This window comes from Methyloceanibacter stevinii (assembly GCF_001723355.1).
GTDB classification, from domain to species: domain Bacteria; phylum Pseudomonadota; class Alphaproteobacteria; order Rhizobiales; family Methyloligellaceae; genus Methyloceanibacter; species Methyloceanibacter stevinii.
Genome location: NZ_LPWE01000004.1, coordinates 1 through 57,671, shown reverse-complemented (window position 1 = coordinate 57,671; position 57,671 = coordinate 1). Strand labels below are relative to the sequence as shown.

General features: G+C 62.9%; 50 protein-coding genes and 4 pseudogenes (1 of these 54 running past the window's edge). 27 read left to right on the top strand and 27 right to left on the bottom strand.

Annotated features, from left to right (window positions below; all coding sequences use genetic code 11):
* Together gltB and AUC70_RS02670 are read left to right on the top strand one after the other, a co-directional pair.
* Positions 1 to 2,704, top strand: the 3' portion of a protein-coding gene (gene gltB / locus AUC70_RS02675) for a glutamate synthase large subunit (protein ID WP_069443482.1). Its footprint begins 2,015 nt before the window's first position; the window shows 2,704 of its 4,719 coding nt (coding positions 2,016-4,719); its start codon lies off the left edge, out of view; the stop codon is at positions 2,702 to 2,704.
* An 86-nt stretch (positions 2,705 to 2,790) separates the two neighbouring features.
* Positions 2,791 to 4,206, top strand: a complete 1,416-nt coding sequence (locus AUC70_RS02670; protein ID WP_069443481.1) for a glutamate synthase subunit beta — start codon at positions 2,791 to 2,793, stop codon at positions 4,204 to 4,206.
* Positions 4,207 to 4,233: 27 nt separating this feature from the next.
* Here the strand turns inward: AUC70_RS02670 and AUC70_RS02665 are convergent, their stop codons facing one another.
* The 4 genes from AUC70_RS02665 to galE all read right to left on the bottom strand — a co-directional run bounded on the left by AUC70_RS02665 (position 4,234) and on the right by galE (position 9,657).
* Positions 4,234 to 5,418 carry an SGNH/GDSL hydrolase family protein gene (locus tag AUC70_RS02665; RefSeq protein ID WP_069443480.1) on the bottom strand — a complete coding sequence of 395 codons (1,185 nt, stop codon included), beginning with the start codon at positions 5,416 to 5,418 and terminating at the stop codon, positions 4,234 to 4,236.
* 29 nt (positions 5,419 to 5,447) lie between these two features.
* Positions 5,448 to 7,172, bottom strand: coding sequence for a lytic murein transglycosylase (locus AUC70_RS02660; protein WP_083241189.1), 1,725 nt, complete (start codon positions 7,170 to 7,172; stop codon positions 5,448 to 5,450).
* Between the two features lie 84 nt (positions 7,173 to 7,256).
* Complete coding sequence (locus AUC70_RS02655; RefSeq protein ID WP_069443478.1) at positions 7,257 to 8,564, bottom strand: lytic murein transglycosylase; 1,308 nt, start codon at positions 8,562 to 8,564, stop codon at positions 7,257 to 7,259.
* A gap of 100 nt (positions 8,565 to 8,664) precedes the next feature.
* A complete protein-coding gene (galE, locus tag AUC70_RS02650; RefSeq protein WP_069443477.1) occupies positions 8,665 to 9,657 on the bottom strand; it encodes a UDP-glucose 4-epimerase GalE in 993 nt (330 codons plus the stop codon).
* A gap of 158 nt (positions 9,658 to 9,815) precedes the next feature.
* On the opposite strand from galE, the gene galU reads away from it, so the two are divergent.
* Positions 9,816 to 10,688, top strand: a complete 873-nt coding sequence (gene galU / locus AUC70_RS02645; RefSeq protein WP_069443565.1) for a UTP--glucose-1-phosphate uridylyltransferase GalU — start codon at positions 9,816 to 9,818, stop codon at positions 10,686 to 10,688.
* 39 nt (positions 10,689 to 10,727) lie between these two features.
* On the opposite strand, the gene AUC70_RS02640 is transcribed toward galU, so the two are convergent.
* A complete protein-coding gene (locus AUC70_RS02640; RefSeq protein ID WP_069443476.1) occupies positions 10,728 to 12,209 on the bottom strand; it encodes an outer membrane beta-barrel protein in 1,482 nt (493 codons plus the stop codon).
* 458 nt (positions 12,210 to 12,667) lie between these two features.
* Between AUC70_RS02640 and AUC70_RS02635 the strand changes: the two are divergent.
* Positions 12,668 to 13,674: pseudogene (locus AUC70_RS02635) on the top strand (KpsF/GutQ family sugar-phosphate isomerase).
* A 44-nt stretch (positions 13,675 to 13,718) separates the two neighbouring features.
* On the opposite strand, the gene AUC70_RS02630 reads toward AUC70_RS02635, so the two are convergent.
* Complete coding sequence (locus AUC70_RS02630; protein WP_069443475.1) at positions 13,719 to 15,368, bottom strand: B12-binding domain-containing radical SAM protein; 1,650 nt, start codon at positions 15,366 to 15,368, stop codon at positions 13,719 to 13,721.
* 145 nt (positions 15,369 to 15,513) lie between these two features.
* On the opposite strand from AUC70_RS02630, the gene AUC70_RS02625 reads away from it, so the two are divergent.
* From AUC70_RS02625 to AUC70_RS16615, 3 genes are all read left to right on the top strand, one after another.
* The gene (locus AUC70_RS02625; protein ID WP_069443474.1) at positions 15,514 to 17,007 is read left to right on the top strand and encodes a glycerol-3-phosphate dehydrogenase/oxidase; all 1,494 of its coding nucleotides are present in this window, start codon (positions 15,514 to 15,516) and stop codon (positions 17,005 to 17,007) included.
* 38 nt (positions 17,008 to 17,045) lie between these two features.
* Positions 17,046 to 17,276, top strand: a complete 231-nt coding sequence (locus AUC70_RS02620; RefSeq protein WP_069443473.1) for a hypothetical protein — start codon at positions 17,046 to 17,048, stop codon at positions 17,274 to 17,276.
* 106 nt (positions 17,277 to 17,382) lie between these two features.
* Entirely contained in the window at positions 17,383 to 17,616 is a 234-nt protein-coding gene (locus AUC70_RS16615) for a hypothetical protein (RefSeq protein WP_141701914.1), read from the top strand.
* Between the two features lie 11 nt (positions 17,617 to 17,627).
* On the opposite strand, the gene AUC70_RS02615 is transcribed toward AUC70_RS16615, so the two are convergent.
* The 10 genes from AUC70_RS02615 to AUC70_RS02575 all read right to left on the bottom strand — a co-directional run bounded on the left by AUC70_RS02615 (position 17,628) and on the right by AUC70_RS02575 (position 25,251).
* On the bottom strand, positions 17,628 to 18,083 hold the full coding sequence (locus AUC70_RS02615) for an NfeD family protein (protein ID WP_069443472.1): 456 nt from the start codon (positions 18,081 to 18,083) through the stop codon (positions 17,628 to 17,630).
* 26 nt (positions 18,084 to 18,109) lie between these two features.
* Positions 18,110 to 19,093, bottom strand: coding sequence for an SPFH domain-containing protein (locus tag AUC70_RS02610; protein WP_069443471.1), 984 nt, complete (start codon positions 19,091 to 19,093; stop codon positions 18,110 to 18,112).
* Between the two features lie 167 nt (positions 19,094 to 19,260).
* Positions 19,261 to 19,689, bottom strand: coding sequence for a hypothetical protein (locus AUC70_RS02605; protein WP_069443470.1), 429 nt, complete (start codon positions 19,687 to 19,689; stop codon positions 19,261 to 19,263).
* A gap of 17 nt (positions 19,690 to 19,706) precedes the next feature.
* On the bottom strand, positions 19,707 to 20,756 hold the full coding sequence (gene hemH, locus AUC70_RS02600) for a ferrochelatase (RefSeq protein ID WP_069443469.1): 1,050 nt from the start codon (positions 20,754 to 20,756) through the stop codon (positions 19,707 to 19,709).
* A gap of 73 nt (positions 20,757 to 20,829) precedes the next feature.
* Positions 20,830 to 21,246, bottom strand: a complete 417-nt coding sequence (locus AUC70_RS02595; RefSeq protein WP_069443468.1) for an NUDIX domain-containing protein — start codon at positions 21,244 to 21,246, stop codon at positions 20,830 to 20,832.
* Positions 21,247 to 21,308: 62 nt separating this feature from the next.
* Entirely contained in the window at positions 21,309 to 22,433 is a 1,125-nt protein-coding gene (locus tag AUC70_RS02590; RefSeq protein ID WP_069443467.1) for a HoxN/HupN/NixA family nickel/cobalt transporter, read from the bottom strand.
* A gap of 20 nt (positions 22,434 to 22,453) precedes the next feature.
* Positions 22,454 to 23,113 carry a DUF1007 family protein gene (locus AUC70_RS02585; RefSeq protein WP_069443466.1) on the bottom strand — a complete coding sequence of 220 codons (660 nt, stop codon included), beginning with the start codon at positions 23,111 to 23,113 and terminating at the stop codon, positions 22,454 to 22,456.
* A gap of 187 nt (positions 23,114 to 23,300) precedes the next feature.
* Positions 23,301 to 23,474 (bottom strand): Flp family type IVb pilin, encoded by a 174-nt coding sequence (locus tag AUC70_RS16005; RefSeq protein ID WP_083241187.1) that lies wholly within the window; start codon positions 23,472 to 23,474, stop codon positions 23,301 to 23,303.
* Between the two features lie 236 nt (positions 23,475 to 23,710).
* On the bottom strand, positions 23,711 to 24,034 hold the full coding sequence (locus AUC70_RS17730) for a L,D-transpeptidase (protein ID WP_244505474.1): 324 nt from the start codon (positions 24,032 to 24,034) through the stop codon (positions 23,711 to 23,713).
* A 338-nt stretch (positions 24,035 to 24,372) separates the two neighbouring features.
* Positions 24,373 to 25,251 (bottom strand): class I SAM-dependent methyltransferase, encoded by an 879-nt coding sequence (locus AUC70_RS02575; RefSeq protein ID WP_069443464.1) that lies wholly within the window; start codon positions 25,249 to 25,251, stop codon positions 24,373 to 24,375.
* Between the two features lie 415 nt (positions 25,252 to 25,666).
* On the opposite strand from AUC70_RS02575, the gene AUC70_RS16985 reads away from it, so the two are divergent.
* The 11 genes and pseudogenes from AUC70_RS16985 (at position 25,667) to AUC70_RS02525 (ending at position 37,337) form a co-directional block, all read left to right on the top strand.
* A complete protein-coding gene (locus AUC70_RS16985) occupies positions 25,667 to 26,479 on the top strand; it encodes a hypothetical protein (RefSeq protein WP_206599297.1) in 813 nt (270 codons plus the stop codon).
* Positions 26,373 to 27,962 carry a Y-family DNA polymerase gene (locus tag AUC70_RS02565; RefSeq protein WP_069443462.1) on the top strand — a complete coding sequence of 530 codons (1,590 nt, stop codon included), beginning with the start codon at positions 26,373 to 26,375 and terminating at the stop codon, positions 27,960 to 27,962. The genes AUC70_RS16985 and AUC70_RS02565 overlap by 107 nt, the downstream gene beginning before the upstream one ends.
* Positions 27,962 to 31,324 (top strand): error-prone DNA polymerase, encoded by a 3,363-nt coding sequence (locus AUC70_RS02560; RefSeq protein ID WP_069443461.1) that lies wholly within the window; start codon positions 27,962 to 27,964, stop codon positions 31,322 to 31,324. The genes AUC70_RS02565 and AUC70_RS02560 overlap by 1 nt, the downstream gene beginning before the upstream one ends.
* 105 nt (positions 31,325 to 31,429) lie before the next feature.
* Positions 31,430 to 33,190: a gamma-glutamyltransferase gene (gene ggt, locus AUC70_RS02555; RefSeq protein ID WP_069443460.1), complete on the top strand. Its 1,761-nt coding sequence runs from the start codon at positions 31,430 to 31,432 to the stop codon at positions 33,188 to 33,190.
* 68 nt (positions 33,191 to 33,258) lie between these two features.
* A pseudogene (locus AUC70_RS18505) lies at positions 33,259 to 33,750 on the top strand (FAD-dependent oxidoreductase); the annotation flags it as partial.
* A gap of 83 nt (positions 33,751 to 33,833) precedes the next feature.
* A complete protein-coding gene (locus tag AUC70_RS18500; RefSeq protein ID WP_342021945.1) occupies positions 33,834 to 34,280 on the top strand; it encodes an FAD-dependent oxidoreductase in 447 nt (148 codons plus the stop codon).
* The gene (thiS, locus tag AUC70_RS02545; RefSeq protein WP_069443459.1) at positions 34,258 to 34,455 is read left to right on the top strand and encodes a sulfur carrier protein ThiS; all 198 of its coding nucleotides are present in this window, start codon (positions 34,258 to 34,260) and stop codon (positions 34,453 to 34,455) included. The genes AUC70_RS18500 and thiS overlap by 23 nt, the downstream gene beginning before the upstream one ends.
* A gap of 41 nt (positions 34,456 to 34,496) precedes the next feature.
* Positions 34,497 to 35,285, top strand: coding sequence for a thiazole synthase (locus tag AUC70_RS02540; protein WP_069443458.1), 789 nt, complete (start codon positions 34,497 to 34,499; stop codon positions 35,283 to 35,285).
* Between the two features lie 10 nt (positions 35,286 to 35,295).
* Positions 35,296 to 35,934, top strand: coding sequence for a thiamine phosphate synthase (locus tag AUC70_RS02535; RefSeq protein ID WP_069443564.1), 639 nt, complete (start codon positions 35,296 to 35,298; stop codon positions 35,932 to 35,934).
* 65 nt (positions 35,935 to 35,999) lie between these two features.
* Positions 36,000 to 36,998, top strand: a complete 999-nt coding sequence (locus AUC70_RS02530; protein WP_069443457.1) for a CHAD domain-containing protein — start codon at positions 36,000 to 36,002, stop codon at positions 36,996 to 36,998.
* 72 nt (positions 36,999 to 37,070) lie between these two features.
* Entirely contained in the window at positions 37,071 to 37,337 is a 267-nt protein-coding gene (locus AUC70_RS02525) for a hypothetical protein (protein ID WP_141701912.1), read from the top strand.
* Positions 37,338 to 37,374: 37 nt separating this feature from the next.
* Here AUC70_RS02525 and pqqB read toward each other — a convergent pair whose 3' ends face one another.
* The 7 genes from pqqB to AUC70_RS02490 form a co-directional block, all read right to left on the bottom strand.
* On the bottom strand, positions 37,375 to 38,313 hold the full coding sequence (pqqB, locus tag AUC70_RS02520) for a pyrroloquinoline quinone biosynthesis protein PqqB (RefSeq protein ID WP_069443455.1): 939 nt from the start codon (positions 38,311 to 38,313) through the stop codon (positions 37,375 to 37,377).
* A gap of 225 nt (positions 38,314 to 38,538) precedes the next feature.
* Positions 38,539 to 38,781: a hypothetical protein gene (locus AUC70_RS02515; RefSeq protein ID WP_244505468.1), complete on the bottom strand. Its 243-nt coding sequence runs from the start codon at positions 38,779 to 38,781 to the stop codon at positions 38,539 to 38,541.
* Positions 38,782 to 39,033: 252 nt separating this feature from the next.
* Positions 39,034 to 39,522 (bottom strand): SH3 domain-containing protein, encoded by a 489-nt coding sequence (locus AUC70_RS02510; RefSeq protein WP_069443453.1) that lies wholly within the window; start codon positions 39,520 to 39,522, stop codon positions 39,034 to 39,036.
* 251 nt (positions 39,523 to 39,773) lie between these two features.
* Positions 39,774 to 41,321: a TonB-dependent receptor domain-containing protein gene (locus tag AUC70_RS16980; RefSeq protein WP_244505473.1), complete on the bottom strand. Its 1,548-nt coding sequence runs from the start codon at positions 41,319 to 41,321 to the stop codon at positions 39,774 to 39,776.
* A gap of 137 nt (positions 41,322 to 41,458) precedes the next feature.
* Positions 41,459 to 42,490 (bottom strand): TonB-dependent receptor plug domain-containing protein, encoded by a 1,032-nt coding sequence (locus tag AUC70_RS17725; protein WP_158007333.1) that lies wholly within the window; start codon positions 42,488 to 42,490, stop codon positions 41,459 to 41,461.
* Positions 42,491 to 43,041: 551 nt separating this feature from the next.
* Positions 43,042 to 44,742, bottom strand: a complete 1,701-nt coding sequence (locus tag AUC70_RS18495) for a TonB-dependent receptor domain-containing protein (RefSeq protein WP_069443450.1) — start codon at positions 44,740 to 44,742, stop codon at positions 43,042 to 43,044.
* Positions 44,726 to 45,844: a TonB-dependent receptor plug domain-containing protein gene (locus AUC70_RS02490; RefSeq protein WP_083241184.1), complete on the bottom strand. Its 1,119-nt coding sequence runs from the start codon at positions 45,842 to 45,844 to the stop codon at positions 44,726 to 44,728. Before AUC70_RS02490 ends, AUC70_RS18495 begins: the two co-directional genes overlap by 17 nt.
* 402 nt (positions 45,845 to 46,246) lie before the next feature.
* On the opposite strand from AUC70_RS02490, the gene AUC70_RS02485 reads away from it, so the two are divergent.
* From AUC70_RS02485 to AUC70_RS02470, 4 genes and pseudogenes are all read left to right on the top strand, one after another.
* Positions 46,247 to 46,747, top strand: coding sequence for a hypothetical protein (locus AUC70_RS02485; RefSeq protein WP_244505467.1), 501 nt, complete (start codon positions 46,247 to 46,249; stop codon positions 46,745 to 46,747).
* 77 nt (positions 46,748 to 46,824) lie between these two features.
* A pseudogene (locus AUC70_RS15995) lies at positions 46,825 to 47,274 on the top strand (MotA/TolQ/ExbB proton channel family protein); the annotation flags it as partial.
* A gap of 199 nt (positions 47,275 to 47,473) precedes the next feature.
* Positions 47,474 to 47,920, top strand: a complete 447-nt coding sequence (locus tag AUC70_RS02475) for an ExbD/TolR family protein (RefSeq protein ID WP_069443447.1) — start codon at positions 47,474 to 47,476, stop codon at positions 47,918 to 47,920.
* Positions 47,921 to 47,939: 19 nt separating this feature from the next.
* On the top strand, positions 47,940 to 48,713 hold the full coding sequence (locus tag AUC70_RS02470; protein ID WP_069443446.1) for an energy transducer TonB family protein: 774 nt from the start codon (positions 47,940 to 47,942) through the stop codon (positions 48,711 to 48,713).
* Between the two features lie 18 nt (positions 48,714 to 48,731).
* Here AUC70_RS02470 and AUC70_RS02465 read toward each other — a convergent pair whose 3' ends face one another.
* A complete protein-coding gene (locus AUC70_RS02465) occupies positions 48,732 to 49,580 on the bottom strand; it encodes a hypothetical protein (RefSeq protein ID WP_069443445.1) in 849 nt (282 codons plus the stop codon).
* A complete protein-coding gene (locus AUC70_RS02460) occupies positions 49,580 to 50,395 on the bottom strand; it encodes a hypothetical protein (protein WP_141701910.1) in 816 nt (271 codons plus the stop codon). Before AUC70_RS02460 ends, AUC70_RS02465 begins: the two co-directional genes overlap by 1 nt.
* 319 nt (positions 50,396 to 50,714) lie before the next feature.
* Here AUC70_RS02460 and AUC70_RS02455 point away from each other — a divergent pair, with 319 nt between their 5' ends.
* The 5 genes and pseudogenes from AUC70_RS02455 to AUC70_RS17720 form a co-directional block, all read left to right on the top strand.
* Positions 50,715 to 52,310 carry a sensor histidine kinase gene (locus AUC70_RS02455; RefSeq protein ID WP_069443443.1) on the top strand — a complete coding sequence of 532 codons (1,596 nt, stop codon included), beginning with the start codon at positions 50,715 to 50,717 and terminating at the stop codon, positions 52,308 to 52,310.
* Positions 52,307 to 52,993, top strand: a complete 687-nt coding sequence (locus AUC70_RS02450) for a response regulator transcription factor (RefSeq protein WP_069443442.1) — start codon at positions 52,307 to 52,309, stop codon at positions 52,991 to 52,993. Before AUC70_RS02455 ends, AUC70_RS02450 begins: the two co-directional genes overlap by 4 nt.
* A 304-nt stretch (positions 52,994 to 53,297) precedes the next feature.
* On the top strand, positions 53,298 to 54,287 hold the full coding sequence (locus tag AUC70_RS02445) for an ABC transporter substrate-binding protein (protein WP_069443441.1): 990 nt from the start codon (positions 53,298 to 53,300) through the stop codon (positions 54,285 to 54,287).
* Between the two features lie 59 nt (positions 54,288 to 54,346).
* Complete coding sequence (locus tag AUC70_RS02440; RefSeq protein ID WP_069443440.1) at positions 54,347 to 55,081, top strand: ABC transporter permease; 735 nt, start codon at positions 54,347 to 54,349, stop codon at positions 55,079 to 55,081.
* Positions 55,082 to 55,172: 91 nt separating this feature from the next.
* Positions 55,173 to 55,463 (top strand): annotated as a pseudogene (locus AUC70_RS17720) (ATP-binding cassette domain-containing protein); the annotation flags it as partial.
* Between the two features lie 366 nt (positions 55,464 to 55,829).
* On the opposite strand, the gene AUC70_RS02435 reads toward AUC70_RS17720, so the two are convergent.
* Complete coding sequence (locus AUC70_RS02435) at positions 55,830 to 56,645, bottom strand: ABC transporter permease (RefSeq protein ID WP_069443439.1); 816 nt, start codon at positions 56,643 to 56,645, stop codon at positions 55,830 to 55,832.
* Complete coding sequence (locus AUC70_RS02430) at positions 56,642 to 57,421, bottom strand: ABC transporter ATP-binding protein (protein ID WP_069443438.1); 780 nt, start codon at positions 57,419 to 57,421, stop codon at positions 56,642 to 56,644. Before AUC70_RS02430 ends, AUC70_RS02435 begins: the two co-directional genes overlap by 4 nt.
* Positions 57,422 to 57,671 lie beyond the last annotated feature (250 nt).

Genomic DNA, 57,671 nt, shown 5'->3' with positions numbered 1-57,671 from the left:
CCATCTGATCCGTTGCGGGCTGCGCACGTCCGTGGGCCTCGTGGTCGAGACCGGCGAAGCCTGCGAAGTGAACCAGTTCTGCACGCTGGCCGGCTATGGCGCGGAAGCCATCAACCCCTATCTCGCTTTCGAGACGCTCGAGACCCTGCTACCGGAGATCGACGAGGACATCACTCTTGACGAGGCAATCACGCGCTACATCAAGGCCGTCAGCAAGGGCATGCTGAAGGTCATGTCCAAGATGGGCATCTCGACCTATCAGTCCTATTGCGGCGCGCAGATTTTCGACGCGGTCGGACTGAAGTCCGACTTCGTGGCAAAGTACTTCACCGGTACCAACAGCCAGGTCGAAGGCGTGGGCCTTGCGGAGATCGCCAAGGAGACCGTCGAACGGCACAAGGCCGCTTTCGGCGACGCCCCTGTCTTGCGCAATGCTCTCGACGTCGGCGGCGAGTATGCCTTCCGGGTTCGCGGCGAGGCTCATTCGTGGCGGCCGCAGGTCGTGGCCGATCTTCAGCACGCGGTCCGTGGCGACTTGCCCGAGAAATATCGCACCTATGCCGAGGCCATAAACCAGCAGGACAAAGAGCTCCTGACCCTGCGTGGCATGTTCCGCATCAAGAATGCCGAGGAACTCGGCCAGAAGCCGGTCCCGCTTGACGAGGTTGAACCGGCCAGCGAGATCGTGAGGCGCTTCGCGACAGGCGCCATGTCGTTCGGCTCCATCAGCCGCGAGGCTCACACGACGCTGGCGATTGCCATGAACCGGATCGGCGGCAAGTCGAACACCGGCGAAGGCGGCGAGGAAGTGGATCGCTTCACGCCGTTGCCCAATGGCGATTCCATGCGGTCGGCGATCAAGCAGGTTGCCTCGGGCCGCTTTGGTGTGACCACGGAGTACCTCACTAACGCGGACATGATCCAAATTAAGGTCGCGCAGGGTGCGAAGCCCGGCGAAGGCGGACAGCTGCCGGGCCACAAGGTCGATGGGACAATCGCCAAGGTGCGGCACTCGACGCCGGGCGTCGGCCTCATCTCCCCGCCGCCACACCACGACATCTACTCGATCGAGGATCTCAAGCAGCTGATCTACGATCTCAAGAACGTCAATCCGAAAGCCGACATCTCCGTGAAGCTCGTGTCGGAAGTGGGCGTCGGCACGGTCGCCGCAGGCGTGGCCAAAGCCATGTCCGACCACGTGACGATATCGGGATTCGAGGGCGGCACGGGCGCCTCGCCCCTGACCTCGCTCAAGCATGCCGGATCGCCCTGGGAAATCGGCCTTGCGGAAACGCAGCAGACGCTGGTGCTGAACCGGCTGCGCGGACGCATCGCCGTGCAGGTCGATGGCGGCTTGCGCACCGGTCGCGACGTAATCGTCGGCGCGCTGCTCGGGGCGGACGAGTTCGGCTTCTCGACGGCTCCGTTGATTGCGGCCGGCTGCATCATGATGCGCAAATGCCATCTGAACACCTGCCCCGTGGGCATCGCCACCCAGGACCCAGTCCTGAGAGCGCGGTTCACCGGCGCGCCGGAGCATGTCATCAACTTCTTCTTCTATGTCGCGGAGGAAGTGCGCGAGTACATGGCGGCCCTCGGCTTCCGGAAGTTCGAAGAGATGATCGGCCGCACCGAGGTGTTGGACAAGGAAGTCGCCATCGACCACTGGAAGGCGCGCGGGCTCGACTTCACCAAGCTGTTCCACAAGCCCGACAACGCCGACACGCACCCGATCCGGCATACCGAGCTGCAGGACCATGGGCTCGAGACCGTTCTCGACACCAAGCTGATCGAACTTGCCCGCGCGGCCATCGATGAGAAGGCGCCGGTCAAGATCGACCTGCCGATCAAGAATGTCGACCGTTCGACCGGCGCAATGCTGTCCGGCGAGATCGCCAAGCGCTACGGCCATGCCGGTCTTCTGGACGACACGATCTGGGTCCGTTTCAACGGCTCCGCCGGCCAGAGCTTCGGCGCCTGGCTGGCCCATGGCGTGACGTTCGACCTCGTCGGCGAAGGCAACGACTATGTGGGCAAGGGTTTGTCGGGCGGCCGCATCATCGTCCGTCCGCCCGAGGAGTCGAAGATCGTCCCCGAGAAATCCATCATCGTCGGCAACACGGTCTTGTACGGCGCCATTTCCGGCGAGTGCTACTTCCACGGCGTCGGCGGCGAACGCTTCGGCGTGCGCAACTCTGGCGCCACAGCGGTGATCGAAGGCACCGGCGATCACGGCTGCGAGTACATGACAGGCGGCGTGGTCGTCGTGATCGGCCCCACGGGCCGCAACTTCGCGGCGGGCATGTCCGGCGGCATCGCCTACGTGCTCGACGAGTCCGGCGATTTCGAGCAGCGCTGCAACATGGCCATGGTTGAGCTCGAGCCGATCCCGAGCGAAGACCAAGCCATGGAGAAATATCTCCACGAGGGCGGCGACCTGGAGACCCACGGCCTCGTGGATCTCACGGACATGACGCGCCACGATGCGTTGCGCCTGCGCAAACTGATCGAGAACCATCTGCACTATACCGGCTCGGCCCGCGCCCGAGAGATATTGGACAATTGGGCCACCTACCTGCCGAAATTCGTCAAGGTCATGCCGGTGGAGTATCGCCGCGCGCTGCAGGAAATGGCGCGTCAACAGGCTGCCGACCCGGATGGGCTCGGCACGATCGAAATCGGCCTGCGCGAGACCGGCAAATAAGCCACAATGCGGGCATGAGAGCCGGGCTTCGGTACTGCCGAGGCATTGGCACGGATGAGATGAGTTAGGGCGGAGATCCTAATCGAATGGGCAAAGTTACAGGGTTTCTGGAAATCGAGCGGGAAGACCGGTCCTATCAGCCGGCCGCCGACCGCGTGCGCCATTTCAAGGAGTTCGTGATCGATCCGAGTGAAGCGGACATCACGAAACAGGCTGCGCGCTGCATGGATTGCGGCATCCCCTATTGTCACACGGGCTGCCCGATCAACAACCAGATCCCCGACTGGAACGACCTCGTCTATCACGACGATTGGCAGGACGCGGCGCTGAACCTCCACTCCACGAACAATTTTCCGGAAGTGACGGGTCGCATCTGTCCGGCGCCGTGCGAAGCGGCGTGCACGCTAAACATCATCGACGAGCCGGTGACGATCAAATCGATCGAGCGCGCCATCGCGGACCGCGCCTTCGACGCAGGCTGGATCGTGCCGCAGCCGCCCGAGAAGAAGACCGGCAAGAGCGTCGCCGTTGTCGGGTCGGGGCCCGCAGGGCTAGCGGCCGCCCAGCAACTGGCCCGCGCCGGCCACGACGTGCATGTGTACGAAAAGCACGCTCATCCCGGCGGGCTGCTCCGCTACGGCATTCCAGACTTCAAGATGGAGAAGTTCATCATCGAGCGTCGCGTGACGCAGATGGAGGCCGAGGGCGTCACGTTCCACTGCAATGTCGACGTGGGAAAGGATGTCGACATCCGTGACCTGGAGCGCAAGCACGACGCCGTGCTGCTGGCCGGCGGATCGGAGCATCCGCGCGACCTCGCCGTGCCGGGGCGCGATCTCGACGGCGTTCACTTCGCGATGACATTCCTGCCGCAGCAGAACCGCCGTGTGTCGGGAGAGCCGCTGGGCGATGTCGACTCCATCACCGCCGAAGGCAAGCGCGTGGTCGTGATCGGCGGCGGCGACACAGGCTCGGACTGCATCGGCACATCATTCCGCCAAGGCGCGACGGCCGTCACGCAGCTTGAGATCATGCCGGAGCCGCCCGAGCAGGAGAACAAGGCGCTGACCTGGCCGCACTGGCCGCTCAAGTTCCGCACGTCGTCGAGCCAGGCCGAAGGCGCCGTCCGCGACTTCAGCGTGGCGACGAACCGATTCCTCGGCGACGGCAAGGTCGAGAAGCTGGAGTGCGTGCGCCTCGACGAGCAGATGAAGCCGATCGAGGGAAGCGAATTCACGATCCCGGCCGATCTGGTCTTCCTCGCCATGGGCTTCCTGCACCCGGTGCACGGGGGCATGATCGCGGACCTCAAGGTCGAGCTCGACCAGCGCGGCAATGTCAAAGCGAACGACGTCGACTACCAGACCTCGCGGAGCAAGATCTTCGTCGCGGGCGACATGCGCCGCGGCCAGTCGCTCGTGGTCTGGGCCATCCGCGAAGGACGGCAAGCCGCCCATTCGATCGACAAGTTCCTGATGGGATCGACGACGCTGCCGCGCTAGGCGGCGGCGTTCTTAGCTCAAGCGCTCTTAACTGGGCGGCCAGGCGAAGTCGTCGGCGCGTCCGGATTTCGGCTCGAGCTGCTCGCCACGTACTAGCACCCGATAGTAGGGCCGTTGCGCGAGCGGGAGCTGCGGCCGCGACGAGGACAGCGTCACGTCGGACACCGCCGAAATCGAAGAGATCGCCGTATAGCCACCGGGCAGATTGGATGTGATGACCTGCGGATCCGGCGCACCTCCGGAGCCCGTGTCGCCATCGGGATCGTTGATCGGCGCCGAGGCGCCGCGATTCGGGCGCACGACGCTGACGTCACCGACCTGATCCTCCCGCAAGGCATCGCCTTCCTCGCCGTCCACCGGATCGCCTGCGGCAGCTGTCCGGGCGGCAGGCTCAGGCGATGTCAGTCCCGTCGCCACCTTCTCCTGCTCCTCGGGATCGCCGGCGAGCGGAATGTCGCGTTCCTTCTTGGCAAGTTCGATGTCCTGGCGCAGTTCCTTGTTCACGAGCTGGGCCAGCTTCAAATCGCCGCGCGACGTAAAACCGTCGCCGTCGCGCATGCGTTGGGTCCGCCCGTCCTCGTCGGTGCCCACCAGCGTGTATTGGCCGTTCTCGTCGGCGAACTCGCTCCATGTATCGATGAACTTGGCGCCGTTCACGAAGGCCTTCTCGCGAAACACGTCGTTGAGACGTTCGGCGGCAGCCCGTTGGCCGGCCGAGCGCATCACCGGCAGCCCGACCCAGTAGACGCCCAGCCCCGCAGCCCGCAATTTCCGGATAAACGTCTCGATGCGGGCACCATAGGCCTGGCGCCATTCTTCGGTCCCCACATTGAGAACCTTGCCGTTCTCCCGGATCGCCTTGTGCTCGCCGAGGCCGAACTGGACGACCGCGACATGATAGGTTCCGTCGTTCAAGATCTGGTCGATCTCGCCGTTCCAGTCGTAGCGCTTGGGGTCTGTGAAGCCGGTCCACTTCTTGGACCGGTTCAGGACGTCCACGGTGAGATCTTCTTCGAAGGAGCGATAGAGCCCGCTCCAGAGCCCGTCCGCATCCCCGTCGCCGAGCACCACCACGCGGTAGCGGTCGCCATTGGGAAACGGCGTGATGTAGCTGCGGTGCGCGAGCGCATCTTGTGCGGCCACGGGCGTCGAGGCCGTGGAAACGAGAAGCGCTGCCAGCAGCAGCACGATCGAGCCGATCAGACGAGGCATGGGGGTGCAAAGATTCCTTAGGCGGGACATCAGGCACCCATCATAGCACTAATTCGCCTGTGCAGGAGGCACGTCGGAAGCGCTGCGCGAATAGGACGACGCACCTGCCTGCCCGGACCGCCAGGGCAAGGCCTGGGCCGGCTGCGCTGTTGCACAGGCTGCGGGTGGATTGGAATGATCGCGTAAGCATTCATCTGGCCCGGAGGCGAATATTCCGCCGCAACCTGCTGCTGCTGAGTGGCTTGCGGCTGCACAGGCTGAGGCTGCACGGCTTGAGGTTGAGCCGCTTGCGGCTGAGCCATCGGGGGCTGCGCCGGAGCCAGGAGCTGCTGCTGCCTGTTGGCTTGCGGGACAGCCCCTTGAGGATGGATGTATTGCGGCTGCACGGCATTCCCCGCGCCCGGTTGAGCGGGGGCGACCGCTTGCTGCGGCACATATTGAGGCTGCATGCCGTTCTGAGGCTGCGCCGCCTGTCCCGGAACCGGTTGGGCGCCCGGAATGGACGCCGTCGAGTCGGGCGCAGCGGCCGGAGGTAGTGCCGGCGCCTCGGCTCTCAGCTTCTTCAAAATGGTCTGCGTCGGATAGCCGTCGACGGCCATACCCTTAGCGCGCTGATAGGACCGCACGCCTTCGAGCGTGCCGCTGCCGATGATGCCGTCCACCTCGCCTTCCAGATGCCCAAGCGCAATCAGATGGCGCTGCAACTCCATGCGCTGATCCATGGACAGCCGGTTCTCACTTGTGGGCCAGGACTGGATGAAGGGCCCGTAGCCCGCGAGCCGGTCCGCCAGATGCCCGACGGCAAGCGCGTAGGAGTCGGCGTTGTTGTAGCGCAGGATCGAGCGGAAATTGTTCAGGACCAGGAAGGACGGACCATTGCGTCCGTCCGGCGACAAAAGCTGCGCCTTGTCGCCGGGCCGCGGGAACGGCTTGCCGTTGGCGCGGGTGATGCCCGCGGCCTGCCAGCTCGCAAGCGTCCGGTAGGTCCCGCGCTTGTAGCTCTTGGCGGTGTAACTCGAGGGCAGTTTGACCTCGTAACCCCAAGTCTGCCCCGGAATCCATTTCGACTTCCTCAAATAGGCAGCCGTCGAGCCAAGAGCATCGGGGATCGTGTCCCAAATATCGCGGCGCCCATCACCGTCGAAATCGACCGCATAAGCCGAATAGGTGGTGGGAATGAACTGCGTGTGCCCCATGGCGCCGGCCCAGGACCCGTTGAAATGCGCCGGGTCCGTATCGCCGTGCTGCAGGATCTTCAGTGCCGAAACGATTTGGCCGCGGGCGAACTTGGATTTGACCCCCGAACAGGCCAGGGTCATGAGCGACTGGATGACCTGCTTGTCGCCCTTGTTGGTGCCGTAGTTCGATTCCACGCCCCAGATGGCCAGAACGATGTGCTTGTCGACGCCGTATTTGGCCTCGACCTGCTGGAGCAGCGGCCCATACTCGATGAGCATCTGCTGCCCCATCGTAAGCCGCTTCGGTGAGATCGCGCGTTCCACGTACTCGCCCATCGGCTTCTTGTATTCGGGCTGATACTTGGCGGACTCGATCACTTCTTGGTCGTGCGAGATGCCAGCGGTCGCCCTCTCGAACGTCTCCCAGCTGACGCCGCCACGCTTCGCGGCGGGCCAAAAGCTCTTCACGCAGGTCTGAAACTTGTCCGCATACGCCGCGCTCGGGTAGGCCGCGAGAGAGACGCAGGCCAGACCAGCCGAAAAGGCAGACGATATCAATATCTTAGGACAGTTCATGGATCTCATCCTGGAAAAATAACAAATGGGGCGGGCAAAACCGTGGCAAACCCGCCGTTACGCATTTGCCTAGAATGACAGACCCTACTTTAGCACCTGGTTAATCAAGGCGTGGCTCGGGTAGCAGGTCAGAGGCAGCCCCCGCGCCTTCTCCTCCTTGCCGATCGTCTGCCGCGTCTTGAAGCCGACCAGTCCGTCGACCTTCCCGACGTCATGGCCTTGGGAAACAAGCACTTCCTGGAACTTGAGGACACGATCGCGGGTGAAGCGCTCCACCGGCTGCCATGTGCCGACAAACTGGACGGGCGTGTTGTAGGCGATCATGTCGGCCACATGCCCGACGAAAATCGCGTAGACATCCGAGTTGTTGTAGAGCTTCAGGACCGAGAAATTGGTCGTGGCCAGAAAGGCCGGCCCCTTCATCCCGGCGGGGAGCACGAGGAAGGTCCAGTCGCCGAGCCGGTCTTGCGGGAATTCGCGGCCGTTGACGCGCCGGACCCCGAGATCGATCCATTCCTTGATGGGCAGCGATTGATCCGGCCCCTGCAGCGTGCAGTCGAAATTCTTCGGGAGCGTCACCTCGTAAGCCCAAGGCTGGTTCCCGTCCCACCCCTGGCTTCGCAGCGCGTTGCCGGCGCTGGCCAGCGCGTCCGGAACCGAACGCCAGATGTCACGCCGTCCGTCGCCGTCGAAATCCACGGCATGTTCCTCGAAGTCGCCCGGCAGAAATTGAACATGCCCCATCGCGCCGGCCCAAGAGCTCTTCATCATCTGGCGGGTCGCATGACCGAGTTCGATGATCTGAAGCGCACCGATCAATTGCGGACGGAACTCGTCGGCACGCCGGCCCATGAAGGCCTGCGTCGCGATCGCCGTGACGGCGTCGTAAGGCAGCGCTGCGCGGCCAAATCCGGTTTCGCGCCCCCAGATGGCGAGCACGATGCTGGCCGGGACGCCATACTGCTCCTCGATAGCCTTCAGCGTGGGAGCGAGTTGCCGGTACTTGGCCCGGCCGCTGCCAGCGAGCGCATTCAGGCTGCTTGCTTTGAAATAGTTCTGGGGCACGCCGAACTCGGCCTGCGGCTTGGGCTTCGGCTTCATGGAGTCGGGCAAGGCCGGGCCGCCGGGATAGGCGGGATCGGGCGGCGTGAGCTGCGGCAGCGACCAGTCGAGCTTCAGCCCTTTCAGCTGCTTGTCGAAGGTCGCGCGGGAAATGCCAGCGGCTTCCGCCTCCGGCCACAAGCCTTCAAGCCACTGCTTGAAACTGGCTTCGACCGCGCGTTTGTAGTCGGACGCGGGGTCGGCAACTCCGGCCACAGGCCATGAAGTGAGCGCGAGTGCGAATAACAATGCGAACGCCAAACGCGTCCGTGTAAGCCGTGCGGCCGCCATAGACGATCCTTCAAGCTTCCAAACGAATCTCTACGCAGAGTGTGGCGGGCCTCTATGACCTTGAAAAGGCGCGTTCGACATGGAACGGCCAGACCCGACGCTAGGCCGGTCCGCCTTCGTCCTTGAGATGCCGTTCCCAGGCAAGGGCATGGCCGACGATGGCATCGAGATCGTCCAGCCGAGGCTCCCACCCGAGCACCTTGTGGATGCGGCCGGCGCCCGCGACGAGCGCGGGTGGATCGCCGGGACGGCGATCGGCCATTTGGACAGGAAAGTCGACGCCAGAAAGCCGCTTCACCGTCTCCACGACATCCAGGACTGAGAATCCCCGGCCGTAGCCACAGTTCAGGACCACACTCTCGCCGCCGGCCCGCAGGTAACGCAGAGCGTCGAGATGTGCCCGAACCAAATCACTAACGTGGATGTAGTCGCGCACGCAGGTTCCATCCGGCGTCGGATAATCCGTTCCGTACACGTCAATCTTAGGCCGGACTCCCATGGCCGCTTCGCACGCGACCTTGATGAGATGCGTGGCCCGGGGGGTGGACTGTCCGGCCCTGCATTGAGGATCCGCACCGGCCACGTTGAAGTACCGCAAGGCCACATAGCGCAACGGATGCGCCCTCGCCGTGTCGGCGAGCATCGTCTCGGTCATGAGCTTCGAACTGCCGTATGGCGAAATAGGCTGCAGCGGTGCGTCCTCGTCGACCGGCGAGTGCTCGGGCTCGCCGTAGACGGCCGCCGAGGAAGAAAAGACGAAATACTGCACACCGGCATCAACCGCGCACGCCAACAGATTTCGGGAATTGGAGGTGTTGTTGCCGTAATAGCCCAACGGATCGACGACCGAGTCCGGCACGACGATCCACCCGGCAAAATGCATGATCGTGTCGATGGGGTAGTCGCGCAGAAGCTGTCCAACTAGAGCCATGTCGCCGACATTGCCCTCCACGAAGCGGGCCGCATCCGGCACGGCAGACCGGAATCCGGTCGACAAGTCGTCTAGAACGATGACGTCGTTGTCGGCGGCCAACAGCTCCAAGACCATGTGGCTGCCGATATAACCGGCCCCGCCCGTGACAAGTACACTCATTGGATCGTTTCCCGAAAATCCGCACGTCAAGCGCTGTATTTGTGCTATCGCAGAGGTGGTTTAGAGACTGCTAAACGCCATCGTTTGGTCTGTCTGGTTTGTCATCCCTGTGCCCGTTTCGCCTCCGGGCCCAGCCCGCAGCTTTGAAAGAGGACTTGATGCCTGCCCGCATTCGCAAAGCCGTGTTTCCCGTCGCAGGGCTCGGCACACGATTTCTACCCGCTACGAAAGCAATGCCCAAAGAAATGCTCACCGTGGTGGATCGGCCGTTGATCCAACACGTTGTAGACGAGGCGCGCGAGGCCGGCATCGAGCATTTGGTCTTCGTCACCGGCCGCAACAAGGGCGCCATCGAAGACCATTTCGACAGACAACCGGAACTCGAGGAGACGCTGGCCGCACGAGGCAAGACGGAGGCGCTCGAGATCCTCGCCGAATGCCTGCCCGACGCCGGCGAGGCGAGCTTCGTCCGCCAGCAGGCACCTCTGGGGCTGGGCCATGCGGTCTGGTGCGCCCGTGAGATCGTCGGCAACGAGCCGTTCGCGGTGATCCTGCCGGACGTGCTGGTGCAGGTGCCGGGCAAGGGATGCCTTGCGCAGATGCTCGACGTCTACAACAAGCATGGCGGCAATATTCTCGCGGTCGAACCTGTCCCCGATGACCAAACGAAGAACTACGGCGTGGTCGCGACAGGCGATGCGGAAGGAAATGTCTTTCCCGTCACCGGCATGGTCGAGAAACCCCCGGCCGGCACCGCGCCCTCCAATCTAACCATCCTCGGCCGCTACATCCTGCAGCCCGAAATCTTCGATCTCTTGTCCGAACAGGGAGCCGGCTCGGGCGGCGAGATCCAGCTGACGGATTCCATGCTGAAGCTCCTGACGACGCAGCCCTTCTATGCGGTCGAATATGAAGGCCGCGCCTTCGATTGCGGATCGAAGTCCGGGTTCCTCGCGGCCAATGTCGCCTACGCGCTCGAACGACCCGACTTGCGCGACGATGTCGTTGCCGAGATCAAGAAGCTGCTCTGATCGCCAACGCAGATCGACGGGGCGCGGTCACTCGGCTCCTTAGTTGCGGATGCGTAGGCCGACGCGAATCTCGTTCTCGGCATATTCGTTGAAGCGGTCCGTCGACATGAAGTCCGTATGCTCATATTGGGTGTACACGGACATGTTCGGATTGAAGAAGTACTCCATGGTGAGGCCTTCGCGCAGCCGCTCGTCGATGAGCGGATTGTCTGCATAATCCGCCGTTTCGTAGCTCAGATAGCCGCCCACCACGAGATAGCGCCAGAACGCGTGCTGCAGCGACAGGCGGTAGCTCCGCGAGACGGCACCGAGCGAATCCACCGTATTGGCGGTCGCGATCTGCGAGTTGGCAAGGAACTCGACAAGCGTCATCGGGGTCGGCATCCAAACGACGTCCGCGTTCAACAAGAATCCTTCGACCGGCGCGGTATCGTCGGCAATCGAGCTTTGCTCGCCCCAGCCGAGACTGATGTCGCCGTAGAAGGCGTTGCTGACCGAGAACGTCATGCCGGCGAGCGTCGCGAACCCGTTCGAATCCCGCGTGAGGCCCGAGACCGTGACCGGCTGCTTGTACACATCCTCGCTGATCTCCCCTTCCAGATAGAGGGACAGACCCGGGTTGAATTCATACGTGCCGCGCATGGTGAGCTCGTTCTCGCGATAGTCCCTGACATCGACGAGCGGGATGAACTGTCCCGTCACGGTCTCCGCCAGCGCCTGCTGCACGCCGGTCAGGTCTTGGTAGTCGAAGGTCGAGATGCTGCCCTCGACCTCGACCGTCAGCCGGTTGAAATTGTGCTCGGCCGACAGCGAGATCTGCTCCTCCTGCACATTCGTCTGGAACCCGGCGATGTTGGTGATGTCGACCGCGTTTCGGCCGTCCTGAGTCTGCGCCTTGCCTAGCTCGAGCTGCACATTGGTCCGCGCGCCGACATCGAGCCGGCCGCGCAGCAGCGCCGCGTAGATCTTGTCGTCCTCCACGGAGAACCGGTTGAACCAGCTTCGGTCGGCAGTGAACTCGGCCTCGAAGGCATGCCGCGCCCAATCCGATTCAAGGCGGACTTCCGGTGCGAACTCGAAAGCATAGGCCGAGTTTCCGTTCGGCGTGCCCAGCACGTTGTCCGTGAAGATCATGCCGACATCAGCCTCGGCGAAGAGCAAAAAACTGCCGAGACGGGTGCCGAGCGGTTCGTAGGGATCGAGCTGGCGCACGCGCAGTCCAAGCGGATCGTCGGCCGGGTCGATATCCACGATGTCGTCCCGCAGCGGCGTTTCCACGGGATCGCCGAAGGGATCGACTTCGCCCGGCGCTTCCGCCCTGCCCTCATCGATGCCGAAGCCCGGAACCGCTTCGTCCGCCACGACCGTACCCCGAAGGCCAGGATCCACCGTCGAGGGTCTGAGCTGACGGCTGACGGTGACATCGGGGGCTTGGGTCGTCCCGGCCGAGGTGGCGTCGTCACCGAGTCCGCCGAGAGGGTCCGTGTCCTCAGCATTTGTGCCGAGATCGGTTGCGAGCATCGTCGCCCAAGCCGTCCCCGGCCGACTCCTCGACGATGCCGCCCCTCAGCGGAAGCCCGAGCGAGCGGGCCGTCGGCGCGGCCGTCCCTGTACCGGTGGAAATGCCCGACGAAGGCGTGCCGATGCTGCCGCGCAAGCCTGGCGTGTCCTGCGCCACAGCCGGCGCAAGAGAGGCGGCAAGCATAGTGGCAGCGAGCACGCCCGCTGCGCTGGACGTTTGGCGACGCGGCAAGGACGCACCTCGATCGGACTTGGGCTTGTGCAAGGAGCTCTCGGCAGCGAGAGTTCCGCACCTGGACCCGTTGACCTATCGAGCCTAGGGGAAACAGGGTTAACGAGGCGTTTATCGGCGTCCCAAATCGGTCCTGGGCAATGGGTTTGGGAAAGAGGCTTGGCTTGACGTTTCAATGCCTTATTCCATGCTAGAATTGCGCGCCGCAGAGGGGGAATACGAGCCGATGTCCGTTGGTTTGAAACAGGATCTAGTTACAGCCGAAGACCACAGCGAGGCCGTCGCCTCGGCCACGCGAACGCTGCAGCTCGAAGCCCAAGGTCTGAGCGCCCTTCAGGAAGCGCTCTCTGGCGAACTTTCAGCGACTTCGCCGCCGCGCTCGGCATTTTGCGGGGCTGCCGCGGCCGCGTCATCGTGACCGGCATGGGCAAGAGCGGCCATGTGGGCCTGAAGGTCTCCGCCACCCTGGCCTCTACGGGGACGCCCGCCTATTTCGTGCACCCGAGCGAGGCGAGCCATGGCGACCTCGGCATGATCACCCCGGATGATGCGATTTTGGCATTTTCCTGGTCGGGAGAGACGGTCGAACTCGAGAATATCCTCTCCTATTCGCGCCGCTTCGCCGTACCGCTGGTGGCGATTACGTCCAACGCGGACTCCACACTCGCAAAAGCTGCGGAGGTCGTCTTGGCGCTCCCCCGCTCGAAGGAAGCCTGTCCGCACGGGCTCGCCCCAACGACCTCGACCATGATGCAGCTGGCCCTGGGGGATTCCATCGCCATCGCGCTGCTGGAAAGCAAGGGCTTCACGGCGCTCGACTTCGGCGTACTGCATCCCGGCGGCCAGCTCGGGGCCCGGCTGAAATTCGTGGACGATCTGATGCACCGGGAGACCGACCTTCCGCTGACCGACGCCGACACGGTGATGTCCGAAGCCATCGTTGTCATGACCGAAAAGGCTCTTGGCTGCCTTGGCGTCGTGAATCAAAACGGCGAGTTGCAGGGCATCATCACCGACGGCGATCTGCGCCGGCATATGGGCAACGGCCTGCTCGATCGGCGTGCGGTAGAAATCATGACGCCTGCGCCGAAGACCGTGACGCGCGACATCATGGCGAGCGCGGCGCTGGAGATCATCAACGCCTCGGCCATCACGGCGTTATTCGTCGTGGAGGACGGACGGCCCGTCGGCATCGTCCACATCCATGATCTTCTGCGCGCGGGCGTGGCCTAGGACGAGCGTCGCCTCACAAAAGAGACTGCCAGGACAAGAACCGCCTACGCGGCGATCGCTTCCTTGTCCTTCTTGTCCACCACCTGTTCACCCTTGCGCGCACGCGAGAACGACCGGCCGGCATTCGACATCGCACCTGTTTCAGGATCGACATCGGCGATGGACCGAACGAGCTCCGCATAGTGATAGTGCGTCGCCACCTTCAGGGCATAGATGAAGAGGATATGGGGCTCGCGCCAGCGCTTCTTCACCACTTGGGCCAGTTGCTTGCGGTAGCGGGCACGTAGATCCGGATCCTTCACGGCGCTCAGGAGACGCGAAGCGATCACACCAAAGCGCACGTAATTGTAGGAGGCGCGCTTGGCCCAGGCCCAGCGCCAGTCGTCCCAGTACGGGAGCTGGTGCACCGTGAACTTGAAGTCCTGATCGAAGAACTGCGAATCGAGACGGCTGAAATACGCGTCCGCTGAATACGTCTCCAGCATGACCTGGATAAAGCCGTCCCGCAGTTCCTCGGACGACATGCCAAGCGGGACGACATTCGTGCCGTACAGATCGGCATCCTCGGCGGTATTCAGGCGGCCGGCCTCCTTAAGACGCTTGAAGAGCGGTGTCGTTGGAATTGCATGCAACATGCCGACGAGAGCCGTCGAAATTCTTGCGCGGGATAGAAACTCCGGCACGGCGGGGAAAATCGTCGTGTCGTCGTGGTCGAAACCGACGATCATGCCGCACCACACATCGATGCCTTTGTCCTGGATGCGATGCACGCGGTCGATCAGCGAGCCCGCGTTCGGACGCACGTTCTGCAGCTTCTTCGTCTCCCGCAACGACTCCTCGTTCGGCGTTTCGATGCCGATAAAGACATTCTGGAAACCCGCGAGACCCATGAGTTCCATGAGTTCCTCGTCCTCGGCGAGGTCGAGCGAGGCCTCCGTGAAGAGCGTGAGCGGGTAGGCGCGCGCCTGCTGCCACTCGATGATGTCGCGCAGGATCGGCTTGATGGCCTTCTTGTTACCGATGAGGTTGTCATCCACCACGAAGACGATCTTCAAGCCGACCTCGAGAAAAGATTCGAGCTCGGCGATGACCTGCTCGCTCGCCTTGAGGCGCGGGCGGCGCCCGAAAGTTACGATGATGTCGCAGAACTCGCACGTGAACGGACAGCCTCGCGAAATCTGCATACTGCCAAACATATAGCGTTCCGCTTTGAGCAGATCGGCTCGCGGCAATGGCAGCGTTTCAAGGTTGGTTTTTTCGGCCTGCTCGTAGCGGGATTTGTGCTCGCCGTTTTCCCACTCGGCCAGAAACTTCGGCCAGGTCTCATCCGCCTCGCCCACGAAGATCACATCGGTCAATCCTTCGAGCACTTCGGGCTCGACCGTGGCCATGGGGCCGCCGACGACCGTCATCACACCACGTTCGCGCATGACGTCGAGAATTTCGAGGAGCCGGCTCCCTTGAATGCTCATTCCAGTCAAGCAGACGATATCCGCGCGCGCCAAACGGTCGAAGTCGATGTCCTCGACATTCTCATCGACCAGCGTCACGTCATGATGGTCCGGTACGAGAGCGGCTAGGAGGGCCAGGCAGGCGACCGGCAAATTAGCTTTCTTGCCAAAGAGCGGCATACAGTGCTCGAACCCCCAGAAAGAGATGTCGAAGCGCGGATTGACGATGACGATATCGGCCATGATGTCCTTCTAATGCGAGCGATTCTCTCTTCTACTTGATACTGGTCTAGTGATACGGGGAAACAACAGTCGCCCCCTAGACTGTTCCGGGCGACCATAACCGATTTTCGGCCGGCGCGCTGACCCAAATCAAGGCTCAGGGATAATGCCCTCAAGTTCCGTCGATATTGTGATTGTTGGTGGCGGAATTCATGGCGCTGCGATCGCGCGCGACGCGGCAGGCCGCGGCCTCAAGGTCATGCTGGCGGAACGCGAGGATTATGCCAGTTTCACGTCCTCGGCCTCCTCAAAGCTGGCGCATGGCGGCTTGCGCTACCTGGAGCACATGGAATTCGGACTCGTGCGCGAGTCCCTCAGCGACGCGCCGGCCTGTAGACCGCGCCGCATTTGGTCTCGCCCCAGTTCCTCCTGCCCATTTTCGACTGGCAGAAGCGCAGCGCCTGGTTCGTCCATACGGGATTGGCGCTCTATGACCTGCTCTCGCTCGGCGGCGAAATGCCGGGAAGCGGCCCGTCTGTCGCAAAGCGAGGTCGATGCCCTGCCGCATTTGCGCCAGGACCACCTCAAGGCCGTGCTGCACTATCACGATGCCCATGCGGATGACGCGAGATTGACCTTGAGCGCGGCCTTGGACGCGCGGGCCCGCGGCGCCGATGTCGCCAATCGCCGCGCGGTGACGGCGATCGCGCCCCGCGAGAACGGGTACGCGGTAACGATCGGCGAGGATGGGAAGACCAAAGAGATCGACGCCCGCTTCATCGTCAACACGGCAGGGCCCTTCGTCGGCGAGGTGGATGCCATGATCGCCGACGCCCCCTCACCTCAGGACATCCGTTTCGTCCGGGGCAGCCATATCGTCTTGCCCATGTCGGACCCGGCGGAGACGTGCGCCTACACACTCCAGGACGAGGGCGAACGCATCATCTTCTCCATTCCCTGGCTCGCGGGGAAATTCCTCATGATCGGCACCACCGACATTCCCCAGGGCGGCGCGCCCGGCCATGCCGCCTGCTCCTCCGACGAGAAGAAATACCTGCTCGACGCGTACAACCGCTATTTCGCCCGGACCGGTGGGCCGGCAACCGAAAGCGATATCGTTTTCGATTGGGCAGGCTTGCGAACGCTGCACGGGCGCCCGGACGAAGATCCCAGCCGCATCACCCGGGAGGTAACGCTGGAGACCGCCACGCAAGGCACCGGCGGCTTCCTGTCGCTGGTCGGCGGCAAGCTCACCACCCACCGCGCCACGGCCGAGCGGGTGCTGGCCAAGCTCCAATCGATGGGGTTGGACATGGGGCCGCCCTGGACCAAGGGCGTGCCTCAATATGGCGGCACGCTGGATCGCGACACGCTGCGTGCCCGCGCAGGAGAAGGGCCGACGGCCGTTTCGCCGGAAACGCGTCAGCGCTGGGCATTCACCTATGGCGACAAGATCGACGATCTGTACCAGGCGCTTGAAAAGGACCCGGCCCTTGCCGAAGAAATCGCTCCGGGCGTCCCGCGGGTGGAGTTGGAGCATGTTGCGACAGTTGAGGACGCAAGCACGGCCGAAGACTTCCTCTGGCGCCGCACCAAGCTGGAGCTGTCTCTGGACCAGGCATCGCACGATAAAGTTGAAGAGTGGTTCTTACACAACTAAGGTGTGGTGTCGCACCACACTCTAGCGCCGGAGGGACCATGCCCAACTTCAGGCTCGAACAGGGCAAACGCTACAGGGCCGAGATCAAACTCAAGTTCTTCGAAAAATGGGCCTCCAACGACCGGGTCGCGACCGAAGTCGAGAAGGTCGGCTTCTCGGATGTGGAGGTCACGGGCTCGGGCGGAACACGGATCGGCAAGGCGACCTGGTCGAACAATACAATGACCGTCCCGTTGCCGAGTAGAATCCAGAACCCAATCGAAATCTAGCCGCTTCGTGCCCTCGCCCCACCCCAGGCAGTTGAAGCCCGCGTCGCCACGAACTAGGACATGACCTGGAACCTGGCCATGCGTGCCATGCAGCTTCGGGGGATTGATGTCTGAGTTTACAGTCGAGAAGGGCAGGCGCTACCGCGCGACGATTACACTTGGATTGCTCCAGAGCTTCGCCTCCAACGAGATGGTCGCGGGCCATCTGATCGAGGCGGGCTTCAGCGATGTGCATGTCACCGGTTCGGGCAGCACCCGGATCGCTACCGCGCTCTGGGACAAAGACACCGTCACAGGTCCGATCCCGGACGAAATTTCAGAGATTTCGGCGCTGGCCTAGACGCTTGCGGCTTAGGCGTCGGTTTTCGCCGGCTCCACTTTCAATATGGACCCGTCCGCGCCGCGAACCGTGACCTGCGCCCCCTTGGGCAAGGCAGGTCCCTCGACGCGCCAGATCGTGTCGCCCGCGTGCACGCTGCCGCGGCCGTTCTCGATCGGGTCCACCAGTTCGTAGGTTTGACCGATGAGTTGCGCCGCACGCTGATTGAGAAGGGGCGCATCGGTCTCGGTCGGGTTCTTCCGTAAGTAACGGTTGACCAGAATCACCGTGACGAGAGACAGGCCGCAAAACCAGATGAGCTGCCATTGCCAGGCAATCTCGTAGCGCAAGGCAACGACGCCCGTCACGAGCGCGGCGAGCCCGAACCACATGAAGAAAATTCCTGGCGCGAGCATTTCGAACACAAGCAGCGCGGCCGCCAGGATCAACCAAATCCAAGGACCGAGAGTGACAATCGTTTCCATCATCGTGGAGCGTCCCTAGCGCCTAGTCCCTAGACCCTGGGCACCGAACCGCCGCGCGAAGGCCGCGGGCTGTTGGGTGACGGCGTGGCTTCGGACGAGTCTCTCGCGAAAGCTTCCCGCGCAATCTCGGCGACGCCCGCGACCGAACCGATCACGGAGGAGGCTTCGAGCGGCATAAGCATGACCTTCTGGTTTGGCGCCGCGGCCAACGCCTTCAGCGCGTCCACATAGTTGTTGGCGACGAAGTAATTGATCGCCTGGACGTTTCCCGACGCGATCGCCTCGCTCACCATCGCCGTTGCCCGCGCTTCGGCCTCGGCTTCGCGTTCGCGCGCCTCTGCATCGCGGTAGGCCGCTTCGCGCCGGCCCTCGGCCGCGAGGATCTGTGCTTGCTTCGTGCCCTCGGCCTCCAGAATGGCGGCCTGACGCTCGCCCTCCGCGGTGAGGATCGCCGCGCGCTTGTCGCGCTCGGCCTTCATCTGGCGCGCCATGGCGTCGACCAGATCGCGGGGCGGCTCGATGTCCTTTATTTCGATGCGGGTAACCTTCACGCCCCAGGAATGCGTCGCGTCGTCGACCACCGTCAGCAGGCGATGGTTGATCTCGTCGCGCTCGGACAGGAGCTTGTCCAAATCCATCGACCCCATCACCGTACGGATATTCGTCATGGTGAGATTGAGAATGGCGCTTTCGAGGTCGGTCACCTCGTAGCTGGCCCGAGGCGCATCGAGCACCTGGAAGAAAGCCACGCCGTCGACCCGCACCATGGCATTGTCGCGGGTAATCACCTCCTGGCTCGGCACATTGACCACCTGCTCCATCATGTTGAGCTTGCGGCCGACCCGGTCGATGAAGGGAATGATCAGGCCCAGACCCGGCGTCAGGGTGCGCGTGTACCGCCCGAAGCGCTCGACGGTGTAATTGTAGCCTTGCGGCACGATCTTCACCGCCGCGATGACGGTCACGACGAAAAGGACCAGCAGCGCAAGTACGAAAATATCGAAACCGAACATTCGGCATCCTCCCCAAAGCGTCCGGGCGTCGCCCAGCCGAAGCCAAATCAGCGTGATCGGCCACGATCCGAGCCCACGATCTTTCCATAGATGGGGTGGCCAGCGCGGTATTTAAGGGGTTTTGCGGGAAGATAGCCACCGGTGACAGTGCGCAACCGGCGGCCTGGTTACTGGGCGATATACTGCATGATGTCTTGCGCCGCCGCTGATGCCGCCGCCTCGGCTGCATCGCCCCAGCGCCGGTCGAGCGATCCTTTCGGAATCACATTGGTCTGCGTCACATTCCCGAGGCGCAAGCCTTCGGGGCCGAACACCGTCCAATCGATCCGGATCGTTTGTTCGCCGCGACCGGCCGGAAACAGACGCACCATGCCTTGAATCTCGTAGGCCTGCGCTGCGGGCGTGCCCGTGACGGTGAACCCGCGATTGAGGAGCTGGTTCGACAGCGCGTTCTCGAGCGCCTCTTTCCCATCGCCCGGCGCACCAACGACATCGATGAAGGCCCACCGTTCCTCGTCCGCACCCGCGGATTGGGCCATCGCGCCCGCGCTTGCAAGCAGCGCGAAGGCGATCCCCAAGAACGCAAAACGAAACATCGACTTCCGCCCCCTCTCTAGTCGACCCAACCCTTCAGCTCGCGCTCGACGAGATGAAGCAAGACGCGGATACCGCCCTCGGAGTCGTTCAGGCAAGGGATAAAGCTGAACTTTTCGCCGCCGTGCTCGAGAAAGATCTCACGGGCCTCGCCGTTGATCTCTTCCAAGGTCTCGACGCAATCGGCGGCGAAGCCCGGCGTGAGGACGGCCATGCGCTTGACGCCCTTCCGCGCGAGCGCCTCGACCGTCTTGTCCGTATAGGGCTGCAGCCACTCCGCCCGGCCGAAGCGGGATTGAAACGTCGTCATCAACTTATCTCCGAGCGGCCCGAGCGCCCCGCGCAGCGCGTCGCTCGTGTCCATGCACTGGCACTGATATGGGTCGCCCTTCTCCACGTACTCCTTGGGGAGGCCGTGATAGGAGGCGAGGATCACCTCGGGCTCGAAATCGAGTGTCGCCAGATGGTCCCGGATCGAATCCGCAAGCGCCTCGATGTAGATGGGATCGGATGGATAAGGCGGGACCGTGCGCAAAGCCGGCTGCCAACGCATCGATTTGAGCTTGTCGAAGACCATATCGTTGACCGTCGCCGTCGTGGCCGCGGCATATTGCGGGTAGAGCGGAAACACGAGCAGCCTGGCGCAGCCTTGTTCGACGAGCGCCTGCACCCGGTCAACGATGGCCGGATTGCCGTAACGCATGGCCCAGTCGACGATCACCTCTTCCCGATGACCGAGCCCGTCGGCAATCTTCTCGGCCTGGGACCGGGTGATGGTCCGCAAGGGTGACTCGTTCAGTTCCTCGTTCCAAATCGAGCGATACGCTTCGCCGCTCTTGGACGGGCGCGTGGTCAACACGATGCCGTTGAGGATCGGCCACCAGATGAGCGGGTTGACCTCGATCACCCGGCGATCGGACAGGAATTCCTTGAGATAGCGCCGCATCGACCAGTAATCGGTGTCGTCGGGCGTGCCCAAATTGACCAAAAGCACGCCGATCTTGCCGAAGGGCTGGGAACGGCAATCGAAGGGGTCGGAAAAGGCGTTCGCTGGCGGGCTCTCATTCATCGGCGCACTCCTCGTGCTGGCCTCTCAAGGCATGCCCGTAGATAGAATATCGTACCGGCCAAGCCTAGTCTCGTCAGACTGCAGCGCGAAATTTCTCCGCATCTTCGAGGATTTGCGCGTGGTCGAAGGCGAGACGCTCGGCCCGCCAGTCATCGACCCACTCGGCGGCCGCGGCATCGTCGCCCGCGACCGGATCCGCCGACACCGGCAAGCGCGCGAGGAAAACGGTGCTCACCGTATGGCCTCTCGGATCGCGATCCGGATCCGAATACACGCCGACGAGCAGAAGATCGCCGACCATGAGCCCTGTCTCTTCGCGCAGCTCCCGGCGGCACCCGTCCTCGACCGTCTCGCCGACATCCACGAAGCCACCCGGCAGCGCGTAGCAGCCCTTGAAGGGCTCATGCCCCCGGCGAATGAGGAGGACCCGCCCACGCGGATCGAAGACCACGCAATCGACGGTGAGTGCTGGTGTTTTCGGAAAGCCCATCAGATCAAGTCTGCCATAGCCGTGAGAAGCGCCACCACTGGAACTAGGGCCTCAGCGAACCGTTAGAACGGCCGCGCCGGTCCAAGAGAGGCGAGGAATAGCAAAAGCCCAATCGTCATCACAAACAGGGCGCCGCCGATCGCGCAAATCGTCCACACCGCCTCCGCCCACCGCGTGTTCTCGCCGCCGATCGCAAGCGCGATATTGCGCGAACCGATCGCCAAGGAGGCAAGAACCGCGACCGTGATCGCCGTGCCGAGCGCCATGGCGAAGGTCGAGGCGACTCCCGCCCAGAACAGCCCTTGCGCCAGCGCGAAGACGAGAACGAGGACTGCGCCGGAACACGGCCGAATGCCGACCGATAGAACCACCGCCCAAATTTTTCGCCACGTCATCGGCTGGGCAATCTCATGCACGTCGACGATATGACCGCAGGCCTCGCACGACTCATGGTCGTGATCGTGATGATGGTGGCCGTGCTTATGATCATGGGCGTGGTCGTGACCATGATCGCCATCGTCGTGGCGATGACTGTGGTCGTGGTGGTGATGCCCCTCGCCCGCTTTCATTGCACCCCGGCGCCGCCAGAGCCTCCAGAGAGTCGACACGAGAAGCGAAAGCCCGACCAGGAAAACCAGCGCGTAGCTGGCGCTCTCCAATTGCTTGACCCAGCTGTTGACCTCGATGCCGGTGCCCTTGAGCGCAATGATCAGAACACCGACCAACGCGACCGCCATCAAGCCTTGAACTGCCGCCGCAAGGAACGAGATGAGAATGCCGCGGCGCACCGTTTCTCTGTTGGCAAGCACATAAGACGAGATGATCGCCTTCCCATGGCCCGGCCCCGCTGCATGGACGATGCCGTAAACGAAGCTGAGCCCCGCGAGCCACAGCCCGGCGCGCCAGGCATTGCCCTCCTTGAGCTTCTTGATCGTCGCGGCAAGCGGCCGCAGCATTTTTTGCTGCGTCTGAATAATCCAGGTCTGCAGCCTGCCGAAGGTGCCCTGCGCCGTGAGGGGCACGGATTGGACAGGTGCGGCCTGCGGCCCGGGCGCACTCTTCGGTGCACCGAACGCCGACGGCGGCGCTTGAGGCTTGGCCGGCGCCCCAAACGCCGAGGGCGGCGATTGCGGCGCCTGTGCCTGCGCCTGCCCGAACGGCATGATCGCCAGAACAAGCAGAGCCAAACATCCCAGAACGGTTCTTGCTATTGCCCGCCGCATGTCACCGTCACGGTCTGCGCGAACTGCGACCCGTAATTGGAGTCCGGCCCGAGCTGGCTGAAGAAAGATTCGGTCAGTGCCTTGGCGTCTTCGGCCGCCTCCGGATCGGATGCCACGACCTTGACCACGCAACCGGGCGCAGATCCGTCAATCTTGACGGGATCTTTGTCGGCGAAACCGAACGCAACGAAGAACGATGGATCGTAAACATCGAGCGTGACGCCCTTGGGGCCCGGAGCGAGAGGCGACTCCAGCGGCAGTGTGAAATGGAGCGTCAGCGCCGTGCCGTCATACTCGACCCAATAGTCCTCCGGTCCTTTCAGCGGCAGAAACTGCTCTTCGCCTTCCTGCCGGATGAACGTGAAATAGTCGAAGTCCTTCAGGGATTCGACGTTCACCTTGGCAAGCGGTTCGAGTTCGTCCCGCGCGTAGGTGCCATCGCCATTGGTATCGAGCCCCTGCACCGCCATGGCGCTGTAGAACTCGTCGAAGGTCCAGGCTTGTTTTACGCCGGTGATTTCCTTGTCCGGACCGAAAACGACTTCGGAGCGCACGGTCGCCCAGACATGGGGGTGAGCCTCCACGGAGGCCGCGAAGCCGGTAGTAGCCGCTCCCAAAAGCGCCACGCATAAGGCCGCGCGCATCGCGCGCCCTTTTTGATATGGCAAGGCTTCGCTCCTTCGAATCGAGAGCGTCGATTAGGCCCGAATTGTGGAGGATTTTTGCGCTTTGTGAAACGCCCGGATCGTGATGGCAAGCGCACAAAAGCAAACGGGACCCGGCCCCAAGGCCGGATCCCGTTCAGAAACTGATTGGGTCGCTAGGCTAGGATTAGCCGCCGACGACCTTCAGACGACCGGCGATATCCGTGAAGAGGGCGGTCAGCGAACCGGACAGCGTCGTCATCATGGTGATGATGGCAACAGCGATACCGGCAGCAATCAGGCCATACTCGATAGCGGTAGCACCCGACTCGTCTTTGACAAAACGCTTGATAGAAGTCATCTGGACTCTCCCATTACATTTGGAACTCTCAACATCGGCCCCGTACCGCACTCCGTTTGGCCCGTGGAACCTGATGTGGAAGCTAACAGCCACCCGTTGAACATAGGTTAAATCGATCCTCTAAAGTCGGGAGAGCCATGGTAAAAACTTTCTTAACACAAAGTCCAAAAAATCTAGCAAATCTGCGGTTTTGTTCTGGACGTTAACCTGAGACTTACTTCCTGTTTACTTAGCGTTTACCATGTGACGCTGACGGGCGTTCCTATCGAAACGCGTTGATAGAGATCGGCCACGTCTTGATTGAACATGCGGATGCAGCCATGAGACACCGACTGGCCAATGGACCAGGGCGCATCGGTGCCGTGAATGCGGTAGAGGCTCTTGCCGAGATACATGGCCCGAACCCCCAGCGGATTGCGCGGATGCCCGCCCGGCACATAGGCCGGCAAATCGGGATTTTCCCGCCGCATTTCAGCCGTCGGCGTCCATCCGGGGTTCACGCGCTTCTCGCTGACATAGGTTTCGCCGGACCATCGCGCTTCGCCCTTGGGGGCCGCGATCGGGTAGCTGATGGCCCTCCCACCCTGCAGGATGTAATAGAGCCGGGCCCGCCGAACTGGACGAAGATCGTGCCGGGCTTATAGCCAGGCGGCACGGACACCAGATGGCGCCCCACCACTTGAGGCCGTTGCGGCTGGGAAGAGATGACCGAATCGAACAGCCCCGCCGAGACTTGGGGTGCCGGCAAGACGGCGAGCGCTGCCGCAAGGCCCGCGGCGGCCGGAAATCCGAGGATACGCATGACAAAACCTCGTTACGCTTCTTTGCATGAAACGTGCGGTGATTCTGGTTAGCGAAATCCAAACGGGCGTCCTGGGGCGGGAAAGCGCTCGGACGGTCAGGCTGGGCGGACCCCGGTGACGATGTGAACGTGGGCGTCCATGTGGACGGCCCCGTCGCGTTCGTGCTGGGCGTAGCGCTGGGTCAGGCGTTGGCGGACGTCGGCATTGACGGCCGCGTCGGCCTCGGCAAGCAGATCGCCGAGCGAGAAGGCTGACAGCGCGAAATCCACGGCCGCCTCCGGCGGGACCCCGCCTCCAAGAGGGATCGTGCCGCGCCAATCGCGGACTTCGAGATCGCCGAGCCCGGCGGCCTTCAGAATGCCCAACAGCTTTTCGCCGCCCGCATAGCGGAACGGTCCCGGCGCATCGGGATCGGGCTTTGGCACATCCATGACTTCGGCGACGGCATCGCGAAGGCTGGTCATCCAGGGGTTTTGGCGCGGCGGGCCCCAGACGGCGAAGGCGATCCGGCCGCCGGGCGCGAGCCAGGACGCGAGGTTGGAAAAGGCGGCCTCAGGATCGTCGAAGAACATGATGCCGAAGCGCGAGAACAGCCGGTCATAGGAGCCGGCGGGCGCGGGCGCGCTCTGCGCATTGGCGATATGAATGGCGATGTCGCCCGTTTCGGCCGCGGCGCGTGTCCGCGCCTTGTCGACGAGGGCGGGTGAAATGTCCAGCCCGTGCACGCTGCTCCCCGCAGGCGCCTGGCGAAGAACTTTAAGCGTGGTGCCCCCGCCGCCGCAGCCAATCTCCGCAATCCGGAGCGGACCGTCCAGCTGAAGCGCATCGATCAGCGGCGCATCGACCGGATCGAGCGTGGCTTCCATGGCGGTAAGCTGATCGCACCATTTTTGCCCACGCTCATGGGCCCAATCATCCGCCGAAACATTCTGTACCAGGGGCTGGGGATGGATCTGGCTCTGAGACTGGGTCATGGGCAAATTCTTCCTTCTCTTATCGATGCGGTACTTAGATGACCGCGCGGACACGGGGACGCAAGCGCGGCATTTGCGCCGCCTGGATCCAAATTGGGGGCCGTGCCGGACGTCCTTTCTTGACTCATCTCCGACTCGGGAGTAAGAACAAAACAGGAACGAGAGTGGGGTGTCAGTAATGCGTAACAACGTTCCAGACGGCGATCTTAGTGCCCTCGTTCCGCCGGCTGACGTTGAAGAAAGAGCAGGCGGGCTCACGGGAAGGGTCTTGATCGAGCGGCTACGGGCATCCATCCGGGCGCTCGAGCAGGTTCCCGTCTCCCTAGCCATCCCCCCCGCGCCGGGTGCGGCCCCTTCCCGTCCCGCCTGCTCTTTGACGCCTTCTTCCGCCTCGGGCACCGCGACCGCCCCCTCCTTGCAAAAACCTTTGGGCACGCTTCACCAAGCGGGGCTGCACGAGATCAAACCGCATGCCTATCGCGACACGCCGGCGGGGCTTGGCTTTGCCCTGTCCGTGATCGCCGACATCCAGAAACAAGGCCCGGGAGCGGTGCTGTGGTGCATGACGCAGCGGCATGCCCAGGAATGGGGACGCCCCTACGGCCCCGGCCTCTTCAAAGCGGGGCTCGATCCGGCACGCGTTCTCATCGTCGAGACGCGCACCGCGGACGAAGCCGCCTGGGCCCTGGAAGAAGGGCTGAAGAGCAGCGCGTTGATCGCAGGCCTGGCCCAAACCGAGATCAAGACCCAGCTCACCGCCCGGCGTCTGGGGCTCGCCGCCCGCGCCGCCGGCACGCCATGCTTCCTCCTCACCGGTCATGGCGAGGCGAAGATCCCCGGCACGCTCACGCGCTGGCGGATCGCCACGGAGGCCAGCGCCCATATCCCTTTCGACACGGGCGCCGGCTTCGGCGAGGGCGCCCATTTCGGCGAAGGGACCCCCGGCCCCGCCTGCTGGCGTCTCTCCCTCGAACGCAGCCGGGCCGGGGCAGACAGCGCTCAAGCAGGCCATGTTCAAGGTGCGCAGAGCGCGGCAGGGCAGACATCACGCGCTCAAGCAGCGCAAAGCGCGGTAGGGCAAACATTAAGAGAAGGCGCACGCTTCCATGTGCAGGCCGGTCATGACGGGCCGCCTGAGAAGGATGGTCTGCGTGTGGTTCCCGCATCTTCCGATCGAGCGGCTGACGCAGGAGCGCTTGCACGCGGGCCACGCACCGCCGCCAGCTAAGGAGCCCTTCGCGCTTGTGGGCAGCGATACGCACGGGCTCACTCTCACGGCCCTCAACATCCCCTGCCGGCAGGAGGGGCTGAGCCCCGGCATGCGGCTGGCCGATGCCCGCGCCATCTGCCCCGCGCTCCTCACCGAGCCCAATGCGCCCGGGAAGGACGCGGCCTTTCTGGAATCCCTCGCCCGCTGGGCCTCCCGCTACGGCCCGTCCCTCAATGTGGACGGCGCGGACGGCCTCTGGCTCGACGTGACCGGCGTCGCGCATCTTTTCGGCGGCGAGCCCGAACTGCTGGCCGATCTCAAGGAGCGTCTTGCCGGGCTGGGCTTCCGCGCCCGGCTTGGCTGCGCCGGTACGCTCGGGGGCGCCTCGGCGTTGGCGCATTTCACACGGCGCAGTCCTGCCATCGCCGCGCCCGATACTCTGCCGGACACGCTCGCGCCTTACCCTATCGAGGCCCTGCGCCTTGAGCCCAATACAGTTCTCCTCTTGCGGCGGCTGGGGCTGAAACGCATCGGCCAGCTTTACGGCCTGCCGCGCGCCAGCCTCGAACAGCGCTTTCATTCAAGAAACGCCGCCGAAAGCGTCCTGCGCCGCCTCGACGAAGTGCTGGGACGGAGGAACGAGACGCATGCACCGCTTCTGCCCGCGCCGGATTTCGTGGCGCGTCTTTCCTTTGCCGAACCGCTCATCTCTCATGACGGGGTCCTGGCCAGCCTCGAACGTCTGGCGGACGAGCTTTGCGGCATGCTCGCGCGCGCACGCGCCGGCGCGCGGCGTGTGGTGCTGTGGGCCGCGCGCACGGACGGATCCTCCGTCGCACTCGAGGCCGGCTTGAGCGCGCCGTCGGCGACGGCGGCCCATCTGGTGCGCCTTCTCAAAGAGAAGCTCGACACGATCGACATGGGGTTCGGCGTCGACCTCATGACCTTCGCGGCGCTCGCCGTCGACGATCTGTCTCCGGAGCAAACCGCCCTCAGCGCGGCCGCCCGCAAGCCGGGGCCGGAAAAACTCATCGACGCGCTTGTAAGTCGTTTAGGAACCCGCACCGTGCGCCGCCTGTTTCCGCAACAGAGCCACATCCCCGAGCTTGCGCAAACGACGCGCAGTGCCTTTGCGAAACTGCCGGCCTGGAACGGCGAGGCCAACAACACTTCTTTGGAGAAGCCGCCGCGGCCGCCCCTTCTGCTCGCGAAACCGGAAAGCGTGACCGTGATGGCGGAGATCCCCGAAGGACCGCCGCTCCGCTTCACCTGGCGGCGCGTCAACCGCCGCGTGGTCAAGGCGGAAGGGCCCGAGCGCATCGCGTCCGAATGGTGGCGCGTCTTCGACGGCAGCCCCCCGCAGCGTACGCGCGATTACTACCGCATCGAGGATGAGGACGGGTGCCGTTACTGGGTCTTCCGCGAAGGGCTCTATCAGGAACGGGACGAGGCGCGCGATGGCGATCCCCCGCGCTGGTTCCTGCATGGGGTGTTCCCCTGATGCCCACCCCAGAACCCCGCTACGCCGAACTCGACGTCACCACGAACTTCACATTTCTGCGTGGCGGTTCTCATGGCGAAGAACTCGTGACCCAAGCGGCGGCGCTCGGCCATGCAGCCATCGCGGTCGCGGACGCCAACACGCTTGCCGGCGTGGTGCGCGCGCATATCGCGGCGAAGGAAGCCGGCATCCAATTCATCGTCGGCGCGCGATTGATCTTGCGGGATGCCCCGTCGCTTCTCGCCTACCCCACCTCCCGCGCAGTCTATGGCAGGCTCTGCCGCCTGCTGACACGCGGGCAGCGCCGCGCCGAGAAGGGCGAGTGCCGTCTCATGCTCGACGACGTGGCGGAACACGCGGACGGGCTGATCTTCATCGCGCTGCGGGAAGCCGCGGACACGGACGATGCCCGTTTCGAAAAAGAGCTCTTGCGCCTTAAGGCAAAACTGAAGGCCCCGCTCTATCTCGCCGCCCATCACGGCTATCGCGGCGATGACCGTATACGGATCGAAAGAGCCGCGAGCCTCGCCGGCCGCACGGGCATCCCGCTCATCGCTACCGGCGCCGTGCTGTATCACACGCCCGAGCGCCGCCCGCTCCAGGACGTGCTCACCTGCATCCACGAAAAATGTTCGCTTCGCGAAGCGGGTTTTCGCCTAGAGGCCAACGCAGAGCGGCACTTGAAAGCGCCCGCCGAGATGGCCCGGCTCTTCAAAGGCTATGAGGAAGCGCTGGAACGTACGGTCGAGATCGCGAACGCGTGCCGCTTCTCCCTCGACGAGTTGAGATACGAATATCCGGACGAACCGGTTCCCGAAGGCAAGACCCCGCAAGGGCACCTGGAGGAACTCGCCTGGGAGGGCGCCGCCTGGCGCTTTCCGGACGGCATCCCGGATAAAGTCCGCGACACGATCGAGAAGGAACTCACGCTCATCGAGGAGCTCAACTACGCGCCTTATTTTTTGACCGTCTACGACATCGTGCATTACGCACGCAGCCTCGGCATTCTCTGCCAAGGGCGCGGCTCGGCCGCCAATTCCGCCGTGTGCTATTGCCTGGCCATCACCAATGTCGACCCGACCGAGATCGATCTTCTATTCGAGCGTTTCGTCTCGCCCGAACGCCGCGAACCGCCCGATATCGACGTGGACTTCGAGCACGAGCGCCGTGAGGAGGTGATTCAATATATATACGCGCGCTATGGCCGCGACCGCGCTGGCCTTGCAGCGACGGTCATTTCTTATAGAGGCCGCTCAGCCGTGCGCGAGGTGGGCAAGGTGCTGGGACTTTCCGAGGACACCGTCGCCGCGCTCGCCGGCACGATCTGGGGCCTCAGCAATAAGGGGCTACCGGAGAAATATGTGCGCGAAGCGGGGCTCGACCCCTCCGACCCGCGCCTCGCGCGCTGTCTGACCCTGGCCCATGAGCTGATCGGCTTTCCCCGGCATCTGTCGCAACATGTGGGCGGCTTCGTGCTGACGCGCGGGCCTCTGTCCGAGCTTGTGCCCATCGGCAACGCGGCCATGGAAGACCGCACCGTCATCGAATGGGACAAGGACGATCTCGATGCGCTGGGCTTGCTCAAGGTCGATGTGCTCGGCCTCGGCATGCTCACCTGCATCCGCAAGGCCTTCGCGCTTCTCAAGGAGCACTACGGCGAAACCCTCACGCTCGGCACCGTGCCGCGCGAAGACCCCCAAGTGTACGACATGCTCTGCCGTGCCGATTCCATCGGCGTGTTCCAGGTGGAGAGCCGCGCGCAGATGAACATGCTGCCGCGCCTGAAGCCGCGCTGCTTCTACGATCTCGTCATCGAAGTCGCCATCGTGCGGCCCGGCCCGATCCAGGGCGACATGGTGCATCCTTATCTGCGCCGCCGCTCCGGCGAGGAGAAGGTCGAGTTCCCCTCGCCCCATCCCGATCACGGGCCGCCGGACGAGCTGCACCAAGTGCTCGGCAAGACCATGGGCGTGCCGCTGTTCCAGGAACAGGCCATGCGCCTGGCCATGGTGGCCGCAAAGTTCACCGGCGACGAGGCGAACGAGCTGCGCCGCGCCATGGCGACGTTCCGGCGGCGCGGCACGATCGGCACGCTTCAGGACAAGATGGTCGGCCGCATGACCGCGCGCGGCTATCCGCAAGACTTCGCCGAACGCTGCTTCAACCAGATCAAGGGGTTTGGCGATTACGGCTTTCCGGAAAGCCACGCGGCGAGCTTCGCCCATCTCGTCTATGTGTCGTCCTGGCTCAAATGCCATTACCCGGACGTGTTCGCCTGCGCGCTGCTGAATTCCCAACCCATGGGCTTCTATGCACCGGCCCAGATCGTGCGCTGTGCCCGCGAACATGGCGTCGAGGCGCGCCCGCCCGACATCAATCACAGCCATTGGGATTGCACGCTGGAGCCGGGCCCCGGCAAGTCCCACGCTTTGCGGTTGGGGCTCCGGCAGATCGACGGGTTTCGCGAGGCCGATGCCGATCAAGCCGTCGCCCGGCGCGATCGCCCCTATGCCGACATTCAGGATCTATGGCGCCGCAGCGGTCTTGGCCGCGCCGTCATCGAACGGCTCGCATCCGCCGACGCGTTCCGCTCGCTCGGGCTCGACCGGCGGCAGGCGCTGTGGGCCGTGCGCGGGCTCCCCAAGGAAATTGCCCTGCCGCTTTTCGAACATGCGCAAGCCACGGAAATGGGCCGCGAGCCGGATGTGGCGCTCCCGGCCATGAAGCTGCCCGAGCATGTGGTGAATGACTACCGCACACTCCGGCTTTCGCTCCAAAGCCACCCGATGTCGTTCCTGCGCGCACAAGTCAGCGCCGCCCGCATCGTCTCCTGCGGCGCGGTCAAAGGAATGAGGGACGGCGCACGGGTCAGCGTCGGCGGCGTGATCCTGGTGCGCCAGCGTCCCGGCTCCGCCTCCGGCGTGGTGTTCATGACCATCGAGGACGAGACCGGTGTCGCCAACGCGGTGATCTGGCCCTCGGTCCTGGAGCGCATGCGCAAAGTGGTCATGGGCGCGCGGCTCGTGGTGATCCATGGCCGTATCCAGCGGCACGAAGACATTATTCATGTCGTCGCGGAGCGGCTCGAAGACAAAAACGACTGGCTGGATCGCCTGTCCGAAGACGACGAGTTCGAGACCACGCTGGCGAACGCGGACGAGATACGCCGCCCCGATCCCGGCTCCTGGCGCTCCTCGCAGCCCAAGCCCGGCCTCATGCCGCCGCTCGCCCCCGCCGATCACGTCAAACGCCCCGAGACCGGCGAGCCGCGCCGCAAGGGCGAAGACCGGCACCCGCGTTGGCATCCGCGCTGTCACCCCCGCGATGCCCGAATCATTCCCAAATCCCGGGACTTTCATTGAGAGCATGTCCAGGAAAAGTGGACACCGGTTTTCCGTCCGGACATGCAACAAAACAAAAGGCCAAAGCTGACGGACGCGTGACTAGCGAGCGCCGCGAAAGTCGATATGCTGCGCCCCATGTTGCATCCGAAAAGACTCTCGCATCGCCTTTTCGCCGCCCTCGCGGTTTTCTCTCTCCTCTCATTTCCGTCCCACGCCCTCGACCTGCCCGAGGGCGCGAGCGGTCTTGCGCAGAAGCCGCTCGTCACCGCCAAGAAGCACATGATCGTCGCCGCGCACCCGCTCGCCACGCAGGCCGGGCTCGACATGCTGCGCAAAGGCGGCGCGGCCATCGACGCCGGCATCGCCGCACAGATGGTGCTGACCCTGGTGGAGCCCCAGTCCTCGGGCATCGGCGGCGGCGCCTTCATTTTATATTGGGACGCAGCGCAGGAAACGCTGACGAGCTTCGACGGCCGCGAGACGGCGCCCGCGGGCGCTACGCCGGAGCTGTTTCTTGACGCGGTCGGACAGCCTCTGCCGCGCCGCGTCGCGATGCATAGCGGGCTTTCCGTCGGCGTTCCCGGTGCACTGGCGGTGCTCAAGCTTGTGCACGACGAATACGGCAAGCTGCCTTGGGCGGAGCTATTTCAGCCCGCCATCAAGTTTGCCCGCGACGGCTTTCCGGTCTCCGCGCGGCTCTCCAAACTTCTGGGCGAGGCCGACCTCAACACGTTCGATGCGGCTGCACGCGCCTATTTCTTCGACAAGAACGGCAAGCCTCACCCGCCGGGTACGATCCTGAAGAACGAAGCGCTGGCGGAGACCCTCGAGACCATCGCGAGCGAGGGGATCGACGCGTTCTACAAAGGCCCGATCGCGGCCGACATCGCCAAGTCCGTGCAAAGCGACCGGCGCGGCGCAGGGACCTTGAGCGAAGGCGACATCGCGAACTATCGGCCCAAGAAGCGCGAGCCCCTCTGTGTGCCCTATCGGGGCTCGTCCGTCTGCGGCATGGGCCCGCCGTCCTCAGGCGCCGTCGCGGTGGGGCAAACGCTCAAATTGATCGAGCCGTTCGATCTAGGCGCAACTCCCATGGAAGCGAACGCCACCCATGCGATCCTCGAAGCGGAACGGCTCGCCTTCGCCGACCGGGCGCGCTACCTGGCGGATCCCGGCTTTGTGGACGTGCCTGTCGAGGGGTTGCTCGACAACGACTACTTGGCGGAGCGGCGCAAGCTGATCGACCCCGAGCGCGCCGCTGAAACCGTCACCCATGGAACCCCGCCGAATCTCTCCAGCGCTTTCGGACGCGACGCCACCAAGGAAAAAGGCGGCACGAGCCACGTGTCCGTGGTCGACGACAGCAGCGATGCGTTTTCCATGACCACGACCATCGAGACCGCCTTCGGCGCACGCAGCATGGTGCGCGGCTTTCTTCTGAACAATCAGCTGACGGACTTTTCCTTTCTGCCAAAGGACGAGGACGGTAACGACATCGCCAACCGCGTGGAACCCGGAAAGCGGCCGCGGAGTTCCATGGACCCGACCATGATCTTCGGTCCCGACGGCGAACTCGACTACGTGCTGGGATCGCCCGGCGGTCCGGGCATTATTCTGTTCAACCTGAAGGCGATCATCGCCATGATGGATTGGGGGTTGGATCCGGCTGAAGCGGCCGCGCTCATCAACTTCGGCGGGACGCCACGAGGTGTTCTCCTCGAGACCGGCCCCGAGTGGGACGACCTCGCCAGCGCGCTCACAGCAAAAGGCCACTCGGTCAAACGCATCCCCATGACCAGCGGACTACACATCATCGCGGTCAGGCCCGACGGCCTCGAAGGCGGCGCCGATCCACGCCGCGACGGTGTCGCACTCGGCGATTGAACACTTGGTATCGGCGTGCGTGACGGCTATGCCTCTGTCCGCACGCAAGAGCAGGCAATTCGAAGACAATGACTGGTCCTTACAAAATCGCGATCCGCGGCGCCGGAGTCACTGGACTTTGGCAGGCGCTGACGCTCGCGCGCCGGGGACACAGCATCATCGTGGTGGAACAGTCCGCCGAACCGTTCACCGATGCCTGCAGTCCATGGGCCGGCGCGATGCTGGCGCCGCGCTGCGAGGAAGAAAGCGCCGAGCCCGTGATCCGGGAGCTGGGCATGCGGGGCCTGCAACTGTGGCAGGCCAACTATCCGGATCTGACCTCGGCGGGCAGCCTCGTGCTGGCGCCGGCACGCGACCGCACGCTTCTCGATCGTTTCGAGCGCATGACCGAAGGCGGGAGCCGCCTCGACGCGGCGCAGCTGGAAGAGCTGGAACCGGACCTCGTTCCCCGATTCGAGACAGCCTTGTTCTATGCGGACGAGGCGCATCTCAATCCGGGCGCCGCATTGGACTTCCTTTTGGATGAGGTTCGGAACGCGGGCGCGGTCGTTCAGTTCGACACGAGCGAAACCCCGGAAGGGGCGGACTTCATCGTCGACTGCCGGGGGCTGGGCGCACAGGACATGCTGCCGACCCTCCGGGGGTGCGCGGCGAGCGGATCGTGGTCCGCTCCCCCGACATCGCCTTCGAGCGGTCTATCCGCCTGCTCCACCCCCGTTTTCCGCTCTACCTTGTGCCGTGGGGCGAGGACGACACGGGCGCCAACAGGTTCATGCTCGGCGCGACATCGATTGAACGCGAAGACGGGGGCCCGGTGACCCTGCGGTCGGCCTTGGAGCTTCTCAGCGCCGCCTATGTGCTCGATCCAGCCTTCGGGGAGGCCGAAATTCTGAGCCTCGGCGCGGGCGTCCGGCCGGCATTTCCGGACAACCGGCCTAGGATTATCACGAGTTCGGGCTATATCTTTGTGAATGGACTGTACCGGCACGGCTTCTTGCTCTCGCCGGTCATGGCCGAAATGGTGGCGCACTATCTGGAAACCGGCGTCACCCACCCGGAGGTGTTCATTGCAGATTTTGGTCAACGGTGAGCATTTCACGACCGACGCAAACAGCCTCGACGAACTTTGCAAGACGCTCGGTTTCGCCGATGCGAAGATAGCGACCGCGGTCAATGGCAGCTTCGTCGCCGCCACCGCCCGTGCGCGCACCCGGCTCGCCGAGGCCGACGAGATCGAGATCGTCGCGCCAAGGCAGGGTGGGTGAGACAGAGCGGCCGATATAGGTCGTCAAAGGCATGATTGCTGATGCTTGAACTTTACGGCACAGAGTTTTCCTCGCGGATGCTGCTCGGCACGGCGGGCTATGCCTCGCCCGATCTGCTGCGCCAGGCCGTGGAAGCTTCGGGCGCCGAGATCGTCACGGTCTCTCTGCGCCGGGAGTCCGCACGCGCCAAGACCGGCCAAGGCTTCTGGGGACTGATCGAAGAGCTCGGGTGCCGGGTCCTTCCCAACACGGCCGGCTGCCACACGGCCAAGGAGGCGATCACCACCGCGCAGATGGCGCGCGAGCTGTTTGGGACGAACTGGATCAAGCTCGAGGTCATTGCCAACGACGACACGCTCCAGCCGGAAGTCTTCGGTCTCGTGGAAGCCGCCGCCGAACTCAACGCCGACGGCTTCGACGTACTGCCCTACACCACCGAGGACCTAAGCGTTGCCGAACGCCTGGCCGCGGCGGGCTGCGAGGTGCTGATGCCGTGGGGGTCTCCGATCGGCTCGGCCCGCGGGCTTGCCAACAAGACCGCGCTCAAGACGCTGCGGGCCTATTTTCCCGACACGCCCCTGATCGTCGACGCAGGTCTCGGCGCGGCGTCCCATGCCGCTGAAGTCATGGAAATGGGCTACGACGGCGTTCTCCTGAACACCGCCGTCGCGAAGGCGGGCGATCCCGTGACCATGGCGCGCGGCTTCGCCAGCGCGATCGAGGGCGGACGCCTTGCCTACGAGGCGGGAATCGTGGAACCGCGCGACATGGCGACACCGTCGACGCCGATTGCCGGAACCCCATTCTTCAAGATCGACAACGCGTCCTGATCGTAGCGTGATCCAACTCGACCCTTTCTATCCGATCGTGCCGGACACAGCCTGGCTCAAGCGACTGCTGCCCGCAGGGCTGAAGCTGGTGCAACTCCGCATCAAGGACGCGCCGGCCGACATCGTGCGAACCGAGATCGGCGAGGCTCTCCGGCTCTGCGCAGACGCGGGCTGCCAGCTCGTCGTGAACGACTATTGGCGCGAGGCCATCGAGGCCGGGGCCGACTTCGTCCATCTTGGCCAGGAAGACCTTTCCGGCGCGGACCTCGGCGCGATCCGGGACGCGGGGCTGAAGCTCGGCATCAGCACTCATAGCGACGAGGAACTCGGAATCGCGCTCGCCGCCGGCCCCGACTACGTAGCGCTCGGGCCCGTCTACCCCACACTCCTGAAGAAAATGCCCTGGGCGCCGCAAGGCCTGGATCGCGTGACCGCCTGGAAGGCCAAGGTACCGTGTCCGCTCGTCGCCATCGGCGGGCTGACCCCCGATCGTGCGGCCGGGGTCCTCGAGGCAGGGGCGGACACCCTGGCGGTGATCACCGATATCGTGACGCACGAGCAACCCGAGGCGCGGGCGGAGACGTGGGTCGAGATCACGGAACCCTGGAGGCGGCGCCTATCGCCGCACACACGGGCAGGTAGGCAATAAGCCTTGACCTTTGGGTGAGGTCACCGGAAAAATTGTCACCGAAGTTTCATACGTGCGGGGAATCGATGAGTTACCAGCTTGATCCTGCCTTGCCCATTAGCGAGGCCTTGCGTTCCGTTGCGCTCGGCGAGCTGGATCTTGCACACACATCGCTCGCCGCGCCGCCCGATCGCCATAAAGGGGTCCATAGCGCCCGGAAGTGCTTCAAACGGCTGCGTTCGCTGCTCGTCTTGGCCCGGCCCGGCCTGCCCGATCCCCTCTTCGCCAGCCTGAATGCGCGCGTCGCCCGCATCGGCAAGGGGCTGGCGGCCGCGCACGACGCGCACGCCCTCTTCGATGCTCTGAATGCGCTGGAACGCAACACCGAGCCGGGGCTCGGCGATGGTCCTATCGAGGCGATGCGCAGCTGGCTGCGGGAACGGCGCAAGGCGGCCGAGAAAAATTTGGAGCAAAGCTCCGCCTCACAATCGCTGGAGATGCTGCTGGAGCTCCGGCCCCGCTTCGCCAGCCTCGTCGTCTACCCCGACGATTTCACGCCCATCTCGAAGGGACTGCGGCTCAGCTATTACCGCGCCCGGGAGCAGTTCAAATTGGCTTTTCGGTCGAAAGACCCGGAGATCCTCCACGATTGGCGCAAGAGCGTACAGCGCCACTGGCGTCACATGCAGCTGCTCACGCCGTGCTGGCCGTCCGAACTCGGCGCGCGGACGGAGGCCGCCCGCGGCCTGTCGCAAACGCTGGGCGACGACCACGACATCGCCAATCTGATGCATCTGGCGACGACGCCAGCGATGGCGTTCGGAAGTCCCGAGGACATTTCGGGATTCCTGAAACGGTGCAAGATACGTCTGAAGGAATTGCGCAAGGACGCGAAGATCCGGGGCGAACGGCTCTTCGTCGAAAAGCCTGCGCCCTTTGCCGGCCGCATCCATGCCTATTGGACGACAGCCGCAGTCGGCGCGCTGAAGCCGGTTGCGCCAGCCCATCAGGACGACAACGTCATCGCGATCAACGACGCGAGACCGGACCTGAAGAACCAGACGAAATTCGGCGGACAGAGCTAGGCCCGGACTTATTGGGGCGTCGCAAGGTCGCGATACATTGCTTCCGTCGTGTTCGCGCAAGGAGACGGATGCATGAGAGCCCTATTTACGGCTGCACTTGTCATCGTGGCGGAGACCGCCCTCGCCTGCACGTTCGATGCGGAGTGTCCCCTGTCGGAACGATGCCTCAAGCGTCCGGGCCAGAAGACGGGACATTGCGGGAACTACGATAGCGGTCTCCGCGAGCCGTTGAGCCTCGACGCGCCGGAAAAGAATCTCTGTTCTGAGGACAGTGATTGCGGTATCGGCGGGACGTGCCTGGCCGTCGGCGGCCTCTACGGAACATGCGTCGGGATGTGACCCGCCAAGCCGACGCGTTCCGCGCCATACAACCGGCCTAGAGCGAGACTTCCATACCGTCATAGGAGACGGTCCAGCCGGCCGCTTCCACGGCAGCGCGCTCGGGCGAATCCTCCCGGAGGACCGGGTTGGAATTGTTCACGTGGATGAAGATCTTGCGGTCGATCCCGAGGGGCTCCATCAACGCCAGCGTCCCGTTCGGACCCGACATATTCATATGTCCGATGCGATCGCCCGTCTTCTGCATGAGACCCTGGTCGATCATCTCGTTGTTCGTGTAGAGCGTCCCGTCGAAGAACAGCAGCGCCGCGCCCTGAAGCCGCGACCGCAACGTATCGTCGACGCCCGAGCAGCCCGGGATGAAAAAGAACGACTTGCCGCTCGCATCCTCGGTCACCTTGAGGCCGAGCGTATCGCCCTCCTCGGTACCGAAGCTGCCGCCAGTGCCCTTCTCCTCGTCCTCGAGATAGAGTGGGATCTTGCCCGGCACCGTAAAGGCTTCGACCGTCAGCCCCACGGCGCCGTCCGGCCCTTCGACCGCGAACGACGAGCCCAGTTCCATGGTCTTCCGCGCGACGAGATCGGGATTGAGAACATCGAAGATGCTGTTGCTGGCCAGCACATCGAGCACGCGCGCGCTGCCGTAAACCGTCAGCGGCTGGCTCTCGCGCAAACACAACAGGCCCGCGACCGCGTCCACGTCTCCATTCGTCAACACGACAGCCTTGATGGGGCTGTTGCGCGGCGGACCGTTCGGATCGGGCTGAAGTTCGGGCGTCTCGTTGATCTGCTGGCGCAAATCCGGCGCCGCGTTCAACAGGACCCATTGCTTGCCGTCCGCACTGACGGCCACGGAGGCTTGCGTGCGGGGTTTGACCGTCGGAAGACCCGACCGCGCATCGGCCGAATTCCGGCCGTTGCAGTTCCATTGCGGCAGGCCGCCGCCTGCACCAGCGCCGATAACTTTGATGAGCATAGCAGCGCATGCATGGCGTCTGCGGGTGTCGCCCGTCAAGTCCATTCTTGATCTTCATCTGTAACGACGAAGAACTTCCGCAGCGCTAATGGAAAACGCGGCGTTCGCCTCGATTAGGACAGCAAAAAGGGGCGCGGCCCGAAGTCCACGCCCCTTTCATGTCCCTGATAACCGCGCCGGGCCTTAGCGTTTTTTTGCCCATCCGCGCCACGAGGGGGACCAGTGTTAGTCCACCGTGATCGCAAAGACCTTGAAGTCCTTGTCCATGCGGAAGTCGTACTGACCGCCCTTGCACTTCACGTCCTCGGCCTCGAACACACCAGTGGCCTCGGTTTCCTTCTCGTAGGAGCCGCCTTCACAGCCCCAAGCTGCGATGACTTCCTTGATCTTCGCAACTTCTTCGTCGGTCGGATCGTCGTCGGCGAAAGCGGGCGTTGCCACAAAAGCGAGAGCAGCGGCAGCGATCATGAACTTCTTCATATGAGTCAGCCTTTCGTACTAGCTTGCGTTTCGTCCGCGACATCTGTCGCGTCGTTTTGCCTGTCTCGGCGTTTCCTGCGTTGGAAGTTACAAGGTCCAACTTGCCAACGTGAGGCAAAACAGACGGGAAGATTTGGCAAAGACGCCTAGGAAATAGTGCTGCCGTCGCCTGCGCGGATGTACGATGACTGGCCTGTCGAGATGTCGCAGGCGCTCAAGATCGACGTCCGAACGAGAAGGCTAGCGCCGGCCGAACAGGCCGCGCCGCGTCTCGACGGTCCCTTCGAGAGGACCGACAGGACCGCGATAACCGGGCACGGCGTACTTCGTATAGTTGCCGAACCGGTCGTAATAGCGCTTACCGCCAAAGCCCCAGAACCCCGGTGTGTAGCCGTAGTTCGGCGGGGGCAAGGGCGCATTGTAGTCGTAGGCGCTCTCGTATCCTTCACGCTCCTTGAAGAAGCGTAAGGAACTCGCCCTCACGTAACCGGGCCCAACGCGGCACCAACCGCTCTTGCAGGATTTGGCCTCGACGACCTGAGAAATGCCGATCAGACCGAGAACCTTCGCCTTGGTGTTCGGCGCGGCATGGATGCTTGCGGGCCGTTTCGCGGCCGCACTCGCCGCAGTTGCCTCGCTCGGCGCATAGATCAACACAGCGAGTGCAAACGCCATCACAGAAAACAGCAGTTTTAGGATCTGAGGTACAGGCGTCTCGAAAGTCATCATAGCGACGTCTTCCAGCGGGTCCGCCCGAAAGCAAGAAAGTGTCGCGGCCGCAGGTTCGAGTTTCGCATGGGCCGGATCGATTATCCAACCGTTCGCCGATGCCCTGCACCTAATTTCGCGGCCACAAGCGGATCACCGCTATTTGAAATCGCCGCTGGGACCGTTCAAGAGGTGGGGAGACTCCAAAGAAAATGGCGGCCCGCGGAATTTCCGCGAGCCGCCATTCATCGATTGCGCTTATCGCCGCGAGGCTACCACTTCAACCGTGCGCCAGCCATGAGCGTGCGGCCGATGCCGGGTTTGACGCCGTCCTCGCGGTCGGTGATGTACAGCTCGTCGGTAAGGTTCTGACCCGACACGAACACCGCCATATTGGTTTTCGGGATCGTGTAGTTTGCACGGGCTGAGAGCAGCCAGACGCTGGGAACTTCGCCGTTCTCACCCTCGGGATCTCCGCCGAACGGCGTGTTGTTCTCATCGGTGTAAAACGATCCGCGATAGGTCCAGCTGACGCTCGCATTCCAGCCTTTGAGGCTTTCAATACCGACCGTCAGGTATGCGAACTCGCGAGGCACTTCGGGCACGTAATTGCCCGCAACCGACTCGCCATCCTCGTTGTATCCATCCTGGATCTTGTTGTCGGCGAGCGTGAAGCTGCCTTCCAGATAAGGATTCAACGTCCAGCCGGTGTATGGCCGCGTGTCGAGCCGTCCATAAGCTTCGAAGCCATTCACATGCACCTCGTTGATCAACGAGTAGACGTTGTTGCCGGCCACGTCGGTCGTGGAACCCTTGATTTGATAGTCCTGGATGTTCTGATGGAACCCCGCGACGTCGAAGGTGATGCCCTTCACCGCCGTCGAGCGCACACCAAGCTGGAAGTTGTTGCCGATCTCGTCCCCTGGCGGGAACGCGGCTTCGCGCAACACGCCCATGGTCAGACCGCGATGGTAGCCACCATACAGGGTGTTGGCGAATGTCGGCTTCTCCATCGTGACGGGACCGAGCGACTTCGAACCGAGAGTCATCGGAGCGTCCTGCCGGCCAAACCCGTAGGCGAAGGCGATGCCGGGAAGGACATGGGTCTTGTCGAACGACTCGGTGTACTGGTTGCCGCTGAAGTCCTCGATGACGACGCATTCCTCGCCACCGAACGCGCCACCCGGACACTCGTCGAACTCCTCGTCGTCCTCGCCTGGCAGCGCAAGGGTCTTACGCGTGATGCGATAATGATCGAGCCGTGCACCCGGAACGATGTTCAGATTGTCGTTCACGGAAATATCGGTCTGAACGAAGGCCGACACCGCGTTGGCTTCGTGCTTCCGATGGAAGAACGTCAGGCCGTTCGTATCGAAACCATCCAGAATGCGCCCCTGCTGACCGAGAATGTTCTGGTCGGTGAAGCTATTGTATTCGTACCGGACACCCATCTGCAGGTTTTGAGCCATGCCGAATAGGAACGGCCGGTTTGCGAGTTCGGTACGCAGCTCGGTACCGAAGTTGTCATACTCGCGCAGACGCCCCTCCATGACGCCTTCGGGAATGAAGACTTCGTCTCCATCGATGAAGGGATTGAAGCTGGTCTCCGCTGCGAGCGGGTTCTCGCCCTCAACGTTGAAATAGCGATACCGCTTGAGGAGCTGCCCGTAGGCGCGTGCCGAAATGGTCGTGTCCTGGTCCAGATAGTAATTGTAGATACCCTGGAAGAGCCACAGGTCGGCATTGTACTCGTTGAGCCCGGAGGCTGGATTAAAGCACGTCTTACAGTGCTTGTAGTTATTCAGGAGGAGGCTCTCCACCTGTCCGGGCGGATCCTCGTCCTCTCCTTCCAGGTTCGACTCGTCGTACTGGTCGCGCTGGGCGAAGTAGACGGTCGAGAACGTGAAGTCGGAATTCTCACCCTTCCAGCCGATTGCACCATAGAAGTCGTTGTAGCTCAGCCGCTCGGTGTTCCATGCACCCTGGCCGCTAGCACCGGTGTAGGACAGCACGATGCCCCAATCGTCGGTCGAGTGCCGCGTATGCGCATGCCACTTGCTCGCATCGCCATTGTCGACGCCAGGACCTTCCACCGAGACCCCGCCGGTTTGGAACGAAACCTGGGACTCGTTCGCGCCGAAGGCTGAAGGTTGCGGAAGTTCACCACGCCCGAGTTGTTGTTCGGGCCGTAGGTGAGGACCGTGCCGCGCAACACCTCGACGGATTCGAGACGCTCCGTGGGCGGCGTGTAATGCGTCGAAGGATCGAGCCAAAGGCTCTGATTGATCGACCGTCCGTCTTCCATGACCAGCACTTTGCGCGAACGGCGTGCTGGCGTGCCGCGAATGCTGATGCCGCCGTGCCGGCCCAAGCCGTCATCGTTGATGATCGCCACGCCGGGAACGGTCGACAGGATTTCGTTGGTCGTCAGCGGATCCTGCTCGTTGATCTTCTCGCGGGTCACACGGCTGGCAGCGCTCGAGAAATCCTGCAGATTGCCCGGGATGATGCCTTGTGTCGGCACGATCGGCGATTGCGCGGAGTTCACGGAACGCTCAAAGCTCCCCAGCCCTCCAGGCGGTCCGTAGTATTCGGGTGCAGGTTGCGTGACCAGGTTCGGCAGAACGGCCTCGGGCTCGATGGGCTGGAACGCAGGCTCCGGGGGCGGCTCATACGCCACCGGCTCCGGCGCGGTCACCACCGGCTGCGGCGCCGGACGTGAAACGGGACGGGGCCGTGGTGCCGGCTCGCGTTCGGCCTGGACGGGAGGCTGCTCGGGTTCGGCCTGGGGCTGAATGACCTCGACGGCCGGCACGTCACCCTCGGTCTCTTGGCCCGTTGGGGGCTCCCCACCAGCCGACGGCGTCGTTGCGGACGGCGCGGCCTGTTCCGAAACGGGCTCGTTTTCAGCAGTCTGACCTACTGCCTCGTATGGCAGGAAGGCCGCACTGCCCACTGCAAGTGCACCCCAAAACACGCGTGAAGGCATTCTTTCCCCCAGTCCTCTATCGTGAGTCTCCGCGAGGCGAAGACTGCATTCTCCCTGACGGGGCATTTTGTGTTTGGACTGTGGGAAGCTACGGATGCCACGAAACCTCGACCCCATCGTGGAAACGTGGCGGTCGATCGTCCAGAAGTCCCCGTGCGAATCCCCCATGCCCTGATTTCGCCCCGTCACAACCTTGTAAGAGGACGCTTAACGGGGCTATCCAAAAACAGGCGGGAAGTTCTTCCCGATGATGAGACTACAGTGAGGGCCATGAACGGGGCATCGCGCGCGATTTCGACGCGCTTCTGCAAAACTCAGGGACTTAGCCCCTCAACATTGACCATTGGTCATTGGATTTCTTCCCGAGACTTTTGGAAGAAATCTGTAGTTGGCATGGACGTTCGGCATTTGGGCGACTTCCGCCGAAGCCTCGTATTTGTGTGTTTGTGGCGCAAATCACACAGGCGGCACGTCGTACCCGAAAAAACAAGGCGGCGCACTTGGCGCCGCCTTGTTGCTGATGAAGCCTTAGGGTTGGTCGCTGGAGCGACCTACCACTTCACCCTTGCGCCCGCCATGAGCGACCGGCCGAGGCCCGGCTTTATGCCGTCCTCACGGTCGGTGATGTAGAGCTCGTCCGTCAGGTTCTCACCAGACACGAACACGACCATCTCACTGCCGAAGACGTCTGTCGGGATCGTGTAGTTGGCCCGTGCGTTGAGGAGCCAGACACTCGGCACCAAACCGTCCTCGCCGCTGGGATCGCCCGCGAAGGGTGTGTTCTCCTCGTCGGTGTAGAACTCGCCCCGGTACACGAAGCTGACGCTCGCGTTCCACCCGGCCGTGCTCTCGATGCCGGTGGTCAGGTAAGCGACCTCGCGCGGCGCGAACGGAATGCGGTTCCCGACGATGCTCTCGCCGCCCGGCAAGACGCCGTCGGTGATCTCACCGTTCGAATAGGTGAAAGTCGCTTCGGCGTAAGGATTGAGGTTCCACCCGGTGAAGGGCCGCGAGTCGAGGCGACCATACATTTCCACACCGCTGATCTCGACCTGATCGATGTTGGTGTAGACGTTGAGTCCCGACGTCGTCGTCGAAGAACCACGGATCTGGTAGTTCTCGATGGACTTGAAGAAGCCGGCCACGTCGAGTGTGACGCCCTTGACGCCGGTTGACCGCACGCCGAGCTGGAAGTTGTCGCCAAGCTCGTCTTTCGGCGGGAAGGGTCCCTCGCGTTGCACGGGGATCGTCACGCCGCGGTTGTAACCGCCATACATCGTGGTGTGATAGACGGTCTCGAGTTCCTGAAGAGACTTGTCGGCCGACACCGGAACGACTTGTTTGCCGAACAGGCCCCAGGAGAACGAAATACCAGGCAGCCAGTACGTCTTGTCGTAGCTGAAGTTCTGGTCGTTGGGGTTGATCTCGAAGACAACGCATTCGCCTTCATTGAAGAAATCCTCCCCGTCGATCTCGCATTCCTCAAGTTCGCGCTCGCCCTCGCCCTCTTCCTCACTCGAGGAGAGCTGGCGAACCTTCGAGCTGATATGCTCGAAGCGAATGCCGGGAACGATATCGATTGCCGGAGTCGCGTGGATCACCGTCTGCGCGTAGGCGGAAACAGCGTCGGCCTCGTGCTCACTGTCAAAGACCGTGAGGCCATTTTTGTCGCCGTCCTCCAGGATTTCACCCTGACGGCCGAAGAAATTGCGGTTGGCGAAGGTGTGGTGCTCGAACCGTGCCCCAAGCTGGAGATCCTGGCTCAGCCCCGCGAGCAATTCGCGGTTGGCCAATTCGAAACGCTGCTCGCCACCGACGTGCTGGTAGGTCCGCAAGCGCCCGAGCATCACCCCTTCGGGGATGATCACATCGTCGCCGAGCAACAGCGGCGCAAAATTGCCTTCAGCCTGCGAGGGATCGGCGCCTTCGAAATTCTGATAGCGATCGCGGCGGTGGTGGTAATAGTAGACCCGCGTGTTCGAGCTGGTGTCCTCGTCGAAGTAATAGTTCAGCGTGCCCTGAAGCCGGAACGGATCGGCGTTGTAGTTGCTGAAGCGTGAACCCGGGTTGAAGCAGCTCTTGCAGTGCTTGATCTCTCTGAAGAAGGCCTGCTCGACCGTATCGGAACGGAACACGGTCTCTTCCTCTTCCTCGAGTTCCTCATCCTCTTCGAGATCGCCCTCCTCCTCTTCGCCGTCCTCGTCTTCTTCGAACTCTAGATTGCCTTCATCGTATTTATCGCGCTGACGCATATAGGACCCGGAGAACACAAAGTCCGCGTTGGTATCCTTCCAGCCGACGGCGGCATAGAAGTCGTTGTAGGTCAGACGCTCCGTATCCCAGGTGCCTTGACGTCGCGCCCGTATAGGACACAACCGTTCCCCAGTTCTCCCAGGTCTTCCGGTTGTGAACGTGCCATTTGCCCGCACCACCATCGCCGCCGGCCCCGTTAAGCGCGACAGCGCCGCCTTCCCCCGACATCACGAATTCGTCGGGGCCAAAGGGCTGCAGGTTGCGGAAGTTGACGGCGCCGAAATTATTGTTCGGGGCGTAGATGATCGAGCCTTTGATCACTTCGACGGCCTCGATACGATCCGGCGGCGGCACGTAGTGCACGGACGGATCGATATAGAGGCTCATATTGATGGACTGGCCGTCCTCCATGACGAGGATCTTGCGCGACCGCCGCGGATTGGATCCGCGGATGCCGATACCGCCCTGATTGCCGATACCGTCGTCGTTGACGATTGTAAGACCAGGCACGCGCTGCAGGATGTCGTTGGTGCTGAGTGGGTCCTGCTCGTTGATCTGCTGGCGCGTCACGCGGCTGCCGGCTTCCGAGAAATCCTGCAGGTTCCCAGGCGCGATCCCATTGTTCGGGTTGATCGGCGACTGAACCCCGTTCCAAGAGCGCTCGAAGCTGGCCTCGCCGCCGACCGGTCCGTAATAGCCCGGCTGCTGCTGCGTGATCAGCGATGGGAAGAACAGTTCCGGCTCGATGGGCTCGAAGGCTTCAGCAGGCGGCGGCTCGTACGCGACCGGCTCCGGCGCGGTCACAACCGGCTGCGGTGCCGGACGAGAAACCGGACGGGGCCGTGGTTCCGGCTCGGCTTCGGCCTGCACCGGTTCCGGCGGCTGCTCCGGTTCCGCTGCTGGTTGAATGATCTCGACGGCCGGGACGTCGCCCTCGATCCCATCCGCCGCCGGGGGCTCTCCACCAGCGGCCGGCGTCGTTACCGACGGCGCGGACTCTTCGGAAACAGCTTCATTTTCAGTGGTTTGACTTATTGCTTCAGCTGGCGCAATTACACAGATTCCAAGCGCCAGTGCGCCCCCGCACACCCTGGTCCTCATATTCAAAGCCCCCCACAGGCGTTCCTAGTTGCCTAGGTTCCATTTTCCATTAATGAAAATTTAGCATTGGGGGCTAGGCCAATCTACCCGAAAGCCTTTAAGCATCTTGGCATCAAGATATGGAACATCTGGCAATGCACTTGCCAAATCGTCCGCAGGTAACACGCTTGAATGCCCTGGGCCGCCACGGTAAATAAATTCTGGTACTCTCGGAGGACCTACTAACTAGTCTTTGGTTTGGATGTCGGTCCAAGTGTCGGGACGCCCCAGAACTTGCTGGCGGCCTCACGCGTACCCTCAGCCAAAATCGAGGAACATAATAAGGGAGCGGCGAACGCCGTCGGAACGCCTTTAGGCAACCGAAACCTGATCCTTGAAGCAGGCTCGGTATGGGAGGTATTTGTGCTTTTTTCGAATCGCGAGAACCGGCACGGCGCCGGTTTCATCCAAAGAGTCTTCGTGGCGGCTTTGGCTGTCGCCGCCGTCGTGCTCGTCCGGCCGCCCGTCGTTGCGGCTGAGGAAGACGCCGTCGCTGCGGCCGAGCAAGGCGACGGAGGCAGCGTCGCCATCGAGCTGAACAAGCTCGAGCCGAAAGGCTCCGATTGCCGCGCCTACTTCGTCATCGACAACAAGGGCGACAAGACCTACGAGGCGCTCAAACTCGACCTCATCCTCTTCCGTCCGGACGGCATCATCGACCAGCGTTTCGCCGTGGAACTCGCCCCGCTCAAGGGGAAGAAGCGGACCGTGAAGCTCTTCGACGTGGCCAATACGTCCTGCGACGATGTTGGAAGTTTCTTGATCAACGATGTGATGGAGTGCAAAGCCGGATCGGAAGATGTGGCCGACTGCCTCGAGGATCTTGCTGTTTCGAGCAGGACCGACAACGCACTTAACAAATAGGACTTGGCACCGTGGAAGTGGAACAGGAAATCGTAACTGCTGCTACCAGTCACGACTACAGTGTCTGGGGGCTGCTCATGCAGGCGGACCCGGTGGTCAAGGGCGTGATCCTGCTTCTCGTCCTCGCTTCCGTGGCGTGCTGGGCAATCATCTTCGAGAAGATCGTACGGGTGAACTGGCTGAAAGGCGGCATCCGCCGCCTGGCCAAGAGCCGGTCGAGTGCCGATCGCGGCGGGTTTTCCCGCAAGGTGCTCGAGGCCGGTGAAGCCGAACTTGCGGCTGATTTCGACGATACGCCGATCGAACGCCGGTTTCGGGTGGAGAACGCCCTTCGGCACGCTCTCAAATCGGAAATTCAGAAGGTGGAAGTCGGCCTGCCGTTCTTGGCGACTGTCGGCTCGGCCGCACCGTTCGTCGGTCTGTTCGGCACCGTTTGGGGCATCGTCAACAGCTTCACCGCCATCGCGACGCAGAAGGACACCAGCCTCGCGGTGGTGGCCCCCGGCATCGCCGAAGCCCTCATCGTGACGGCAATCGGTCTCGCTGCGGCCATTCCCGCGGTCGTCGCCTACAACCAGATCTCCGTCGCACTCGGCCGCGCTTTCGCCAAGGGTAATGACGCGATCATCGAGATTGCCCGCGACTTGACCGAGGACGAAGGCGACGCCCAGGCGCAACGCGCGCGCGGCGACAACGTCGAACCGCTACGTGCAGGGAAGCTTCGTAATGGGTATGTCCGTCGGCAATGGTGGGGGCGCCGAGGAAGGCGGATATCGCCCGATCTCGGAAATCAACATCACGCCCATGGTCGACGTGATGCTGGTCCTCCTGATCATCTTCATGATCACCGCGCCGCTGCTGGTCGCCGGCGTGCCGGTCGAGTTGCCGAAGACATCCGCCGCGAAGGTCAGCCAGCCCAAGAAGCCGATGATCGTCTCCCTGGACTCGGATGGTCTCGTCTACATCCGCGAGGAACAGGTCACCGTCGACACGCTGGTGCCACGGCTCGAGGCGCTTCGGGCAACCGAGGGCGACACCGTGGTTTACGTGCGTGGCGACAAGAACCGTCCCTATGGCGAGGTGATGGAAATCCTCGGCCGTGTCGGCTCAAGTGGTTATTCGCGCGTCTCGCTGCTATCCCAGCCGAAGGCCGCCGAAGCCGCGGGCCATTAGGGCACCAAGCGGAGCAGTCATGCCGCTCAATGTCATTGCATGGTTGGTGTCTATCGGCGTTCACGCCGCCTTTCTGCTCGCCATCCTGCTTCCCGAATCCGGCGGCGCCGCCTTCGAAGAAGGCTCGGGAAGCGACATCATGGTCGTCGAGCAGGGCATTGCGATCGAGGGCTTCGCCAAGCTCGGTGAAGATGCGGTCTCGGTTCAGGCCGTCGAGGCGCCGCCCGTGATGAGTGCAGCAGCGCAGCCGTTGGAGCAGGTCGAAGCGGTTGAGCAGCAGGAAGAGATCCCGGTGGAAGACGTTCCGGAGGTCGAGCCTGTTGAAGACACCTTGCTCACCTCAGATACGGGACCCGAAAACGAATTGCTCGAGCCGACCGAGGAACTGGTTGAGAAGGAGCCTGAGGTCGAGGTGAAGGAACAGCCTCTTCCGCAGCAGGTGGCCACCGTCGTGCAGCAGACCGTCATTGCGATGCGTGAAAGCTCAGGCGAGGAAAAGACCGGCGGTAGCGCCACCGCGCACAGAGTCTATCTCGGCAAACTTCGGGTGCATCTGGAACATGCGAAAATCAACCCGCGTACGACGCGCGTCGGGACCGCCGTGGTGCGCCTCACCGTCAAATCGGATGGCGAGCTCGTGACGCATAAGATCGTCAAGAGCTCCGGCTACAAGGAACTCGACAACGCGGCGCTTGAGTCGATCGCAAGCGCAGCGCCGTTCCCGGCGATTCCCTCGGATGTCGGCGAGGAGACAATCTCGGTGTCTGTACCGTTCCGCTTCACCGTCCGCTGACGTCGTCCAGATCCGCGCTCAGTCGAACTCGTATCCGATGAAGACTTTCACGGCGACGTCGGATGTTGCGTCGGTAAGCCCGAATTGCGCGCCGAGGCTCACCGTGAACTCCTTGCTTTTGCGGTCGACGTCGTAGAGGTCGTCGTCGCCGACGAAGTCATCCTCCTTACCGAACGTATAGTAGAAGGCCGGCCCGATGCTGTGCTGCTGCTCGTTGAACGGCCCCGCATTCGACATGTCCTCGATCTCCCCGAACATCTCGACCGCAAGCCATAGGCGCTCACCGAACAGCTCCTTGCGCGCTTGCCAGCCATATTCGAACCCGAAACCTTCCTGATCGTTCTTGTCACCGATCACGCGAAAGAACAGCGGGTTCAGCACCAGCGTATAGTTCGACTTCGAAAGTTCGACGATCGGACCGAAAGCGATCTCCGGATCGGTTTCATCCCGCGCCTCGAACACGGGTTGCTCCGTACCCCCTTGAATCGAGAGGCCCAGCCCATCGCCTTCACGCGTAATGAGTTCGAACTGGGTTTCGAACTCGATCGCATTGAGATCAGCGCCATTGTCGTCAATCGGCTCATCGAGGACCTGGGTTAGCGCCACCAGCCAATATGTGGTTGGGCTGTATTGAATCTCGAAGTCGTGGCTTTGGCGCAGAGGCGCTTCTTCGGTATCCGGCAAGATGCTGATGTCCTCGACGTCACTGACCGGCGGCAGACCAGTGTGCCACGCACCACGGTATTGGAGCTGTGTCTCGCCGGGGTCGATGGTGGATTCTTGGATCTCGAACTCTGCGAGCGCAGGACCGATCGATCCGACAAGGATCGCCGTGATTGCGATGGTGCGTGTGGAGAACGAGGCCATTAGAACTCCACCGCGAGGGTTATGCGCACGGCGGATTTGGCCGATGCTTCGGTGAGGCCGAACAGCATGCCGGCGCCGAGGAGCCATTCTCTTTCTGCATCGGGCGCGGAAAACACGTAGAGGCTCGGACCAAGCACGTGCGTCTGCGACTCGAACGGGCCTGTGTGGGCGAGTTCCTCGATCTCTCCGAAGCCGAGAACCGCAGCGCCCAGGCGCTCCGTGAATTGATAGCGAAGCTGCGCGGCGTATTCGAAACCAAGCCCGTCGTGCTCGGCGTCTTCACCGACGTCCGTCGCGAGCCGGGGATTGAGGGTGAGAAGCCAAGGTCCGGGAGCAACCTCCATCACCGGACCGAACTCGAATTCGTCGGGCGTATTGTCTTCGACGAAGAGTGAGTAAGGCCCATAGCCGGCCATGACCGCCAGGCCAAACTCGCCATCGTTGCGCGGCACGAGCACGAACTGCGTTTCCACGCCCAGGGACGAGAACTCGGCGGACTTGCCGGGTACGCGCTCGACATTCGGTGTGAGACGCAGCATCCACCAGTCCGTCAGCCCGTATTGGAGTTCGATTTCGTGGCTCTGACGCAGTGCCTCGCGGTCGTCGTCATCGTCGCTCGGCGGCAAGCCCCAATGTTTGGCACCGCGATACTCGGCCTCGAAGGCACCCTTCTCGGCATCCACTTCCGGAATTTCGAATTCGGCGAAGGCAACGGCGGCGGGGAGCAAGACGCTCGCCGCGATGCCGCCGCAGACGGCCGCAAAAACCGACCGTCCCCCGCTGCACGGGCTTTCTGGAAATCCCGACGTAAACACGCGCTCCCCCCCAACACATGCCTCAGGCGGTTTGCCCGCCCTTTTGCCCAATATCCACGAAAGAGAGGTAAAAAGGCAATGCTAGAGATGCCATTTTAGTCTTTAGATACGGGATAGTATGGCAACGACGTTGCAATGCGCGTATCGGCGGCGCGAGCGCGGGAAGGTCGCGGCCGACGGTCGAACTGCCCGTCAATCATGCGAAAATGCAGTATAGGTAACAGGCCGCCCCGTTCGGCGGAGGGAGTTGACCGCGACCCAGACGAAAAGTGCGCCCGGAAGCGCCTCGACGCGGCTACCAAGGAGCGCTTTGCATCTGATGCGTTATCGCACCAAGCTTCTCATCGCAGCCTGTCTCTTGCTCGCCATGTCGCTATCGGCGGCTGCGTTCTCCTATTGGGGCGTTGCGCAGTCGCATCGCTACCTGATCCGGTCGCGCATCGCGCATGAGCAACTGGAACGGCAGCTTCAGCTCTCGCGTCATAGCCAGCAGCTCTTCAAGGCCTGGACCGATACGCTTCTCACCGGGTTGTCCGACCGTCCCCTGGGCGAAGCGTATCTGAAGAAGGTCATCGAGTCGGACCTCTCGGCGCTCGAAGATCTGTCGCGCCGGGAACTGGCGATCGTTGGCGAGGAAGAGGGCCGTGCCGAAATCGCCGAAGTTCATAGGCTGGAGGCGATCCGAAAAGAGTATCGGCACGTTCTGGACCAGCTCTCAAAAGTCGAGCAACTGAGAAGCCGCGGGCGCCCCGACATCGCTTGGCAGAATCTGGTCGACCTTCTCCGGGGCGGGATTGACAGCGAGCTCAACGAGCTGATCGAAGTCGCCGTGGCCGATGAAACAGCCGAAGTGCTCAGGATCGATGCCGCCGCGACTCAGCTCCTGACCCGCCTGGAACGGATCAGCACAATTCACGCCGCCCTTGCCGTGCTCATCACGCTGGCTCTCGCGTTCCTACTGATCCGCGGCTTGCGCGCGCCTCTGGCCGCCCTCCTGGACGGGACGCGGAAACTCGCCGAGGGCGACCTCTCCTACCGCATCGCCGTCAGGGGCAAGGACGAGTTCGCCGAGCTCGGGCGCAGCTTCAACAGCATGGCTGCCGATCTCCAAGACCATCAGAAGGCGCTGCAGGATGCACGCGACAATCTGGAATCGATCGTCGAGGAGCGCACCGAGGAACTACGCCTCGCAAACGACTCGCTGCGGAAGATCGACGAAACGCGCCGCGCCTTTTTCGCCGACATCAGCCATGAACTGCGCACCCCGCTAACGGTCATTCGCGGTGAAGGCGAGATCGCCTTGCGCGGCCGCAACAAGCGCATTCCGGAATACAAACATTCCATCGAGCGCATCGTGGAACAGGCGAAGCATCTTTCCGTCCTGGTGGGCGACCTTCTGTTCATCGCCCGGCAAGGCGCCGGTGCGGCCAAGCTGAAGATCAAGCCCGTCGACCTCACGGAGCTTGTCGAAAGCGTTGTGGGAGACGCCAAGATCATCGCCATGAACAAGGACGTGGGGATCGAGTTCGCAAACGATACCCCTCACGAGGTGATCGACGGCGATCCGGCGAGGCTGCGGCAGTTACTGCTGATCGTCCTCGACAACGCCGTCCGCTACTCCAATGCCAAGGGAAAGGTGGACGTCGGACTGTCGCGTGAGAACGGCACCGTCGCGATCAAAGTCGCCGACCAAGGCGTCGGCATTCCACAAGAAGACATGGAAAACATCTTCGAGCGCTTCCGGCGGGCGGGAAACGCCGCCGAGGCCAACGAGGAAGGCTTGGGGCTCGGCCTGCCCGTGGCCCGCGCCATCGTGCAAGCCCATGGCGGAAAGATCGAGGTAGAAAGTAAGGTCGGGGAAGGAACGATTATTCTGGTAAGCTTGCCGGAAAAGGTGGGAGGGAGCCAAGCGTGAACGTGCTCTTGGTGGAAGACGAACCGCGCGTCGCCGATTTCATCGACCGGGGCCTGCGCGCGGAGAACCATGGCGTTACCGTCGCGGAGAACGGCGGCGACGGCATCGACCTTGCGAAGACCGGCGACTTCGATGTGATCGTGCTCGATCTCATGCTCCCGGATATGCACGGTTACGACGTGTGCCAGCGACTGCGCCAGGAAGGTCAGCACACACCCATCCTGATGCTGACTGCGATGGACGCCATCGAGGACAAGATCAAAGGCATCAAGCTCGGCGCCGACGACTATCTCACCAAGCCCTTCGACTTCGATGAGCTGCTGGTCCGGATGGAAGCGCTCGTGCGGCGCTCCCACGCTTCAAACCGAGTTCCAACGTGCCTGACGGTCGGCGATTTGGAACTCGACCGCGAATTGCTGGAGGTGAAGCGCGGCGGCGAAGCGATCAAGCTAACCGCCAAGGAACTGGCGATCATCGAGCTGCTGATGAGTTCGCCGGGGCGCGTCTTCTCGCGGACGCGCATTCTCAACCAGGTGTGGGGGTACAGCGAGGACCCTTTGACCAACGTGGTGGACGTCTACATCGCCCGGCTCCGGCGCAAGATCGACACCAAGGGCCGGGACCCGCTGATCGAAACCGTGCGGGGGCACGGCTACCGCTTGAAGCCGGCGGCGGCGGGCTGACGGACCCGGCTCGGGAAGGACCAGGCATCAGCCCTCTTATTGGCAACATCTATAAGACTTTTGGCAATTCCAAGGGCATAACTGGCGGTCTGACAATGGAACCTTGCACGGGGCGGCGCATCTTGTAGATTAAGCCGCGCCACTCGCCGACGACGCGCCATAACGATTCCAGGCCTTACCAGCAGGTCTCGGCTCCGCGTACCTGTCCGCGACTGTTGCCCAGGGTGCGCAACGCCTGGCCTCCTCTCAAGAGAACCTGGAACAGACCGACGCTTGGAGGAGACCCACACTTGGAGGAGACCCGTTGCGCCTACGCCTGCTAGCATTATTGTGCCTCGCCTTCGTGAGCTGCCTTCCAGCTCGAGCGGAGAACGCCGCCCCGATCAAAGTCGGTGTCCTGAAATTCGGCACCGTCAATTGGGTCATGGATACGATCCAAGCCAACGGCTTCGACAAGGCCGAAGGGATCAAGCTTGAAGTCGTCCCGCTCGCCAGCACGCAGGCGACCGCCGTCGGCCTTCAGGGCGGTTCGCTCGATGTCGTCGTGACCGATTGGCTCTGGGTTTCCCGGGAGCGGACCAGCGGCGGTGACTTCACCCTGGTCCCGTTCTCGACGGCGCTCGGCGCGATCATGGTCCCGCCGGACTCGCCCATCAAGACGCTGGCCGATCTCAAGGGGAAGACGCTCGGCGTCGCGGGCGGCCCGCTCGACAAGAGCTGGCTCCTGATCGTCGCCTACGCACTGCGGACGGCCAATATCGACCTTCGGACCGAAACCACGCAGGAATTCGGCGCGCCGCCGCTTCTGGCCGCGCGAGCGAAACAGGGTCAGATCGACGCCGTACTGAACTTCTGGCCCTATGCCGCCCGCCTGGAAGCGGTCGGCTTCACCCAGCTCATCGGACTCGAGGACGTGGTCCGGGAACTGGGCGCCAAAGGCGAGGTGGCCATGCTCGGCTATGTGTTCAATGCCGATTGGGCCGAACAGAACCCATTGGCGATCGATGGATTCATTCGCGCCGCGGAAAAAGCCAACGAGCTACTGGCGACCTCGGATGCTGAATGGGAGCGTCTGAAGCCGGTCATGAGCGCGAACGATCCCAGTTTCGACGAAGCCACTTTCGAAGCGCTGCGGCGCCGTTTCCGTGAAGGTATCCCCGAGCGGGAACTCACCTCGGAAGAGGCCGACGCGAAGATCCTGTATCAGTTCCTGCGCGAGCTGGGCGGCACTAAATTGGTCGGCAAGGGGACGGAACTGGCTCCCGGAACCTTCTGGCACGGATCCACGCAGTGACCACGGTGGAGCTACAGCCCGGGGTGCGCCAAGCCTCCTGGTATATGCGCGGGCCATGGATGTCGATCCTATCTGTGGCCGCCTTCGTACTGGTGTGGTTCATCGCCGCCCATGTGGCCCAGAGCCGGCTGCTGCCGGGACCGGTCGAGGTCCTGAACTATGTGATCGAGGAGTCGCTGCACGGCGACCTCATCTTCCAGCTCGGCATCACGCTTTGGCGCGTGATCGCGGCCTTCGTCGTGGCCATGGCCATTGGCAGCATCATCGGTCTGCTCATGGGCGAACTGCCCGCCGTAAACCGGGTGCTGGATCCGTGGCTGATCGTGCTTCTCAATTTACCGGCTCTTGTGATCATCATCTTGGCCTATGTCTGGTTCGGACTGAACGAAGCGGCCGCCATCGGGGCTGTCGCGCTCAACAAAATTCCGAACGTCATCGTGACGCTGCGCGAAGGCGCGCGGGCCCTCGACCCCGGTCTCGATGAAATGGCCCGGGCCTACCGTCTGACGCCATGGAGCAAGTTCCGGAATGTGACCCTGCCGCAGCTCCAGCCCTATTTCGCCACGGCCTCCCGGACGGGCTCTCGCTTATTTTGGAAGATCGTTCTCGTGGTCGAACTACTGGGACGCCCAAACGGGGTCGGCTTCGAGCTGCATCTGAACTTTCAACTTTTCAACGTTACGGCCATCCTCGGCTACACGCTTGCCTTCGTGGCCGTCATGCTCACGATCGAATATCTACTGGTACAGCCCCTTGAAAGATACACGACACGCTGGCGGAACAAGCCAGTTTAAGATCCGCATCGAGGAAAAGACCCATATCGGAGCTGACGGCACGCGGCTGACGGCGATCAGCGACTTGTCGCTCGATCTGGAGCCCGAGAGCATGACCGTGCTCATGGGCCCCTCGGGCTGCGGCAAGACCACGTTGCTGCGCATTGTGGCCGGGCTCGACGACGCGTTCACCGGCGAAATCGACATGCCACCGCACGCGCGGCTGGGCTTCATGTTTCAGGAGCCGCGCCTCCTGCCGTGGCGAACCGTGCGGCAGAACATCGAGCTCGTCGCCGCGCCCGGTTTCACCACGAAGGATCTCGAAAATCTGGCCGAGGCGGTGGGCGTCGCCGAGATGCTGTCCCGCTATCCGCAGGAACTCTCGCTGGGGCTCGCCCGCCGCGCGGCCCTCGCCCGGGCTTTTTCGACTGAGCCGGATCTGCTCTTGCTGGACGAACCGTTCGTCTCACTCGATGAGCGAACCGCTGACCGGCTCCGGCGCCTGATGCTGGAGGTTTGGTCCGCCCGGCCCACGACGGCCGTGATGGTCACGCACAACCCGCGCGAGGCATTGCAGCTTGCCGACAAGCTCGTGGTCATGGCGCCGCGGCCCACTCATGTGCTCGCGGTCGAGACAATCGACGTGCCGCGGGACGAGCGCGACCCGGCCATGATCGAGCTCTGCTCGCCGACATTTCCAAACGCTTCCCGGCCAATTTCTCCGAAATGTAGCTCTCGCCGGGATGGAGACATTTGCGCCGGGCCGCAGCTAGCCTCCGGCAGGAGCCGTCGCTTTGCGCTGCTGGATACCGCGCGAGGGGTCGTAGGCCCACACCGACAGCCCCAGGAACACGACCGTGCAAACCGCCACCACCGCCAGGGCCTCCCAGTTCATCTTCTGATAGAACGCGAACCGGATCAGTTCCACGGCCCAGGTGAAGGGGTTGTAGTAGCAGATCTCGTAGAGGATCCAGCTGCCCTCCTGCATCTTCCAAAGCGGATAGAGCGCCGAGGAGGCGAAGAACATCGGGAAGATGACGAAGTTCATGATCCCGGCGAAGTTCTCGAGCTGCTTGATGGTCGAAGAGAGGAGCATCCCAAGCGCGCCGAACATCATGCCGGTGAGGATCAAGGCCGGCAGTGCCAACAGATACCCTAACGGGGGCAACTCCACGCCGAACAGATAGGCCACGGCCAAGAACGTGTAGACCTGGAACAGGGACACCAGGACACCGGCGAACAGCCGTGCGATAAGCAAGAACCAGCGCGGCAAAGGCGTGGTCAACAGCACCCGCATCGAGCCCATCTCGCGGTCGTACACCATCGACAGGGAACTCTGCATCCCCTGGAAGAGCTGGATCATCGCCAGAAGGCCGGGCGTGATGTACACGTCGTACGTGATGTAGGTCTCATAAGGCGGAATGATCGAAATCCCGAGTGCCGCCCGGAAGCCCGCCGCAAAGATGATCAGCCAGATCAGGGGCCGGACGAGCGCCGCGAGGAACCGCTCCCGCTGCTGCAGGAACCGCAGGAGCTCACGCCAAACGATGCCGCCGAAGGCGCGGGTGTAGTGCATCAGGGTCATACGGCGACCTCCTCCACGCGATCCCCGGTGAGACGCCGGAAAGCCTCCGCCAGACTAGTGGATCCCGTCTCTTTCTCGATGCCGGCCACGTCCCCGAGCGCCACCACGCGCCCCTTGTTGATGACGACGAGAGCATCGTCGCTCTCCACCTCGTCGAACAAATGCGTGGCCCACAGAACGCCGATATTGTCCGATACCGCGAGCTTATGAATATGGCGCACAATGGCGTCGCGCGTCGGGTCGTCGAGGCCGATCGTGGGCTCGTCGAGAAGAAGCAATTTAGGACTGTGAAGCAGCGCCCGCGCGATCTCGACGCGGCGCCGGTGGCCGCCGTTCAGCGCCCGCACCTTCTCCCCGATGCGTTCGGCCATGTCGAGCGAGGACAGGGCCTTCTCCATGCGCTCATCAGCTTCCTTCCGGCCCAATCCGCGCAGAGAGGCGAAGTAGCGAAGGTTCTGACGCACGGATAAATCCAGATCGAGGGTCGGTTGCTGGAAGACGACCCCCAGCGGCGCCAAGATCTTGAAGCCCCACTCGGCCGCCGCCCGTCCGTCGATCTCGATCCGACCGGTTGGCGCGTCGAACAAACGCGTGATGAGCGAGAAGAGCGTGGACTTGCCGGCGCCGTTCGGCCCCAAGAGAGCCGTCACCCGTCCCGGATAGACGTCGAAACTGACGTCATCCAGCGCCTGTTTGGCGCCGTACCAGTAGGACACGTTCTGAACCGATAGCACCGGCTCCGGCGTTCCGGCAGCGCCGGAGACTGATTCTGCCATGCTCCTCCATCCCCTCGGAACTCTTGCGGTTCCTGTTCGGGCTTCGCTCCTCGTTCGTTTCCTCAGATGAGAAATAGCCTCTGGCCCCGCCTTTCACAAGCATCCCGCCGGATACGAGCGTGGGCCAGTGCTTCTCCTACGCATAGACGGCAAAAGCCTCTCGTCGGCGTGATCTCGCGGCTGGGGAAAACGGCTGGGATTGTCTCAGGCAAAAAAGAAGCCGCCCCGAGGGGCGGCTTCCGTAAGTGTC

Coding starts and splice junctions, on each gene's coding strand:
- AUC70_RS16005 (WP_083241187.1), bottom strand. CDS start 23,474: ATGACTTCTATCAAGCGTTTTGTCAAAGACGAGTCGGGTGCTACCGCT.
- AUC70_RS18495 (WP_069443450.1), bottom strand. CDS start 44,742: ATGCGTCAGCGCGATAAATACGATGAAGGCAATCTAGAGTTCGAAGAA.
- AUC70_RS02465 (WP_069443445.1), bottom strand. CDS start 49,580: ATGGCCTCGTTCTCCACACGCACCATCGCAATCACGGCGATCCTTGTC.
- AUC70_RS02530 (WP_069443457.1), top strand. CDS start 36,000: ATGAGTTACCAGCTTGATCCTGCCTTGCCCATTAGCGAGGCCTTGCGT.
- AUC70_RS02560 (WP_069443461.1), top strand. CDS start 27,962: ATGCCCACCCCAGAACCCCGCTACGCCGAACTCGACGTCACCACGAAC.
- AUC70_RS02540 (WP_069443458.1), top strand. CDS start 34,497: ATGCTTGAACTTTACGGCACAGAGTTTTCCTCGCGGATGCTGCTCGGC.
- AUC70_RS02665 (WP_069443480.1), bottom strand. CDS start 5,418: ATGCCTCGTCTGATCGGCTCGATCGTGCTGCTGCTGGCAGCGCTTCTC.
- AUC70_RS02565 (WP_069443462.1), top strand. CDS start 26,373: ATGACGGGCCGCCTGAGAAGGATGGTCTGCGTGTGGTTCCCGCATCTT.
- AUC70_RS02585 (WP_069443466.1), bottom strand. CDS start 23,113: ATGCGCGCGGCCTTATGCGTGGCGCTTTTGGGAGCGGCTACTACCGGC.
- galE (WP_069443477.1), bottom strand. CDS start 9,657: ATGAGTGTACTTGTCACGGGCGGGGCCGGTTATATCGGCAGCCACATG.
- AUC70_RS02525 (WP_141701912.1), top strand. CDS start 37,071: ATGAGAGCCCTATTTACGGCTGCACTTGTCATCGTGGCGGAGACCGCC.
- AUC70_RS02440 (WP_069443440.1), top strand. CDS start 54,347: ATGTCGATCCTATCTGTGGCCGCCTTCGTACTGGTGTGGTTCATCGCC.
- AUC70_RS02515 (WP_244505468.1), bottom strand. CDS start 38,781: ATGATCGCTGCCGCTGCTCTCGCTTTTGTGGCAACGCCCGCTTTCGCC.
- AUC70_RS02655 (WP_069443478.1), bottom strand. CDS start 8,564: ATGGCGGCCGCACGGCTTACACGGACGCGTTTGGCGTTCGCATTGTTA.
- galU (WP_069443565.1), top strand. CDS start 9,816: ATGCCTGCCCGCATTCGCAAAGCCGTGTTTCCCGTCGCAGGGCTCGGC.
- AUC70_RS02610 (WP_069443471.1), bottom strand. CDS start 19,093: ATGTTCGGTTTCGATATTTTCGTACTTGCGCTGCTGGTCCTTTTCGTC.
- AUC70_RS02615 (WP_069443472.1), bottom strand. CDS start 18,083: ATGATGGAAACGATTGTCACTCTCGGTCCTTGGATTTGGTTGATCCTG.
- AUC70_RS02605 (WP_069443470.1), bottom strand. CDS start 19,689: ATGTTTCGTTTTGCGTTCTTGGGGATCGCCTTCGCGCTGCTTGCAAGC.
- pqqB (WP_069443455.1), bottom strand. CDS start 38,313: ATGCTCATCAAAGTTATCGGCGCTGGTGCAGGCGGCGGCCTGCCGCAA.
- AUC70_RS02625 (WP_069443474.1), top strand. CDS start 15,514: ATGCCCTCAAGTTCCGTCGATATTGTGATTGTTGGTGGCGGAATTCAT.
- AUC70_RS02510 (WP_069443453.1), bottom strand. CDS start 39,522: ATGATGACTTTCGAGACGCCTGTACCTCAGATCCTAAAACTGCTGTTT.
- AUC70_RS02430 (WP_069443438.1), bottom strand. CDS start 57,421: ATGGCAGAATCAGTCTCCGGCGCTGCCGGAACGCCGGAGCCGGTGCTA.
- AUC70_RS02620 (WP_069443473.1), top strand. CDS start 17,046: ATGCCCAACTTCAGGCTCGAACAGGGCAAACGCTACAGGGCCGAGATC.
- AUC70_RS02630 (WP_069443475.1), bottom strand. CDS start 15,368: ATGGCCGATATCGTCATCGTCAATCCGCGCTTCGACATCTCTTTCTGG.
- hemH (WP_069443469.1), bottom strand. CDS start 20,756: ATGAATGAGAGCCCGCCAGCGAACGCCTTTTCCGACCCCTTCGATTGC.
- AUC70_RS02435 (WP_069443439.1), bottom strand. CDS start 56,645: ATGACCCTGATGCACTACACCCGCGCCTTCGGCGGCATCGTTTGGCGT.
- AUC70_RS02455 (WP_069443443.1), top strand. CDS start 50,715: ATGCGTTATCGCACCAAGCTTCTCATCGCAGCCTGTCTCTTGCTCGCC.
- AUC70_RS16615 (WP_141701914.1), top strand. CDS start 17,383: ATGTCTGAGTTTACAGTCGAGAAGGGCAGGCGCTACCGCGCGACGATT.
- AUC70_RS02640 (WP_069443476.1), bottom strand. CDS start 12,209: ATGCTCGCAACCGATCTCGGCACAAATGCTGAGGACACGGACCCTCTC.
- ggt (WP_069443460.1), top strand. CDS start 31,430: ATGCTGCGCCCCATGTTGCATCCGAAAAGACTCTCGCATCGCCTTTTC.
- AUC70_RS02660 (WP_083241189.1), bottom strand. CDS start 7,172: ATGAACTGTCCTAAGATATTGATATCGTCTGCCTTTTCGGCTGGTCTG.
- AUC70_RS02575 (WP_069443464.1), bottom strand. CDS start 25,251: ATGACCCAGTCTCAGAGCCAGATCCATCCCCAGCCCCTGGTACAGAAT.
- AUC70_RS02475 (WP_069443447.1), top strand. CDS start 47,474: ATGGGTATGTCCGTCGGCAATGGTGGGGGCGCCGAGGAAGGCGGATAT.
- AUC70_RS02595 (WP_069443468.1), bottom strand. CDS start 21,246: ATGGGCTTTCCGAAAACACCAGCACTCACCGTCGATTGCGTGGTCTTC.
- AUC70_RS02670 (WP_069443481.1), top strand. CDS start 2,791: ATGGGCAAAGTTACAGGGTTTCTGGAAATCGAGCGGGAAGACCGGTCC.
- AUC70_RS02470 (WP_069443446.1), top strand. CDS start 47,940: ATGCCGCTCAATGTCATTGCATGGTTGGTGTCTATCGGCGTTCACGCC.
- AUC70_RS17725 (WP_158007333.1), bottom strand. CDS start 42,490: ATGCCTTCACGCGTGTTTTGGGGTGCACTTGCAGTGGGCAGTGCGGCC.
- AUC70_RS02490 (WP_083241184.1), bottom strand. CDS start 45,844: ATGAGGACCAGGGTGTGCGGGGGCGCACTGGCGCTTGGAATCTGTGTA.